At 69.5% G+C, this 54,270-nt stretch carries 56 protein-coding genes and 1 pseudogene (2 of these 57 running past the window's edge); 17 read left to right on the top strand and 40 right to left on the bottom strand.

What is annotated here, in order from left to right:
* A protein-coding gene (locus ASD69_RS19940) for a lipase secretion chaperone (RefSeq protein ID WP_056182752.1) crosses the window boundary here: on the top strand, positions 1-504 show its 3' portion. The gene continues 450 nt to the left of window position 1, outside the view; the window shows 504 of its 954 coding nt (coding positions 451-954); its start codon lies off the left edge, out of view; the stop codon is at positions 502-504.
* Between the two features lie 126 nt (positions 505-630).
* Here the strand turns inward: ASD69_RS19940 and ASD69_RS19945 are convergent, their stop codons facing one another.
* The 4 genes from ASD69_RS19945 to ASD69_RS19960 are packed head-to-tail and all read right to left on the bottom strand — an operon-like array spanning position 631 to position 3,296.
* Complete coding sequence (locus ASD69_RS19945) at positions 631-1,125, bottom strand: DUF4426 domain-containing protein (RefSeq protein WP_056182754.1); 495 nt, start codon at positions 1,123-1,125, stop codon at positions 631-633.
* A gap of 23 nt (positions 1,126-1,148) precedes the next feature.
* Positions 1,149-1,994: a pyrroline-5-carboxylate reductase gene (proC, locus tag ASD69_RS19950; RefSeq protein WP_056182757.1), complete on the bottom strand. Its 846-nt coding sequence runs from the start codon at positions 1,992-1,994 to the stop codon at positions 1,149-1,151.
* A gap of 58 nt (positions 1,995-2,052) precedes the next feature.
* Positions 2,053-2,649 carry a hypothetical protein gene (locus ASD69_RS19955; RefSeq protein ID WP_056182761.1) on the bottom strand — a complete coding sequence of 199 codons (597 nt, stop codon included), beginning with the start codon at positions 2,647-2,649 and terminating at the stop codon, positions 2,053-2,055.
* Complete coding sequence (locus ASD69_RS19960) at positions 2,646-3,296, bottom strand: YggS family pyridoxal phosphate-dependent enzyme (RefSeq protein WP_056183199.1); 651 nt, start codon at positions 3,294-3,296, stop codon at positions 2,646-2,648. Before ASD69_RS19960 ends, ASD69_RS19955 begins: the two co-directional genes overlap by 4 nt.
* Before the next feature lie 229 nt (positions 3,297-3,525).
* Here ASD69_RS19960 and ASD69_RS19965 point away from each other — a divergent pair, with 229 nt between their 5' ends.
* Together ASD69_RS19965 and ASD69_RS19970 are read left to right on the top strand one after the other, a co-directional pair.
* Complete coding sequence (locus ASD69_RS19965; protein ID WP_056182764.1) at positions 3,526-4,563, top strand: type IV pilus twitching motility protein PilT; 1,038 nt, start codon at positions 3,526-3,528, stop codon at positions 4,561-4,563.
* 133 nt (positions 4,564-4,696) lie between these two features.
* Positions 4,697-5,827 carry a PilT/PilU family type 4a pilus ATPase gene (locus ASD69_RS19970; protein ID WP_056182768.1) on the top strand — a complete coding sequence of 377 codons (1,131 nt, stop codon included), beginning with the start codon at positions 4,697-4,699 and terminating at the stop codon, positions 5,825-5,827.
* 104 nt (positions 5,828-5,931) lie between these two features.
* On the opposite strand, the gene ASD69_RS19975 is transcribed toward ASD69_RS19970, so the two are convergent.
* Complete coding sequence (locus tag ASD69_RS19975; RefSeq protein ID WP_056182771.1) at positions 5,932-6,498, bottom strand: DNA-3-methyladenine glycosylase I; 567 nt, start codon at positions 6,496-6,498, stop codon at positions 5,932-5,934.
* 161 nt (positions 6,499-6,659) lie between these two features.
* On the opposite strand from ASD69_RS19975, the gene ASD69_RS19980 reads away from it, so the two are divergent.
* The 4 genes and pseudogenes from ASD69_RS19980 to ASD69_RS19995 form a co-directional block, all read left to right on the top strand.
* Complete coding sequence (locus ASD69_RS19980) at positions 6,660-7,226, top strand: YqgE/AlgH family protein (RefSeq protein WP_056182775.1); 567 nt, start codon at positions 6,660-6,662, stop codon at positions 7,224-7,226.
* Entirely contained in the window at positions 7,223-7,717 is a 495-nt protein-coding gene (ruvX, locus tag ASD69_RS19985; RefSeq protein ID WP_056182780.1) for a Holliday junction resolvase RuvX, read from the top strand. Before ASD69_RS19980 ends, ruvX begins: the two co-directional genes overlap by 4 nt.
* Positions 7,714-8,658, top strand: a complete 945-nt coding sequence (locus tag ASD69_RS19990; protein WP_056182783.1) for an aspartate carbamoyltransferase catalytic subunit — start codon at positions 7,714-7,716, stop codon at positions 8,656-8,658. The genes ruvX and ASD69_RS19990 overlap by 4 nt, the downstream gene beginning before the upstream one ends.
* A gap of 52 nt (positions 8,659-8,710) precedes the next feature.
* Positions 8,711-8,920: pseudogene (locus ASD69_RS19995) on the top strand (alkylphosphonate utilization protein); the annotation flags it as partial.
* A 227-nt stretch (positions 8,921-9,147) separates the two neighbouring features.
* On the opposite strand, the gene ASD69_RS20000 reads toward ASD69_RS19995, so the two are convergent.
* Together ASD69_RS20000 and mgtE are read right to left on the bottom strand one after the other, a co-directional pair.
* Positions 9,148-9,954, bottom strand: a complete 807-nt coding sequence (locus ASD69_RS20000; RefSeq protein WP_056183202.1) for a prolyl oligopeptidase family serine peptidase — start codon at positions 9,952-9,954, stop codon at positions 9,148-9,150.
* A gap of 187 nt (positions 9,955-10,141) precedes the next feature.
* Complete coding sequence (mgtE, locus tag ASD69_RS20005; RefSeq protein WP_056182786.1) at positions 10,142-11,503, bottom strand: magnesium transporter; 1,362 nt, start codon at positions 11,501-11,503, stop codon at positions 10,142-10,144.
* 315 nt (positions 11,504-11,818) lie between these two features.
* Here mgtE and ASD69_RS20010 point away from each other — a divergent pair, with 315 nt between their 5' ends.
* Positions 11,819-12,376, top strand: coding sequence for a DUF4189 domain-containing protein (locus tag ASD69_RS20010; RefSeq protein ID WP_056182789.1), 558 nt, complete (start codon positions 11,819-11,821; stop codon positions 12,374-12,376).
* A 21-nt stretch (positions 12,377-12,397) separates the two neighbouring features.
* On the opposite strand, the gene ptsP is transcribed toward ASD69_RS20010, so the two are convergent.
* The 15 genes from ptsP to ASD69_RS20085 all read right to left on the bottom strand — a co-directional run bounded on the left by ptsP (position 12,398) and on the right by ASD69_RS20085 (position 24,212).
* The gene (gene ptsP / locus ASD69_RS20015; protein ID WP_056182793.1) at positions 12,398-14,110 is read right to left on the bottom strand and encodes a phosphoenolpyruvate--protein phosphotransferase; all 1,713 of its coding nucleotides are present in this window, start codon (positions 14,108-14,110) and stop codon (positions 12,398-12,400) included.
* A gap of 29 nt (positions 14,111-14,139) precedes the next feature.
* A complete protein-coding gene (locus ASD69_RS20020; protein ID WP_056182795.1) occupies positions 14,140-14,409 on the bottom strand; it encodes an HPr family phosphocarrier protein in 270 nt (89 codons plus the stop codon).
* Between the two features lie 61 nt (positions 14,410-14,470).
* Positions 14,471-14,863, bottom strand: a complete 393-nt coding sequence (locus ASD69_RS20025) for a PTS fructose IIA subunit family protein (RefSeq protein WP_056182799.1) — start codon at positions 14,861-14,863, stop codon at positions 14,471-14,473.
* Between the two features lie 136 nt (positions 14,864-14,999).
* Complete coding sequence (locus ASD69_RS20030; RefSeq protein WP_056182802.1) at positions 15,000-15,272, bottom strand: hypothetical protein; 273 nt, start codon at positions 15,270-15,272, stop codon at positions 15,000-15,002.
* 67 nt (positions 15,273-15,339) lie between these two features.
* On the bottom strand, positions 15,340-15,678 hold the full coding sequence (locus ASD69_RS20035; protein ID WP_056182806.1) for an EF-hand domain-containing protein: 339 nt from the start codon (positions 15,676-15,678) through the stop codon (positions 15,340-15,342).
* Positions 15,679-15,854: 176 nt separating this feature from the next.
* Entirely contained in the window at positions 15,855-16,736 is an 882-nt protein-coding gene (gene rapZ / locus ASD69_RS20040) for an RNase adapter RapZ (protein ID WP_056182807.1), read from the bottom strand.
* A complete protein-coding gene (gene hprK / locus ASD69_RS20045) occupies positions 16,733-17,683 on the bottom strand; it encodes an HPr(Ser) kinase/phosphatase (RefSeq protein WP_056182810.1) in 951 nt (316 codons plus the stop codon). Before hprK ends, rapZ begins: the two co-directional genes overlap by 4 nt.
* Positions 17,680-18,153: a PTS sugar transporter subunit IIA gene (locus ASD69_RS20050; protein ID WP_056182813.1), complete on the bottom strand. Its 474-nt coding sequence runs from the start codon at positions 18,151-18,153 to the stop codon at positions 17,680-17,682. Before ASD69_RS20050 ends, hprK begins: the two co-directional genes overlap by 4 nt.
* Positions 18,154-18,196: 43 nt before the next feature.
* Complete coding sequence (gene raiA, locus ASD69_RS20055) at positions 18,197-18,523, bottom strand: ribosome-associated translation inhibitor RaiA (RefSeq protein ID WP_056182815.1); 327 nt, start codon at positions 18,521-18,523, stop codon at positions 18,197-18,199.
* 687 nt (positions 18,524-19,210) lie between these two features.
* Positions 19,211-20,656: an RNA polymerase factor sigma-54 gene (locus ASD69_RS20060; protein ID WP_056182818.1), complete on the bottom strand. Its 1,446-nt coding sequence runs from the start codon at positions 20,654-20,656 to the stop codon at positions 19,211-19,213.
* Between the two features lie 98 nt (positions 20,657-20,754).
* On the bottom strand, positions 20,755-21,474 hold the full coding sequence (gene lptB / locus ASD69_RS20065) for an LPS export ABC transporter ATP-binding protein (protein WP_056182821.1): 720 nt from the start codon (positions 21,472-21,474) through the stop codon (positions 20,755-20,757).
* A complete protein-coding gene (gene lptA, locus ASD69_RS20070; RefSeq protein WP_056182824.1) occupies positions 21,474-21,998 on the bottom strand; it encodes a lipopolysaccharide transport periplasmic protein LptA in 525 nt (174 codons plus the stop codon). The genes lptB and lptA overlap by 1 nt, the downstream gene beginning before the upstream one ends.
* Positions 21,979-22,545 carry an LPS export ABC transporter periplasmic protein LptC gene (gene lptC, locus ASD69_RS20075; protein ID WP_056182827.1) on the bottom strand — a complete coding sequence of 189 codons (567 nt, stop codon included), beginning with the start codon at positions 22,543-22,545 and terminating at the stop codon, positions 21,979-21,981. The genes lptA and lptC overlap by 20 nt, the downstream gene beginning before the upstream one ends.
* Entirely contained in the window at positions 22,542-23,090 is a 549-nt protein-coding gene (locus ASD69_RS20080; RefSeq protein WP_056182830.1) for an HAD hydrolase family protein, read from the bottom strand. The genes lptC and ASD69_RS20080 overlap by 4 nt, the downstream gene beginning before the upstream one ends.
* A gap of 105 nt (positions 23,091-23,195) precedes the next feature.
* The gene (locus ASD69_RS20085; RefSeq protein ID WP_056182834.1) at positions 23,196-24,212 is read right to left on the bottom strand and encodes a KpsF/GutQ family sugar-phosphate isomerase; all 1,017 of its coding nucleotides are present in this window, start codon (positions 24,210-24,212) and stop codon (positions 23,196-23,198) included.
* 478 nt (positions 24,213-24,690) lie between these two features.
* Between ASD69_RS20085 and ASD69_RS20090 the strand changes: the two genes are divergently transcribed.
* From ASD69_RS20090 to ASD69_RS20100, 3 genes are all read left to right on the top strand, one after another.
* The gene (locus ASD69_RS20090; protein WP_056182837.1) at positions 24,691-24,930 is read left to right on the top strand and encodes a BolA/IbaG family iron-sulfur metabolism protein; all 240 of its coding nucleotides are present in this window, start codon (positions 24,691-24,693) and stop codon (positions 24,928-24,930) included.
* 113 nt (positions 24,931-25,043) lie between these two features.
* Positions 25,044-26,300, top strand: a complete 1,257-nt coding sequence (gene murA / locus ASD69_RS20095) for a UDP-N-acetylglucosamine 1-carboxyvinyltransferase (protein ID WP_056182840.1) — start codon at positions 25,044-25,046, stop codon at positions 26,298-26,300.
* A gap of 1,046 nt (positions 26,301-27,346) precedes the next feature.
* Complete coding sequence (locus tag ASD69_RS20100) at positions 27,347-28,417, top strand: hypothetical protein (RefSeq protein ID WP_056182841.1); 1,071 nt, start codon at positions 27,347-27,349, stop codon at positions 28,415-28,417.
* A gap of 119 nt (positions 28,418-28,536) precedes the next feature.
* On the opposite strand, the gene ASD69_RS20105 is transcribed toward ASD69_RS20100, so the two are convergent.
* From ASD69_RS20105 to purM, 7 genes are all read right to left on the bottom strand, one after another.
* The gene (locus tag ASD69_RS20105; RefSeq protein WP_056182844.1) at positions 28,537-29,235 is read right to left on the bottom strand and encodes a DUF3108 domain-containing protein; all 699 of its coding nucleotides are present in this window, start codon (positions 29,233-29,235) and stop codon (positions 28,537-28,539) included.
* Positions 29,235-29,948 carry a DUF3108 domain-containing protein gene (locus ASD69_RS20110; RefSeq protein ID WP_082576662.1) on the bottom strand — a complete coding sequence of 238 codons (714 nt, stop codon included), beginning with the start codon at positions 29,946-29,948 and terminating at the stop codon, positions 29,235-29,237. The genes ASD69_RS20105 and ASD69_RS20110 overlap by 1 nt, the downstream gene beginning before the upstream one ends.
* Before the next feature lie 94 nt (positions 29,949-30,042).
* Positions 30,043-30,705 carry a phosphoribosylglycinamide formyltransferase gene (purN, locus tag ASD69_RS20115; RefSeq protein ID WP_056182847.1) on the bottom strand — a complete coding sequence of 221 codons (663 nt, stop codon included), beginning with the start codon at positions 30,703-30,705 and terminating at the stop codon, positions 30,043-30,045.
* A gap of 94 nt (positions 30,706-30,799) precedes the next feature.
* On the bottom strand, positions 30,800-31,207 hold the full coding sequence (locus tag ASD69_RS20120) for a DUF4259 domain-containing protein (RefSeq protein ID WP_056182850.1): 408 nt from the start codon (positions 31,205-31,207) through the stop codon (positions 30,800-30,802).
* Positions 31,208-31,325: 118 nt separating this feature from the next.
* Positions 31,326-31,802, bottom strand: coding sequence for a hypothetical protein (locus ASD69_RS20125; protein ID WP_056182852.1), 477 nt, complete (start codon positions 31,800-31,802; stop codon positions 31,326-31,328).
* Complete coding sequence (locus ASD69_RS20130) at positions 31,799-32,407, bottom strand: DUF2238 domain-containing protein (protein ID WP_056183210.1); 609 nt, start codon at positions 32,405-32,407, stop codon at positions 31,799-31,801. Before ASD69_RS20130 ends, ASD69_RS20125 begins: the two co-directional genes overlap by 4 nt.
* A 108-nt stretch (positions 32,408-32,515) precedes the next feature.
* Positions 32,516-33,544, bottom strand: coding sequence for a phosphoribosylformylglycinamidine cyclo-ligase (gene purM, locus ASD69_RS20135; RefSeq protein WP_200944041.1), 1,029 nt, complete (start codon positions 33,542-33,544; stop codon positions 32,516-32,518).
* Positions 33,545-33,703: 159 nt separating this feature from the next.
* Between purM and ASD69_RS20140 the strand changes: the two genes are divergently transcribed.
* The 3 genes from ASD69_RS20140 (at position 33,704) to hda (ending at position 36,745) form a co-directional block, all read left to right on the top strand.
* Positions 33,704-34,777, top strand: a complete 1,074-nt coding sequence (locus tag ASD69_RS20140; RefSeq protein ID WP_056182862.1) for a DUF2066 domain-containing protein — start codon at positions 33,704-33,706, stop codon at positions 34,775-34,777.
* A 75-nt stretch (positions 34,778-34,852) separates the two neighbouring features.
* A complete protein-coding gene (locus tag ASD69_RS20145; protein WP_056182865.1) occupies positions 34,853-36,004 on the top strand; it encodes an AI-2E family transporter in 1,152 nt (383 codons plus the stop codon).
* A gap of 45 nt (positions 36,005-36,049) precedes the next feature.
* A complete protein-coding gene (gene hda / locus ASD69_RS20150) occupies positions 36,050-36,745 on the top strand; it encodes a DnaA regulatory inactivator Hda (RefSeq protein ID WP_056182868.1) in 696 nt (231 codons plus the stop codon).
* 703 nt (positions 36,746-37,448) lie between these two features.
* On the opposite strand, the gene bluB is transcribed toward hda, so the two are convergent.
* From bluB to cysG, 6 genes are all read right to left on the bottom strand, one after another.
* Positions 37,449-38,177 carry a 5,6-dimethylbenzimidazole synthase gene (bluB, locus tag ASD69_RS20155; protein WP_056182873.1) on the bottom strand — a complete coding sequence of 243 codons (729 nt, stop codon included), beginning with the start codon at positions 38,175-38,177 and terminating at the stop codon, positions 37,449-37,451.
* Positions 38,178-38,220: 43 nt separating this feature from the next.
* Entirely contained in the window at positions 38,221-38,772 is a 552-nt protein-coding gene (locus tag ASD69_RS20160; RefSeq protein WP_056183212.1) for an RNA 2'-phosphotransferase, read from the bottom strand.
* A gap of 42 nt (positions 38,773-38,814) precedes the next feature.
* Positions 38,815-39,513, bottom strand: a complete 699-nt coding sequence (gene murU, locus ASD69_RS20165) for an N-acetylmuramate alpha-1-phosphate uridylyltransferase MurU (protein ID WP_056182876.1) — start codon at positions 39,511-39,513, stop codon at positions 38,815-38,817.
* Positions 39,510-40,526 carry a phosphotransferase gene (locus ASD69_RS20170; protein WP_056182880.1) on the bottom strand — a complete coding sequence of 339 codons (1,017 nt, stop codon included), beginning with the start codon at positions 40,524-40,526 and terminating at the stop codon, positions 39,510-39,512. The genes murU and ASD69_RS20170 overlap by 4 nt, the downstream gene beginning before the upstream one ends.
* A 154-nt stretch (positions 40,527-40,680) precedes the next feature.
* Positions 40,681-41,658 (bottom strand): cysteine synthase A, encoded by a 978-nt coding sequence (gene cysK / locus ASD69_RS20175; RefSeq protein ID WP_056182883.1) that lies wholly within the window; start codon positions 41,656-41,658, stop codon positions 40,681-40,683.
* Between the two features lie 36 nt (positions 41,659-41,694).
* Positions 41,695-43,122 (bottom strand): siroheme synthase CysG, encoded by a 1,428-nt coding sequence (gene cysG, locus ASD69_RS20180; RefSeq protein WP_056182888.1) that lies wholly within the window; start codon positions 43,120-43,122, stop codon positions 41,695-41,697.
* Positions 43,123-43,408: 286 nt separating this feature from the next.
* Here cysG and ASD69_RS20185 point away from each other — a divergent pair, with 286 nt between their 5' ends.
* Positions 43,409-44,392 (top strand): LysR family transcriptional regulator, encoded by a 984-nt coding sequence (locus ASD69_RS20185; RefSeq protein ID WP_056182892.1) that lies wholly within the window; start codon positions 43,409-43,411, stop codon positions 44,390-44,392.
* Positions 44,393-44,632: 240 nt separating this feature from the next.
* Here the strand turns inward: ASD69_RS20185 and ASD69_RS20190 are convergent, their stop codons facing one another.
* Genes ASD69_RS20190 through ASD69_RS20200 form a run of 3 tightly spaced genes read right to left on the bottom strand, consistent with a single transcriptional unit; the run spans position 44,633 to position 48,932 of the window.
* Positions 44,633-45,379, bottom strand: a complete 747-nt coding sequence (locus ASD69_RS20190) for a phosphoadenylyl-sulfate reductase (protein WP_056182894.1) — start codon at positions 45,377-45,379, stop codon at positions 44,633-44,635.
* On the bottom strand, positions 45,376-47,130 hold the full coding sequence (gene cysI / locus ASD69_RS20195) for an assimilatory sulfite reductase (NADPH) hemoprotein subunit (protein WP_056182897.1): 1,755 nt from the start codon (positions 47,128-47,130) through the stop codon (positions 45,376-45,378). Before cysI ends, ASD69_RS20190 begins: the two co-directional genes overlap by 4 nt.
* The gene (locus tag ASD69_RS20200) at positions 47,130-48,932 is read right to left on the bottom strand and encodes an assimilatory sulfite reductase (NADPH) flavoprotein subunit (RefSeq protein ID WP_056182899.1); all 1,803 of its coding nucleotides are present in this window, start codon (positions 48,930-48,932) and stop codon (positions 47,130-47,132) included. Before ASD69_RS20200 ends, cysI begins: the two co-directional genes overlap by 1 nt.
* A 174-nt stretch (positions 48,933-49,106) precedes the next feature.
* Here ASD69_RS20200 and cysD point away from each other — a divergent pair, with 174 nt between their 5' ends.
* A complete protein-coding gene (cysD, locus tag ASD69_RS20205) occupies positions 49,107-50,099 on the top strand; it encodes a sulfate adenylyltransferase subunit CysD (RefSeq protein ID WP_082576663.1) in 993 nt (330 codons plus the stop codon).
* Positions 50,099-52,069: a sulfate adenylyltransferase subunit CysN gene (gene cysN / locus ASD69_RS20210; RefSeq protein ID WP_082576664.1), complete on the top strand. Its 1,971-nt coding sequence runs from the start codon at positions 50,099-50,101 to the stop codon at positions 52,067-52,069. Before cysD ends, cysN begins: the two co-directional genes overlap by 1 nt.
* Positions 52,070-52,475: 406 nt before the next feature.
* Here the strand turns inward: cysN and ASD69_RS20215 are convergent, their stop codons facing one another.
* Together ASD69_RS20215 and ASD69_RS20220 are read right to left on the bottom strand one after the other, a co-directional pair.
* Positions 52,476-52,718 (bottom strand): GlsB/YeaQ/YmgE family stress response membrane protein, encoded by a 243-nt coding sequence (locus tag ASD69_RS20215; RefSeq protein ID WP_056182905.1) that lies wholly within the window; start codon positions 52,716-52,718, stop codon positions 52,476-52,478.
* Between the two features lie 277 nt (positions 52,719-52,995).
* On the bottom strand, positions 52,996-54,270 hold the 3' portion of the coding sequence (locus ASD69_RS20220; RefSeq protein WP_056182909.1) for a M20 family metallopeptidase. The gene runs 216 nt beyond the window's last position; only the last 1,275 of its 1,491 coding nucleotides appear in the window; its start codon lies off the right edge, out of view; its stop codon occupies positions 52,996-52,998.

The raw sequence follows: 54,270 nt of genomic DNA on the forward strand, positions 1-54,270 counted from the left end.
CGCCGCGAGCTGCGCCGCCGCCGCCTCGGCGCCACGGTCGCGCAGGCCTGGTACGGCGAAGACGAGCGTCGCCTCGAGCACGCGATCGCGCGCCAGGCGCTGCAGCGCGATCGCGGTCTCGCGCCCGCGCAACGCGCCGCGCGCCTGCGCGAACTCGATGCCGCGTACGGCCTGGACCTGGACCCGACCCGCACGGAGGGCGACACGGTCGCCCTGGCGATGCGCCAGAGCGCGCGCTTCGAGGCCGAGGGCGCCGCCCCGGAACGCCGTTACGCCGAACGCGAAGCGGCGTTCGGGCGGGAAGCGGCGCAGCGATTGGGCGAGCTCGATCTACGCCGCGCGCAATGGAATCGGCGCGTGGCCGCGTATCGCGCCGCGCGCTCGCAGGTGTTGGCCGATCGCGGTTTGAGCGCGGCCCAGCGTCAAGCCCGGCTGGCGGCGCTGCTGGCGCCGTTCGATGCGCGCGAGCGTCTGCGCGTCGAGGCGCTGACCCGCAACGACTGATCGTGGCGCCGCGCTGGCGATCCGCTCATGGTCAGACGGGTTCACCGCGAACGCATCGTGGAGCGACGTGGCGCCCCATCCCGATCAACTGTCGCGGTTCGGATGGATAACGTCCGCGCGCGACCCTCAGCGCGGATAGAACTCGCGGCTGAACTGCAGCGTGGTCGGTGCGCCGCCCTCCGGCGCCACGCTCAACTCGAAGCGCAGGGTGTCGGGCAGGGCGATCTCGACGGTGCCCACGTAGTCCAGCAGTTGCGCGCTGCCCGCCTCGCCGGTACGCAGTTCGCGCAGTTCCAGCGTGCGGCGCTGGCCGCGCAGGTCGGTTGCGGTCGCGCTCACGCGCGCCGGGATCGCGTTGTCCTGGCCGTCCGGGCCGCGTCGCACCGCCACCAGCAGCAAGACCGTGGCGTCGTCGCGCGCGATGCCGTACTGCTGCGCGACCGCCGGCGACAGCGCCGAGGTCTGCAATGCGCTGGCGCGCACGGTGACGTCGCCGCTGCGCACGGTCGCCTCCTGCGGCGCGGCGCCGGCGCTGCCGGAGCCGGTGGGCGCCGCCGCCTCGCGGCCGCAGCCGCTCAGCAGCGCTAGGGTGAGCAGGCAGACGGCGAGGGCGGTGCGCATGGCGGCGGTTCCGGTGGGAAGGGTCAATCGTTGGCGGCCGAGAGCTCGCGGCCGCGTCGGGTAGCGGCCGCGATCGCGGCCTCGACCAGGGCATGGAAGCCGCCGGTTTCGAAGGTCTCGATCGCCGCCTGGGTGGTGCCGCCGGGCGAGGTCACGCGCGCGCGCAGTACCTGCGCGGACTCGTCGGATTGGCTCAGCATGGTCGCCGCGCCCAGCAGGGTCTGATTGACCAGGGCGCGCGCGGCCTCGGGCGCCAGGCCCTGGGCGACGCCCGCGGCCTGCATGGCCTCGGCGAGCAGGAACACATAGGCCGGGCCGCTGCCGGAGACCGCGGTGACCGCGTCCATCTGCGCCTCCTCGGCGATCCACACCGTCGGACCGACCGCGTCCAGCAGCGCCGCCGCGCGCGCGCGTTGCGGTTCGGCGGTGGCGGCGTTGGCGTACAGGCCGGTGATGCCGGCGCCGAGCAGGGCGGGCGTGTTCGGCATCGCCCGCACCACCGCCTGGCCGTCGCCCAGCCACAGGTCGAGCTGGCCGGCGGTGATGCCGGCCGCGATCGAGATCACCAGCGGGCGCTGCGATTGCGCCAGCGGCGCCAGCGCCGCGCATACGCTGCGCATCACCTGCGGCTTGACCGCGAGCAGCCACACGCCGGCGCCGGTCGCGGCCTCGGCCGCGTTGGCGTAGCTGGGTACGCCGAAATCGCGCTGCAGGGCCTCGCGCAGCGCATCCACCGGCTCGGCCACGCGGATCGCGTCGGCGTCGCCGCCGCGCGCGACCAGGCCGCCGATCAGGCTGCGCGCCATGTTGCCGCCGCCGATGAAGGCGACCGGACTGAGCGGGCACAGGGCGGTTTCGGATGCGGGCATGGCGTTCGCGGCGTGCGGGACTGGAGCGTCAGCATACCGAGGCGGCCGCGCTCCCGCGCTAGAACCTCGTGCGCGGGGATGCGCCGGGCAGCGGTGGACAGGGCCGATCGCGGATGCGCGCTTCGAAGCGGTAGCGCGGCACGTAGTCGCCGGCGTAGCTCAGGGCGATCCGGCCCGACCACAGCAGGTCGTAGCGGTCGCTGTCGCCGCGGCGCTGGAAGCGGATGCGGTGATCGACCGCGCTGTCGTGACCGAGCAGGTACAGCCCGAACGCCGGATCTTCGTCGGCGTCGGGCAGCTCCCCGTCGCCGTCGAACGGATCGGCCACGAATTCGGCACCGTCCAGCGCCGCCAGCGAGAACTGCGCCAGCGGCCCGATCCGGATGCCGCCGCTCTCGCCCCAATAGACCGAGGACAGGATGCAGTGGTGGTAGTTGCCCCACACGATCGGCGAGGCCCAGTCCGAAGCCGCGTCGTTCCCGTCGTCGGCGATCTCGCGTTCGGCGTAGTACTTGGCGCCGACCAGGTGCAGATCGAACCACACATCCTCGCCCTCGACCCGCGCGCTCCAGTCGAATTCGGCGATCGCGTGGCCTTCCGGCCAGGGATTGCCGGGGAACACGATGCGGTCCTGCCCGTCTGGCGCGGCGCTCATGCGGCGGCCTTGGGCGGGCGCGCACCGAACAGCGCGGTGCCGATGCGGACCATGGTCGCGCCTTCCTCGATCGCGATCGCGTAGTCGTCGCTCATGCCCATCGACAGGGTATCGAGGCCGGGGTGGTCGGCGCGCAGCGACTCGAACAAGGCGTGGGCGCGGCGGAACGCGGGACGGCGGCGCTCGGGATCCGCGTGCGGGGTCGGGATCACCATCAGGCCGCGCAGCCGCAGGCGCGGTTCGGCCGCGATCGCGGCCGCCAGCGCCGGCGCATCCTCGGGCCGGCAGCCGTGCTTGCTGGCCTCGTCGTCGATGTTGACCTGGATCAGCGCCTGCAGCGGCGCCCGCGCCGGATCGCGGTGGCGGGCCAGGGCCGCGACCAGCTTGGGCCGGTCCACGGTCTGCACCCAGTCGAACAGCCGCGCGGCCTGCTCGGCCTTGTTCGACTGCAAGTGGCCGATCAAATGCCACTCCAGTCTCAGTTCGGCCAGGGCCGCGGTTTTGGTCGCGGCTTCCTGAACATAGTTCTCGCCGAACGCGCGTTGCCCGGCCGCCGCCAGTTCCGCGACGGCGGTCGCATCCTGGGTCTTGCTGACCGCGAGCAACTGCGGTACTGGCCGTTGCGCAAGGCGCGCGGCGTTATCCAACTGGTGCAAGATGCCGAGCAGGGCGTGCGCGCGCACGTGAGGAATCCTGTGAAAGAGGGCTGGTTCGGCAATGCGGGTACGGGGCTATACTGCCTCGCAGGGGATGCTTCCCGCCACTTGCGGCTGGCCGTTATTGTCGCTCGTTTGCGTTTAGGCGTTTCGCTGTGGCGTCGCTACGTGTGGTCTGAAGTTTCCATCTGAAGTTCTGTTGCAGTGCGGGGGAGCACGCATGGATATCGCCGAACTGTTGGCGTTTTCGGTCAAGAACAAGGCATCCGACTTGCATCTGTCGGCCGGCCTGCCGCCGATGATTCGCGTCGATGGCGACGTGCGGCGCATCAATATCCCGGCCTTGGACCATAAGCAGGTCCACTCGCTGGTGTACGACATCATGTCGGACAAGCAGCGCCGCGATTACGAAGAATTCCTCGAGGTCGACTTCTCGTTCGAGATTCCCGGCCTGGCCCGCTTCCGCGTCAACGCGTTCAATCAGAACCGCGGCGCCGGCGCGGTGTTCCGTACCATTCCCTCGGAAGTGCTGTCGCTCGAAGACCTGGGCTGCCCGCGCATCTTCAAGGAACTGATCGAGCAGCCGCAGGGCCTGATCCTGGTCACCGGACCGACCGGTTCGGGCAAGTCGACCACGCTGGCGGCGATGATCGACCACATCAACAAGAACGAGTACGCGCACATCTTGTCGGTCGAAGACCCGATCGAGTTCGTGCACACCTCGCAGAAGTGCCTGATCAACCAGCGCGAAGTCCACCGCGACACCCACGGCTTCAACGAGGCCCTGCGTTCGGCGCTGCGCGAAGACCCGGACTACATCCTGGTCGGCGAGTTGCGAGATCTGGAAACCATCCGCCTGGCGCTGACCGCGGCCGAAACCGGCCACTTGGTGTTCGGCCCCCTGCACACCTCGTCCGCGGCCAAGACCGTCGACCGCATCATCGACGTGTTCCCGGCCGGCGAAAAGCCGATGGTGCGCTCGATGCTGTCCGAATCGCTGCGCGCGGTGATCTCGCAGGCGCTGCTGAAGAAGGTCGGCGGCGGTCGTACCGCGGCCTGGGAAATCATGGTCGGCATCCCGGCGGTGCGTAACCTGATCCGCGAGGACAAGGTCGCGCAGATGTACTCGGCGATCCAGACCGGCCAGAACCACGGCATGATGACCCTCGACCAGCACCTGCAGGACCTGGTGAAGCGCGGCATGATCCTGCGCCCGCAGGCCCGCGAGTACGCCAAGGACAAGCGCCTGTTCGATTGAGACCGGGGTTCGAGATTCGGGATTCGAGATTGGTTAAAAGCAGTATTCAGTTCAGGCCGGAGTTGCGGTGCAGGGTCGGGGTTTGCAAATCCCGAATCCCGAATCCCCCATCCCGGCTCAGTAGGAGCATCCCATGAGCACCATCGACTTCACCTCGTTCCTCAAGCTGATGGCGCATCAGAAGGCGTCGGACCTGTTCATCACCGCCGGCATGCCGCCGTCGATGAAGGTCCACGGCAAGATCTCGCCGATCACCCAGAACCCGCTGACCCCGCAGCAAAGCCGCGATCTCGTGCTCAACGTCATGAACCCTCAGCAGCGCGAGGAGTTCGAAAAGACCCACGAGTGCAACTTCGCCATCGGCGTGACCGGCGTCGGCCGCTTCCGCGTGAGCTGCTTCTACCAGCGCAATCAGGTCGGCATGGTCCTGCGACGCATCGAGACCAAGATCCCGACCGTCGAAGAGCTCAACCTGCCGCCGATCATCAAGACGCTGGCGATGACCAAGCGCGGCATCATCATCTTCGTCGGCGCGACCGGTACCGGTAAGTCGACCTCGCTGGCGGCGATGATCGGCTACCGCAACATGAACTCCAGCGGCCACATCATCACGATCGAGGACCCGATCGAGTTCGTGCACAAGCACGAGGGCTGCATCATCACCCAGCGCGAGGTCGGTATCGACACCGACAGCTGGGACGCCGCGCTCAAGAACACCCTGCGCCAGGCGCCGGACGTGATCATGATCGGCGAGGTGCGCACCCGCGAGGGCATGGACCACGCCATCGCCTTCGCCGAAACCGGTCACCTGGTGCTGTGCACCCTGCACGCCAACAACGCCAACCAGGCGATGGACCGCATCATCAACTTCTTCCCCGAGGATCGCCGCGGCCAGTTGCTCATGGACTTGTCGCTGAACCTCAAGGGCGTGGTCGCGCAGCAGCTGATCCCGACCCCGGACGGCAAGGCGCGCCGGGTCGCGATGGAAATCCTGCTGGGCACGCCGCTGGTCCAGGACTACATCCGCGACGGCGAGATCCACAAGCTCAAGGAAGTGATGAAGGAGTCCGTGCAGCTGGGCATGAAGACCTTCGACCAGGCCCTGTTCGAGCTCTACCAGGCCGGCGAGATCAGCTACGAGGACGCGCTGCGTTACGCCGACTCGCAGAACGAAGTGCGCCTGCGCATCAAGCTCGCCCAGGGCGGCGACGCGCGCACCCTGGCCCAGGGCATGGATGGCGTCGAGGTCGCGGAAGTGCGCTGACGCGCGCGACGCGCACCGCCACACGAAGAAGCCCGGCTGGTCCGGGCTTCTTCTTTTTTTGGCGCGCACGCCTGCCGTTTCGCGTTGCCGCGCGCGGCGCTCGCTCAGCCCTTCGCCGCCCGCATCCACGGCGGCGGCGGGCGCAGCTTGGCCAGCTTGGCGTACACCGGGCAGCTCTCGCGATGGCCGCCGGGCAGGTAGCCCAGGCTCATCAGGAATTCGTTGGTGATTTCGCCGCCGGTGAAGCGGAAGGTTTTCTTGAACAGCTTGACCCAGGCCGTCTTGTCGCGCGCGCGGCCGTCCAGCAGCAGGTTCGCGTCCAGCCATTGCGCGAATCCGCCGTGGCTGTCGCGCAGGCTTTGCACGATCCGGGCGTTGTGGATGGCGGCGTCGACCTTGAGGCGGTTGCGGATGATGCCGGCGTCGGCGAGCAGGCGCGCGCGTTCGGCATCGCCGTAGGCGGCCACGGTGTCGACGTCGAAACCGTCGTAGGCCAGGCGGAAGCCCTCGCGCTTGCGCAGGATGGTTTCCCAGCTCAGGCCGGCCTGGTTGATCTCCAGGATCAGGCGCTCGAACAGCTCGGCCTCGGCGCGTTGCGGGAACCCGTACTCGCGGTCGTGATAGGGGCCGTGCAGGGGATGGCCGGGGGCGTAGTCGCAGTAGCCGGACACGGTCAGGCGCGTCCGTGGCGCAGGCCGACGGCGGCCGTGGCGGGCGCCGGAAAACGGAGGATCGGCCGGGGCATGGCTCGGGTCCGGGGTAGGGGGCAAACCCCATGCTACGACGGATCGGTCACGACCCGCGAACGCGGCACGCACGTTAGAATGGCGCCATGTCCGTGATGCCCACACCCCTGGCCAGCCAGCTCCTGATCGCGCTGCCCGCGCTGTCGGATACCAACTTTTCGCGCAGCGTCGCCCTGATCTGCCAGCACGACGACGACGGTGCCATGGGCATCGTGGTCAACCGACCGTCCGAGTACACCCTGGGCGAGGTGTTCGGCCAGATGGGCGTGGACGGCGGCGACGACCGCCTGCGTTCGCAGATCGTGCTGGCCGGCGGCCCGGTCCATCCGGAGCGCGGCTTCGTGCTGCACGACGGCGGCATGCACTGGGACTCGACCCTGGCGATCGCCGATGCGCTGTTCCTGACCACCTCGCGCGACATCCTGGAAGCGATGGCGCGCGGCGAAGGTCCGGAGAACGCCATCGTCGCCCTGGGCTGCGCCGGTTGGGGTTCGGGCCAGCTCGAACACGAACTGACCGAGAACGACTGGCTGACCGCGCCGGCCGACGCCGAGCTGCTGTTCGACCTGCCGCTGGACGCGCGCTGGCACGCCGCGGCGGGCCGTATCGGCGTGGATTTCGCGCACTTGGCCGATTACGCCGGGCACGCATGAACGCCGACGCCGATCAGCGTACGGTCATCCGCCGCGACGGCACGGTACTGGGCTTCGATGTCGGTGCGCGCCGGATCGGCGTGGCGGTGGGCAGCGCCTTCGGCCACGGCGCGCGCGCGCTGGCGGTGGTGGACGTGCACGGCCACGGCCCCGACTGGAACGCGATCGACCGCCTGCGCAACGAATGGCGCCCCGACGGCCTGATCGTCGGCGATCCGATGACCCTGGAGGGCGGCGATCAGCCGGCCCGCCTGCGCGCGCATGCGTTCGCGCGCGAGCTGCACGCACGCTACAACCTGCCGGTGGTGCTGGTGGACGAGCGCTTGAGTTCGATCGAGGCCGCGCAGCGTTTCGCCGCCGACCGCGCCGAGGGCCGCAAGCGCCGGCGCGACGCCGAGGCGCTGGACGCGGTCGCCGCGGCGGTGATCGTCGAGCGCTACCTGGCCGCCCCCGACGACGCTCTCGACCTGAACCAACTGCCCGCCGCATGAACTCGACGTTTTCGCATACGCCGCCGGCCGCCGCGCCGCGCCATCTGTTGACCCTGGACGGAATCTCGCACGAGGCTCTGACCGCGCTGCTGATCCGCGCCCAGGCCTTCGCCGAAGGCCACTACGACCGCCGCGCGCTGGACGGGCTGGCGGTGTGCACGCTGTTCTTCGAGCCGTCCACGCGCACCCGCATGAGCTTCCAGCTCGCGGCCCAGCGCCTGGGCGCGCACACGATCAACTTCGACGCCTCGACCTCGTCCACGCGCAAGGGCGAGACCGCGCTGGACACGCTCAAGAATCTGGAAGCCATGGGCGTGCGCGGCTTCGTGATCCGCCATCACGAGGACGGCGCGGTCGCGGCGTTGGCCGAGCACGCCAACCCCGGCACCAGCCTGATCAACGCCGGCGACGGCCGCAGCGCGCACCCGACCCAGGGCCTGCTCGACATGCTGACCCTGCGCCAGGCCAAGGGCACCGATTTCTCCGGCCTGCGCGTGCTGATCGTCGGCGACCTGCGCCATTCGCGGGTCGCGCGCTCGGACCTGCACGCGCTGCGCGCGCTGGGCACCGGCGAAATCCGCGTCTGCGGCCCGGCCGCGCTGCTGCCCGACGCGGCGACCCTGCAGGGCTGCACGGTGTCGCACGATCTGGACGCCGCGCTGGAAGGCGTGGACGCGGTGATGATGCTGCGCCTGCAGCGCGAGCGCATGGAGGAGGGCCTGGTGGCGTCGCTGGAGGACTACCACCGCGATTACGGCCTCACCGCCGCGCGCCTCCAGCGCGCCGCCGCGGACGCGATCGTGATGCACCCCGGCCCGATCAATCGCGGCGTCGAAATCACCGACGAGGTCGCCGACGGCCCGCAGTCGCTGATCCTGACCCAGGTCGCCAACGGCGTCGCCGCGCGCATGGCCGTACTCGAAGCCCTGCTCAAGGGTTGAACCCATCACCAGCCGCGACGCCCTCGGCGCCGGCTAAGGACACCGACGCATGATCGTGAAAGACAGCAATGGCACCGCGCTCGCCGACGGCGACTCGGTGTTGGTGATCAAGGACCTGAAGGTCAAGGGCACCTCGGTGACGCTCAAGCGCGGCACCCTGTGCAAGAACATCCGCCTCACCGACGACGAAGAGTTGATCGAGTGCAACGTCGAGAAGGTCAAGGGACTGGTGCTGCGCACCGAGTTTCTGAAGAAGGCTTGAGCGGGTAGAGGCGAATCCCGCTTTATAGCGGGTAGAGCAAATCCCCCTCGATCCCCCTTTTTCAAAGGGGGAGGAAGCGTATGGCTGACCGGTCCCAGCGTACGCTTGTCTTCTTTTTGAATAAGGAAGCAAGCTCAACAAGGCGCATCGCGCCCCGCTTGTCTTCCCCCTTTGAAAAAGGGGGATTGAGGGGGATTTGCTGTTGCTGTTGCTCCGAGCCTTCCGCCTCAGTGCCGCCGCTGCTGCCACAGCCAAGACCACAGCGCGTCGCTCGCATACGCCGGATCCCAGGCGTTGTGCGCGACGCCGGCGAACTCGGTGTAGCGCACGTCGCCGCCGGCCTGCTTGAGCGCCTCGGCCATGCGCCGCGACTGCTGCACCGGTACCGACTCGTCGCGGTCGCCGTGGAAGATCCAGGTCGGCAGGCGGTGCAGGCGCTGGGCCGCGATCGCGAACGGGTCGTCGTCGGTGGCCACGCCGCGCACGTACAGATCGCCCAGTGCGCCGGGTGCGGTCACGCCGCCGCAGATCGGCACCAGCGCGGCGAAGCGGTCGGGCTGCAGCAGCGCCAGTTCGTAGACGCCGTAGCCGCCGCGCGACAGCCCGGTCAGCGCGACCCGGTCCGGGTCGCCGTCGAATTCGCGCATCGCCGCATCCAGCGCCGCCAGCGCCATGCGCGCGGTGCCGTCGGTCCAGGATTCGTCGGCGGGCGACTGCGGGAACACCGCGATCGCGGGGAACTCGTCCTGGACGCGGCGGATGTGCGGCGCCAGGCCCACCGCGAGCTGGCGCTGATTGTCGTCGCCGCGCTCGCCCGAGCCGTGCAGGAACAGCAGCACCGGCGGATGCCGGCCGCCGGCCGCGCGCGCGGGCACGAACACTTGATAGCGATAGGTCTTGCCGTCCAGGTCCAGGCTGCGTTCGACGAAAGCCCCGTGTTCGCGGGCCGCGGGCGTGTGCGTGCAGGAGGCCGCGATCATCACGGCCAACGGCAGCAGGATCGCCCACAGGCGAACGGTAACGGGTCGCAGCATCGTGCTGTCCACGGCATCCTTGTTGATCGCATCATTCCGTGCGATTTCCGCGCTGTCCATGCGCGATCCTGCGATTTGCCGCGACCGCCACATTGGGAAAAGTCGTCGTTCACGTTCGTGGATCCCGTTCAGCGAGCGCGGTGATGCGCAGCACGATCCACGTGTGCGCCGCTGCGTCCGAGCGCGTTCAGCGCAGCAGGATCAGCGTCGCCAGGCCGAGGAAGCTCAGGAAGCCCATCACGTCGGTCAGCGTGGTCAGCACCACGCCGCCGGCCAGGGCCGGGTCGAAGCCCAGGCGCTTGAGCGTGACCGGCACCAGCACGCCGCCGGCCGCGGCGGTGAGCAGGTTGATCGTGAGCGCGGCGCCGATCACCAGCGACAGACCGGGCTGACGGAACCACAGCAGCACGATCAGGCCCAGGCCGATGCCCAGCACCACGCCGTTGATCAGCGCGACCGACAGCTCCTTGCGCAGCAGCACGCCGACGTTGGACGCGCCGATCTGGCCCAGGGCCAGGCCGCGGATCATCAGCGCCAGTACCTGGGTACCGGCGTTGCCGCCCATGCCGGCGACGATCGGCATCAGCGCCGCCAACGCGACCAGCTTGGCGATGGAATCCTCGAACTGGCCGACCACGCTGGCGGCCAGGAAGGCGGTGCACAGGTTCACGCTGAGCCAGATCAGGCGGCGCCGGAACGCGCGCCGGACCGGGCTGAACAAGTCCTCGTCCTCGTCCAGGCCGGCCGCGCTCAAGGCCTGGTGCTCGGCCTGGTCGCGGATGATGTCGACCACGTCGTCGATGGTGATGCGGCCGAGCAGGATGTTGTTGTCGTCGACGACCGGGGCGCTGATCCAGTCGTGGTCGGAGAACTGGCGCGCGACTTCGCTGTCGGTCTCGGTCACGTCGATCGCCGGCTGCTCGTCGTCGATCAGCTCGTTGATCGGCGTGCCGGGCTCGTGGGTGAGCAGGGCGGCCAGGGCGATCCGGCCCAGATACTGGTGGCGGCGGCTGACCACGTACAGGTGGTCGGTGTGTTCGGGCAGCTCGCCGCGCAGGCGCAGGTAGCGCAGCACCACGTCGATGGTGGTGTCGGCGCGCACCGTCACCACGTCCGGATTCATCAGGCGGCCGGCGGTGTCCTCCGCGTACGACAGCACCTGCTCCAGGCGCTCGCGGTTCTCGCGATCCATCGACTTGAGGACTTCGTCGATGACCGTGTCGGGCAGATCCTCGACCAGATCGGCGAGGTCGTCGATGTCGAGGTCCTCGACCGCGGCCACGATCTCGTCGGTGTCCATGTCCGCCAGCAGGCTTTCGCGCACTTCGTCGCCGACGTGGACCAGCACCTCGCCGTCGTCCTCGGGATCGACCAGGCCCCAGACCACGACGCGCTTGCCGGGCGGCAGCGATTCGAGCAGGTTGCCGATCTCGGCGGGCGAAAGGGTGTTGACCAGGCGCCGGACCGGCCCCAGACGACCGCTGTCGAGCGCGTCGGAAAGCAGTCGCAGCTGACGTGCGGTCTTGTCGTGGCGGACGGCTTCGGCCATGCGGTACTTCCGTTGGCGCGTCGCGGCCACGAGGGCGGCGACTGGGTTAAGCGTTCATGCGGTCATTATCGCCCGCGGCGGCGGCAAAGCCCAGAGAAATCGGCTTGCCGACGCGACAGCGTGGCCTACGCCGTATCGCCGGACGCATCCAGGCACGCGCATGCCTGCGCGTGCGCGACCGGCCCGCCGCAAATTCGGCGGACAGTCCGGTGGCGCATTCGAACGGCGCGCGCGTGCCGGCGACAATGGCGGGGCGCGCACTCGCGTATTCGACGCGAGTGCGGACCGCTGCGGGCCAGCCCGGGGGAAACGAAGATGAACATCAGAACGTGGGCCCTGATCGGCCTGCTGCTGGCCGCCGGCGGCGCGCGCGCCGAGCAGGGCTGCCCGGACGGACTCTATCCCGGCGGCAGTTCGGCCGGACAGTTGTGCATCCCGCTGCCGGGCTACGGCATCAACGGCGGCAACAAACCCGCGCAGTCGGCCCCCGACGGCGATCCGCAGGCGATCAAACACGAGTACAAGGCCTGGGCCGCGATCGCCCACGATCCGGTCAAGCGCAGCCTGGGCATGGCCGGACAGGACAACGGCATCAGCGAACGCAAGGAAGCCGAGCGGGGCGCGATCGAAGCTTGCCGCGCCAACGGCGGCGGCGCCGACTGCAAGGTCCTGCTCGCCTATCGCGCCGAGTGCGCGGCGATCGCGGTGGGCATGGGGCCGGACGGCAACGCCAGCCTGTTCGCCGACAAGGGCCGCAGCGAGGAGCAGGCGCTGGCGACGGCGCTGGCGCGCTGCGGCAAGGGCGCGCAGATGTGCCAGAAGATCAGCAGCAACTGCGTGACCGGCAGCTTCTACTTCGACGGCTGGAAGTAGACCGGCCGTCGCCGCCGCGCTTCAGTTCGCGCGCAGCCAGGCCTCGATCGCCTTGCGGTCGCGCGCGCGCAGCAACGCCGGCGCACGCGCGCGCAGCGCGCCCAGGTCCATGCCGCGGATCGCGCGCCGCAGCTCCAGCAGGGTCGCCGGATGCAGGCTGAATTCCTCCAGCCCCAGGGCCAGCAGCAGCGGCGCGAAGGCCGGGTCGCCGGCCATCTCGCCGCACACCGCCACCGATTTTCCGCGCGCGCGCGCCAGCCGGATCACGTCGCGGATCAGGCGTAGCACGGCCGGGTGCAGCGGCGTATAGAGCTCGCCCAGGGCCTCGTTGTTGCGATCGGCGGCGAGCAGGTACTGGATCAGGTCGTTGGTGCCGATCGACAGGAAGTCGATCGCGCCGATGAAGCTGGGCAGGGCGATCGCGGCCGCGGGCACTTCGATCATCGCGCCCAGGGGCACGTGTTCGGCGATCTCATGGCCCTCGTGGCGCAGATCGGCGGCGACCTGGTCGAGCATGCGCTTGACCCGCCGGATCTCCTCGCGCGAGCTCACCATCGGCACCAGCACGCGCAGCGGACCGTAGCCGGAGGCGCGCAGCAGCGCGCGCAACTGGGTTTCGAGCAGGCCGTCGCGCGCCAGCGACAGGCGCACGCCGCGCAGGCCCAGGGCCGGATTGGGTTCGTCGCGCAAGGCCAGGCCGGTGCGATCGGCCTTGTCCGCGCCCAGGTCCAGGGTGCGGATGGTGACCGAACGGCCGGTCATGCCCAGCACCACGTCGCGGTAAGCGCGGAATTGTTCTTCCTCGGTCGGCAGTTCGTTGCGCTGCAGGAACAGGAATTCGGTGCGGTACAGGCCGACGCCGGCCGCGCCCAGGGCATGCGCCTCGGCCACGTCCTCGCGCGATTCGGCGTTGGCGTAGAGCTTGATGTCGACGCCGTCGGTGGTGCGTGTGGGCTCGCGGCGCAGGCGGTGCAGTTGCTTGCGCTCGCGCGCGTGCTCGCGCACCCGGCTGCGGTGCGCGCGCAGGTCGTCGGCGTTGGGTTCCAGGATCACCGTGCCGCTGCTGCCGTCCACGGTCAGCGCGTCGCCGTCGTTGATCTTGAGCAGGGCCTGCGCGGCGCCGACCACCAGCGGCAGGTGCAGACTGCGCGCCAGGATGGCGCTGTGCGAGAGCGCGCTGCCGGCGGAGGTCACGATCGCCAGCACGCCCTGGGTCTGCAGCTGCGCCAGTTCGGCCGGGGCGACGTTGTCGGTGATCAGGATCTCGCCGGCCACGCCCTGCATCTCGCCGGCGCGGCGATGCAGGGCGGCGTGGATGCGGCCGATGACCTGGTCGATGTCGTCGACGCGGCTGCGGAAGTAGGCGTCGTCCATGGCCTCGAACACCGAGGCGATGCGGTCGCGCTGCAGGCGCAGGGCGTAGTCGGCGGCGTAGCGGCCGGTGCGGATCAGCTCGTCCAGGCCGTGCAGCAGTTCGGGGTCGTCCAGCAGCAGGGTGTGCAGGTCGAGGAACTCGCCGACCTCGTGCGCGAGCGCGCCGTGCAGGCGTTCGCGCAGGGCATGCATTTCCCCACGCACGGTCTCGATGGCGGCGTGCAGGCGCGCCAGTTCGGCCTCGACCTGTGCCGGCGAGATCCGTTCCTCGGCGACTTCCAGCGCGTGCGGCAGGCGGACCCGGGCACGGCCCAGCGCGCTGCCCCGCGATGCGCCATGTCCGAAGAACGCTTGCCTCATCGAGTCTCTCTCATGGACGCGCCCTCAACTCAGCTGTCTTCGTCGAAGCGGCGATCGAACAAGGCGATCACGGCATCGACCGCGGAGGTTTCGTCCTCGCCGTCCACGCGCAGCTTGACCGATGTGCCTTGGCCGGCGGCGAGCAGCATCACGCCCATGATGCTCTTGGCGTTGACCTCGCGGCCCTTGGCGGTGAGGGTGGCGCTGCTGCGGAAGCCGGACAGCACCTGCACCAGCTTGGCGGTGGCGCGGGCGTGCAGGCCCAGTCGGTTGGAGACGGTCAGTTCGCGTTCGATCATTGCGGGTTCCTCAAAATCCGTCTCGGTGTTGCGGTGTCGCGTTGCGGTCTGGGGTCGGACATCAGGCCTCGTCGATGATCACGCCGTTGCGCGCTCCGGCCGCGGCGACCGCGGGGAGTTCGTCCAGGTCGAGGTCGGAATAGTTCAACACCCGCAGCAGCATCGGCAGGCTCAGCGCCGACACGCGGCGCACCGGCGTGCCCAGACGGGCGACGCGGGCGGCGAGGTTGCTGGGCGAGGCGCCGTACAGATCGGTCAGCACCAGCACGCCCTGGCCGCCGTCAACGCGGCGCAGCGCGGCGCTGGCCATCGGCAGCAGCAGCTCGTGGTCGGCGTCGAACGGCACTTCCAGCGCTTCCAGTTTCAGCGGCAACGGCCGCATCAACCGGCTCGCGACCGCGACCAGCGCGTTGCCGATGCCTTCGTGGGTGATGAGGAGGATGCCGACGCTCATGCGGCAAACTTAACAGACCGCGGTGACAGCCCGGAAGCGCCGGAAGCGCCGCGTTTGCGATTTTGCGAGGGCGGTCGGCGACGCTCGCGGCAAGGGCGACCCGGAGGCCGCCCTTGCGGGATCTAGGGGCGGGCCCTCAGTGCGCCGGTGGCTGCTTGGCGTCGGTCTTGCCCTGGTCCGGCGGGGTCTGGTTGGAGCTGCCTTCGACCGGCGGCGGCACGCCGGTGTCGGTCGCCGGCGGCGCGGTATCGGCCGGCGGCGGTGCCATGTCCGCGGGCGCTGCCGGCTCGGTGGTCGGCGGCGGCATTTCCCCGGCCGGCGGCTCGGGTTTGCTGCAGGCGGTCAACGCGGCGCCGGCCAGCAGGGCGCTCAAGGCCAGGGTCAGCGGGCGGTGGGCATGGGTGTTCATGACGGTCTCCTAATGTCTGGGCCGGTTCGCGATCGCGCCGCGCGGCGCCGCGGTCGCGGCGTCCGGCTTACTTGCGCTTGTCGGTCTCGCGCTCGGCGGCGCCGGCTTGGTATTCGACCTCGCTCAGCGCGCCGTCGCGGTTTTCATCGCGCGTGGCGAAGTGGCGGCTGAGTGGGCTGTCGATCGCGGCTTCGGCCTGGCGGATCTGGCCGTCGCCGTCGACATCGAATTCGGCGAAGGCGGGCGTCGCGCGGGTGGCGGCCGGGCTCGTCGGCTCAGCATCGCCGCCGGTCGTCGGCGACGGATCCTGCGGCATGGACGGGGATTGCGCGAACGCCAGCGGTACCGCCAGCGCGGCGGTCAGTGCGAGCAGGACGGGCAGCGGATTGCGTATGCGATGGGTCATCGTCGGTGCTCCGGAGGGTGCGGAGTGCGCCGGAGAGCGCGTATCCACCGTAGCGGCGCCGACGTAGAGCAGCGGTACGAATGCGCAAAAGTTTCGTAAGACGCGCGCGAAGTCGGCGGCGATTCGCCGCCACGACGCGGCGATGGATGCGACAGGCGGAAGTCGCGACCGCGCGCTCAGTCCAGCTCGCGATGGTGCACGGCGACTTCGTTCCAGCCGCGTTCGCGCGCGTGCTCGGCCAGACGCTCGGCCAGATAGACCGAGCGATGGCGGCCGCCGGTGCAGCCGAAGGCGATGGTCGCGTAACTGCGCGTGCTGTCGGCCTGCAGGCGCGGCAGCCAGGTGTCCAGGAATTCGCCGACCTGGCCTACGAACTGCTGCACATAGGGCTGCGCCTGCAGGTAGTCGCGCACGCCCGCGTCGCGGCCCGACAGCGGGCGCAGCGAGGGGTCCCAATGCGGGTTGGGCAGCGCGCGCGCATCGAACACGAAGTCGGCGTCGGCGGGCACGCCGCGGCGGTAGGCGAAGGACTCGAACAGCAACGACATCCCGGTCTCGCCGCCCATGCCGAACTCGGTGATCACGTAGCGGCGCAGCTGATGCACGTTGAGGTCGCTGGTGTCGACCACTGCGTCGGCGATCTGACGCAGCGGGCGCAGCACCTGGTGTTCCAGCGCGATCGCGTCGGCCAGGGCCAGGCCGAGCTGGCTGAGCGGATGGCGGCGGCGGGTGTCGGCGTAGCGCTTGAGCAGGACCTCGTCGCGCGCGTCGAAGAACACCAGCTTGGGGTCCACGCCCAGTGCGCCCACGGTCGATAGCCAACCCGGGATATTGGCCAGGTCGCTATGGCGGTTGCGCACGTCGATGCTGACCGCGAGCTTGGCCGGCGCGCCGTCGTCGGCCTGGACCACGCTGCGCACGAACTCGGGCAGCAGCTCGGCCGGCAGGTTGTCGACGCAGTAGTAGCCCAGGTCCTCGAAGGTGTGCAGGGCCACCGACTTGCCCGATCCGGACAGGCCGCTGACGATGATCAGGACCGGTTCCACGCTCTGATTCATGATTCGCCGCGCTCGAGGAAATTGCTGTGGCGCGCGATGAAGGCCGCGGCCGGATCCAGCCCCTTCATGCGCAGGCTGTGCAGACGCGTCGCGGCCTCGGTGAGCACCGCCAGGTTGCGGCCGGGCATCACCGGCAGGGTGATCATGGGCACGTCCAGATCCAGCACCCGGCGCAGGCCGGTGTCGCCGGTGAGGCGCTCGATGCCCGAAGGCAGCGGCTCGGTCATGGGCTTGGTCAGGTGCACGATCAGGCGCAGGTACTTGTTGTTCTTGACCGCGGTGTCGCCGAACATCTGACGGATGTTGAGCACGCCCAGGCCGCGCACTTCCAGCAGGTCCTGCAGCATCTCCGGGCAGGTGCCGTCGAGCACGTCGGGCGCGATCTGGGTGAACTCGGGCGCGTCGTCGGCGACCAAGCGGTGGCCGCGGGTGACCAGCTCCAGCGCTAGCTCGCTCTTGCCCGAGCCGGATTCGCCGGTGATCAGCACGCCGATCGAATAGATCTCCATGAACACGCCGTGCATGGTGATGCGCGGCGCGAGCGTGCGCGCGAGGTGGTACTGCAGGTGGTTGAGCAGTTCGTGGCCGCGACGCGGCGAGACCCACAGCGCGGTGCCGCTTTCCTCGGCGGCCTGGCGCAGGTCCTCGGGGCAGGCCTGGTTCTTGCTGATCACCAGCGCCAACGGGCGGAACTGGATGATCTTCTCGATGGTTTCCCAACGCAGGCGCGAGTCCAGCCCGTCCAGCCAGGACAGTTCCTCGCTGCCCAGGATCTGCACCTTGTTGGGATAGATCGCGTTGAGGTAGCCGGCCAGGGACGGGCGCCGGGCGACCGTTTCCACCGCCGCGACCACGCGGTCGTCGCCGCGCTGGCCGGCCAGCCAGCGCAGGTCCAGGCGTTCGCGCTGCTGCTCGAACAGCTCGCCGGCGCTGATGCTGGTGGTCATGCGCGCGCTCCGCTGCGCAGGGCGGTGCCGCCGAGCAGGCGCCAGCCGAGTTCGTCGACGTCGGCCGCGCCGCGCAGGGCGGCGCGGAAATCGGCGTCGCCGAAGCGTTCGGCCAGTTCGGCCAGCAGCTGCAGATGCTGTTGCACGTAATGTTCGGGCACGGTCATGGCGAGCACCAGATCGACTTTTTCACCGTCGGCGGCGCCGAAGTCTACTGGTTGTTCGAGGCGCAGGAAGGCGCCGCGGCTGTCGTCGAACAGGGCGCTGCGCCCGTGCGGAATGGCCACGCCGTGGCCGATGGCGGTGCTGGCCAGGCGTTCGCGTTCGCGCAGGCTGTCGCCGATGGCGCGGATCGCCGTCGGCGTGCCGTCGCCCAGCAGGCGCGCGGCGGCGTCCAAAACGGCGTCGCGATCGCCGGATTCCTCCAGGATCGCGACCCGTTGCGCGCTCAGCAGTTCATGAAGCGGCATCGTTCAACACAGCGTCGGGAGGCGCCGCATTATCCCCGAACGATCAGCCGAATTCGCCGTTCCGGGCGAGACTTTCTCCGCGGTGATGGTCGACGAGCTTGCTCTTGTGCTTCATCAGCAGGCGGTCCAGCTTGTCGGCCAGCAGGTCGATGGCTGCGTACATGTCGACGGCGGCGGCGTCGCAGTGGAGGGTGCGGCCGGCGAGGTTCACGGTCGCTTCGGCGCGATGGTCGGGCTTGTCGAGGCTGAGTTGGGTGCGGATGTCGAAAGGCTGTTCGTAATGACGTTGCAGCCGCGCCAGCTTGGTTTCGACGTAGTCACGCAGGGCGGTGGTGACTTCGATCTGCTGGCTGTGGGTTTCGATACGCATCGGAGGCCTCCTTACACGTTGCAGGGAATGCGGCTCCGTAGCCGGAGCCACGAACCCAGCATCGCACGCTGAGGCGTGGGCGCAAGGGGTGGACGACACTAAATCTGGCGGCTGGGGTGAAAAGCGTTGATCCGATGGGGGTTTCGCGTGGACTGCGACCAAAGTCGGGTGGGCGGGTGAAAACGAAGTTAATAAATCGCTGCGAAAATGTTCCACGCGCGGCGGCGATGCTCCACGCGCGAGGATCCGTCTTGGGGCTGAGCCCTTCTCCCGCCTGCGAGAGAGGAGGTGAGGTGAGGCGCACTTGATCTTCCTTSTCCCGCCTGCGGGAGAAGGTGCCCGAAGGGCGGATGAGGGCGACGAGTGAGGTGGGAGCTTGCGGCCTGCGGCGCGCCCTCACCCCAACCCCTCTCCCGCGAGCGGGAGAGGGGCTAAAGCGAGGTGCACTTGATCTTCCTTCTCCCGCCTGCGGGAGAAGGTGCCCGAAGGGCGGATGAGGGCGWCGRGTGAGGTGGGAGCTTGCGGCCTGCGGCGCGCCCTCACCCCAACCCCTCTCCCGCGAGCGGGAGAGGGGTTGGGGTGAGGCGCACTTGATCTCCCTTCTCCCGCCTACGGGAGAAGGTACCCGAAGGGCGGATGAGGGCGGCCTGAGGGGCTTCGGGCTAGGCCCAAGCCACAACCTGGCCCTCAGGCCATCCGCACCCGATCCTGCGACGACGGAATGCTCATCGCCTCGCGGTACTTGGCTACCGTACGGCGCGCCACCGGCACGCCAGTGGCCTTGAGGGTTTCGGCCAGGCGCGCGTCGGACAGCGGCTTGCGCGGGTTCTCGGCCTCGATCAGGCGCCGGATCATGGCCTGGATCGCGGTGCTGGAGGCCTCGCCGCCGGAACCGGTGTCGATGCCGGAGGCGAAGAAGGCGCGCAGCGGCACGGTGCCGCGCGGGGTGCGCGCGTACTTGCGCGAGATCGCGCGCGAGACCGTGGATTCGTGCAGGCCGATCTCGTTGGCGACCTCGCGCAGGGTCAGCGGGCGCAGGGCGCTGTCGCCGAATTCCAGGAACGCGGCCTGCTGCTTGAGCAGGCAGCGGGTGACCTTGAGCAGGGTGTCGCCGCGCGCTTCCAGGCTCTTGAGCAGCCAGCGCGCCTCCTGCAGGTGGCCGCGCAGATAACTGGCGTCGGCCGCGCTGGCGTGGCGGATCATGCCCTCGTAGCCGCGGTGGATCGAAACCCGCGGGCGCATGCCGTCGGCCAGGGCGACCCGCCACAGCCCGTGCTGGCGCCAGATCACCACGTCGGGAGCGACATAGGTGTCGGCTGCGATCGCGCCGATCTGGGCGCCCGGGCGCGGGTCCAGCGAGCGCAGCAGTTGCACTGCGGTCTCGACCTCGGCGACCTCGAGCTTGAGCTCGGCCGCCAGCCCGGCCACGCCGACCTTGGGCAGGCGCTCCAGCGGCCCGTTGGCCAGGCTGTTGGCGAGTTCGCGTCCGGGCGTCTCGGCGGGCAACTGGCTCAGCTGCAGGCGCAGGCACTCGCCCAGCGAGCGCGCGCCGACCCCGACCGGGTCGTAGCGCTGGATCTGGTGCAGCACCGTGGTCAGCTCGTCCACGCCGGCGTCGATCGCCGGGCCCAGCGAGGCGGCGATCGCGTCCAGCGGCTCGCGCAGGTAGCCGTCGTCGTCGATGGCCTCGATCAGGGACACCCCGATCAGGCGGTCGCGCGCGGTCAGCGGGCTCAGGTGCAGCTGCCACAGCAGGTGGTCGTGCAGGGTGTCGGCGTCGGCGACCTGTTCGGCGACCGGGCCGTCGTCGTCCTGATCGGAGGGGCCGATGCGCTGGTACCAGGGCTCGCCGTCGCTGGTGCCCCAATCGGCCTCCGGCGGCAGGGCGTCGCGGTGGTCCTCGCCGGAGGACTCCGGCGCGCTCTCGCGCTCGTCGCCGACGCTGCCGCCGTCGGCGCCGTTGCTGACGCTGATCGCAGTCTCGGTCCAGTCCAGCAGCGGATTGCTCTCCACCGCGGTGACCAGTTCGGCTTCCAGTTCCACCGCCGATAGCTGCAACAGACGGATGGCCTGACGCAATTGCGGCGTCATCACCAGCTGTTGACCTAGCGAGGCTTGGAGGCGGGGCTTCATGCTCGGTGTCTAACGCGACCTGATAGGGCGGACGGCCGCACGCGTGTTCCAGAATGTGGCGGAAACGCCGACTGGAACCCTGCGCAATCGAGCTAAGGTTACAGGCGGAAGGTTTCGCCCAGGTATACGCGACGGACGTCGGGATTGGCCAGCAGCGCGTCCGGAGCCCCCTGCGCGAGCACGCCGCCTTCGTTGAGGATATACGCCCGGTCGCAAATGCCCAAGGTCTCGCGCACGTTATGGTCGGTGATCAGCACGCCGATGCCGCGATTCTTGAGGTGGCGCACGATTCGCTGGATCTCGCCGACCGAAATCGGGTCGACGCCGGCGAAGGGCTCGTCCAGTAGCATCAGCCGCGGCTTGGCGGCCAGCGCGCGCGCGATTTCGACGCGGCGGCGTTCGCCGCCGGACAGGCTGGCGCCGATCTGCTCGGCGACGTGGCTCACCTGCAGCTCGTCCATCAGGTTGGCCAGCTCGCGCTCGCGGCCGTTGCGGTCCAGGTCCTCGCGCAGTTCCAGCACCAGGCGCAGGTTGTCGGCCACGCTGAGCTTGCGGAACACCGAGGGTTCCTGCGGCAGATAGCCCACGCCGTACTTGGCGCGCGCGTACATCGGCTCGCTGGTGATGTCCTTGCCGTCCAGCACGATCTGGCCGGCATCGGCCGGGACCAGGCCGACGATCATGTAGAAGCAGGTGGTCTTGCCGGCGCCGTTGGGGCCGAGCAGGCCGACCACTTCGCCGGCGTCCAGCGTCAGGCCGAAATCGCGCACCACTTCGCGCGAACGGTAGGCCTTGCGCAGGCCGCGGGCGACCAGCATCAGCGGCCTCCCTTGGCCGGCGCGGCGGGCTTGCCCTTGGGCTGCAGGCGCAGGTTCACGCGGCCGCCGGTGCCGCCGCTCTCGATCTGGCCGGTCTTCATGTTGTAGACGATGCGCTCGCTCTTGATCGTGTCGCCGGCCTTGTCGACATAGGCGTTGCCGGTGAGGATCACGGTGTCCTTGGGCATGTCGTAGTCGACCTTGTTGGCGCGGCCGTTGAACGGCGAGCCGTCGTCGAGCTGCTGCTTCAAGGTCACCTGCGAGCCGGTCAGGGCGACGTAGCTGATATCGCCGTCGGCGCGCTTGATGTCGGCCTTGGCGGCGTTGATGACCAGGGTGCCCTGGACGATCTTGACGTTGCCGGTGAGTACGCAGGGGCCGGTGTCGCTGGCGACCGAGCAGTTGCTGTGGTCGGCGCCGACGTCCATGGGCTGGTTGCGGTCCGAAGAACGCGCATGCGCCGCGGCGGCCGCCAGCAGGGCGACGATCAGGCACAGCACCTGCTTAGCGGGCTTTCGCTTCATAGCGGACCTTGACGTTGGGGATGTTGACGTTCTTGGTATCGAGATCGGCCTGCAATCCCGAGCCGGTCATTATAGTGCCCGGCTGAACCACCTTAACCGGAACCGCCGAAGTCGCCTTGTTCGTGTCGGGGAACACGTTCAGTTCTTCGGAGGTGATGCTGATCGGCTTGCCGCCGGCGTTGGTGCTGTCGGCCTTGACCGCCCCGCGCAGGCGCACCTCGTCGGCCTTGGCGCTGACCCAGGCGGCCTTGGAGCGTACTTCCCAGGCGCCGCCGCCGGCTTCGCCGGTGGGCGGGATCAGGAAGGTCGGGGTGGCGATGTCCATGGTCTTGACGTTGGGATCGCGCGTCAGCTTGGGCGCGCGCAGGGTGAAGGATTCCTTGCCCTGTTTGTCCAGCACCACCACTTCGAAATCGTTGAGCACGTAGTCCGAGCGCCCGCCGGCGGCCGGACCGCCGTGGTCCTTGCTGCGTTGCGACCACAGCGCCCAGCCGCTGGCGAGCGCGCCCAGCACCAGGAAGGCGGTGATCAGGCCGCGCCAGCTCATTCCAGCACCTGCGCCAGCAGGCGCTCGGCGTGGCCCTGCGCGGCCAGCAGCAGGTCGCACAGCTCGCGGCCGGCGCCGCAGCCGCCCTGGGCGCCGGTGCGCCAGTGCACGCGCTCGCGTACCCAGGGGTGGGCGTTGGCGGGCGCGACCGCGAGGCCGACGTGGGCCATCGCGCGCAGATCGGGCAGGTCGTCGCCCATGAAGCTGACCTCGTCCAGGCCCAGGCCCAGGCGCTGCGCGATCTCGCGCACGCAGGCCAGCTTGTCGGCGACGCGCGTATGCGCCTCCAGGCCGAGTTCGGCCGCGCGCTGCTCGGCGATGGTGCTGGCGCGCGCGGTCACGAAGGCCACCGCGATGCCCGCTTTGCGCAGCAGCACCAGGCCCTGGCCGTCGTGGACATGGAAGGCTTTGAGTTCGCGGCCCTCGCTGTCGAAGATCAGGCGGCCGTCGGTCAGGGTGCCGTCGACGTCGAAGCAGGCCAGCCGGATCCGGGCGGCGCGTTCGCGGATTTCGGCGGGGTAGTCGTTGAGGTGGCTATAGGGCACGGGAATGGGGAATCGGGAATAGGGAATTGTTATACGCGGCGAACAGGTGGGAATCGGAGGAAGCCCAAAGGCGATTCCCAACTCCCTATTCCCCATTCCCGGCCTTTAAACCACTCTAGCGCGCAACAAGTCATGAATATTGAGGGCGCCGACCACGCGTTGTTCAGCGTCCACCACCAGCAGGCCACTGATCTTGTGGGTTTCCATGAGCTGCGCGGCTTCCACCGCCAGGGCCTCGGGGCCGATGGTCTTGGGCGCGCGGGTCATGACTTCGACGATCCGGGTCGAACGCAGGTCCACGCCCGGGTCGTCGAGGGTGCGGCGCAGGTCGCCGTCGGTATACAGACCGAGCAGGCGTCCGCCGTCGTCGACCACCGCGGTCATGCCCAGGCGCTTGTGGCTCATTTCCACCAGCGCCTCGCTCACGCTGGCGTCGGCTTTGATGCGCGGCACGTCGTCGCCGGCGTGCATGATGTCGGTGATGTGCAGCAGCAGGCGCCGGCCGAGCGCGCCGGCCGGATGCGAGCGGGCGAAATCGTCGGCGGTGAAGCCGCGCGCTTCCAGCAGCGCCACCGCGAGCGCGTCGCCCATCGCCAGCGAGGCGGTGGTGCTGGAGGTCGGCGCCAGCGCCAGCGGGCAGGCCTCGGCCGGCACGCTGACGTCCAGGTGCACATCGGACTCGCGCGCCATGGTCGACTGGGCGCGGCCGGTCATCGAGATCAGCTTGTTGCCCTGGCGCTTGAGCACCGGCAGCAGCATCAGCACTTCGTCGCTCTCGCCCGAGTAGGACAGGGCCAGCACGATATCGGCGTCGGTGATCATGCCCAGGTCGCCGTGGCCGGCTTCGCCCGGGTGCACATAGAAGGCGGGGGTGCCGGTGGAGGCCAGGGTGGCGGCGATCTTGCGCGCGACGTGACCGGACTTGCCCATGCCGGTGCAGACCACCCGCCCGCGCGCTTCCAGCATCAAGCGGCAGGCCGCGGTGAAGGCGCCGTCGATGCGCGCGGCGACCGCGGCCAGGGCCTGCCCCTCGATCTCGAACACGCGCCGGCCGCTGGCGGCCAGGCCGGCGTCGGAGACCGGGTGCGGGGCGGGCGCCGCGCTGAGGGGGGAGATCGTCATCGGGACATTCGCTCTGGGGCGGGGCGGCGGGGGCGCTCCGGGTCGGAAAGGGGCCGGCGGGTCGCGGCGCGCAGGCGGGCCTGGCTCGCCGGGGCGCGTGGCCGACAGGTCGGTGGGACGGGCCGTTCCCTTGCCGCCATTCCGGACCGCGGGGCTTTCCGCTAGGCTAATCCGTGAATTCTATGCGGTTCGTCCGCTGAATGCCCGTCTAGCCGGGCGTCGCAAACGCCCAGCTAGCGCGGCCAGGGACTGGCCGCGTCGGCGAAACCCGCGCGCAAGCGCAGGAATCGCCGCGAGCGCGTCCGGGCTGGTCCCGGGCTGGCGACGCGAGGGGCGCCCCGGACGGGCGCGCTTCGACCTCCGACAGGCGGGCCGCCAGCGGCACCCTCACCCCTCCACGGCTCGCCGGGCCGCGCGCAGCATCGCGCCGACCGTCGTGCCGTCGTCCTCCGACCGACCCCAAGGCTGTGCCCCAGACGTGAACGCCGAAACCATCCAATCCTTGATCGAACAGGGCCTGCCCGGCGCCCGCGCCGACGTGCGCGGCGACGACGGCGTGCATTTCGAAGCCACCGTCGTGGCCGAAGCCTTCCGCGGCAAGCTGCCGCTGGCCCGCCACCGTCTGGTCTACGCCACCCTGGGCGAGCGCATGGGCGGAGAAATCCACGCCCTCGCGCTCAAGACCCTGACCCCCGAAGAGGCCGGGAATCGGGAATAGGGAGTCGGGAATCGGGCCGCGCCTGTCGCGCTCCGATTTCGCCGCGACCTTCAATCCTATCGCCCGCTCTTAACCATTCCCGATTCCCCATTCCCGATTCCCGGCGGAAAAACATGCAGAAGATCGTGGTCGAAGGCGGACAGCCGCTGAACGGCGAAGTCCAGATTTCCGGCGCCAAGAACGCCGTGCTCCCCATTCTGTGCGCGACCTTGCTGGCCGACGCGCCGGTGACCATCCGCAACGTGCCGCACCTGCACGACGTGGTCACCACCGCCAAGCTGCTGGGCGAGCTCGGCGCCGGCGTGGTCACCGACGGCGCCACCATCACCGTCGATCCGACCACGGTCAACAGCCACGTCGCGCCCTACGAGCTGGTCAAGACCATGCGCGCCTCGGTGCTGGTGCTGGGCCCGTTGCTGGCCAAGTACGGCGAGGCCGAAGTCTCGCTGCCGGGCGGCTGCGCGATCGGTTCGCGTCCGGTCGACCAGCACATCAAGGGTCTGCAGGCCCTGGGCGCGCAGATCTCGGTCGAGAACGGCTACATCAAGGCCCATCGCAACGGCCGCCTCAAGGGCGCGCGCTTCGTCTTCGACGTGGTCAGCGTGACCGGCACCGAGAACGTGCTCATGGCCGCGGTCCTGGCCGAGGGCACCAGCGTGCTCGAGAACGCCGCGATGGAACCGGAAGTGGTCGACCTGGCCGACTGCCTTAATGCGCTGGGCGCGAACATCGAACACGCCGGCAGCGGCCGCATCGTCGTGCACGGCGTCGAACGCCTGCACGGCGGCAGCCACGACGTGCTGCCCGACCGCATCGAGACCGGCACCTTCCTGGTCGCCGCCGCGATGACCGGCGGCCGCGTCACCACCACCCGCAGCCGCGCCGACACTCTGGATGCGGTGCTCGACAAGCTGCGCGACGCCGGCGCCGTCATCGAAGTCGACGGCGACCGCATCACCCTGGACATGCAGGGCCGCCGCCCGCGTTCGGTCGACCTGACCACCGCCCCGTACCCGGCGTTCCCGACCGACATGCAGGCGCAGTTCATGGCGCTCAACTGCATCGCCGAAGGCGCGGGCGTGATCAACGAAACCATCTTCGAAAACCGCTTCATGCACGTCAACGAACTGCTGCGCCTGGGCGCCGACATTCGCGTCGATGGCCACACGTCCGTGGTGCGCGGCGTGGCCAAGCTCAGCGGCGCTCCGGTCATGGCCACCGACTTGCGCGCCTCGGCTTCGCTGATCCTGGCCGGGTTGGTTGCCGATGGCGAGACTACGATCGATCGCATCTACCACCTGGATCGTGGGTACGAGAACATTGAGGCGAAATTGTCGCAGTTGGGGGCGAAGATTCGTCGGATTGGTTAAGCGCTCCGCGCTTGAACATGAGAGGCCCGCTCGATGCGGGCCTTTTCTTTGGCCGCCCTGCGAAAAGCGCCGCGCGCACAAAGAGTCCGCGTGCGCGGAGCCTTTACGATGAGGCACTGGCTAAACTTGAAGCTGCCGATGGTGGTGCTTACGGTGCATTCTGTCCGATATGAACGCTAGAGACGCACTAGATCTGGAACGAGGAGTTGCCAGGCTCGACGGGTTTCTCGCGGGATTGGCCGCCATGAATGGAGGGCTGCGCGACTATTCGTCATTCTGCTACATCGTTCGGATCGATGATGGGCAGTCCATAGATAGGGCTATCAAGGACTATTGCCACTGGTTTCCTCAGCTGCGATTTTCCTCGGTGATACGGTTGGAAAGAGGGACGCGGGATCTGGAACATTCACTCCGCCCGTATCTGGTCAGGGATGCTCCGAAGACAAGTCAGGGTGACCTGCTCAATCTGCGGCATCACTTGTCGTTCAAGGTCATGGACATGATATCGGCTGTCTTCGAGGGGCCCTGCCAGCTCGAAGTTTTTGAGCTGCATTCGGAGTCAAGGCCTCGTAGTTCGAAATGCGTCTACTACGGCGTTTGCGCGCGAGGCGTAGCGGTTGTTCTGCAGTTCAATGACGATCGCAACTTCGAGAGTGTTACAGGAGACTAGAGAGGCCGAAAACAGGCTGCAGAGTGGGCTTTCTCAGTGGCGGGCGACAACGGCTGCCTACTCCTTCTTTTCGCCCTTGAGCGACGGCGTTGCGGCTCCCGTCCGCTTCCCTCCGCCGTTACTTGCACGCTCACCAACACCACATCGTCAATGCCCTCCAAAATTGGCGGTGGCGATGCCGGTTGCGCGTCGCCTGCCGGCTGATGTGCGGCGGGGTTCGCGCGCTAGGTACACTCCCTGGGCCGATGCCGACGAAGGCTCGCACTTTCAGGTGAGCGGTGCGGCGTTTACGGTAGGGGAACGATCACGGAACGCCATCGCCTGGCCTCGATGCGGCCGGCGCGGCGTATGACGCACGCCTTTTGACGGAGACGATATGGACCTCGATACGCTCGTACGCGGCGGTGCCGGCCGTGGCGATTACAGCCATCTGCTGCCGTTCGCCTGGATGCTGCCCACCTATTACGCGGCGCCGGCGGGCAAGGTGATTCCCTCCAGCGGCGCACCGCTGCTGCAATTGCCCGATCCGGATCTGCAGGCCCGCGCCCAGCGTCTGCTCAACGTGCTGTATTGGACGGCGCAGCGCCATGCCAATCTCGACGGCATGGTCGACGAGCAGACTTTAAAAGTCTTCCTGGCGCCAGAGTTCCTGTTCCGGAAAGGAGCGCAAGCCGCCACCGCAGCCACCGATGCCGGTTTCGGCGCCTATCCGGAATCCCTGCGCCACGAGTTGGCCGGAGCCCTGTATAGCGCGATTAATGGGACGCCGTTGTTCAAGAACTGGCTGCTGGTAGCCGGCAGCCTGTGCGCGTCGCTAACGCAGCGAAGGGGCTTGCTCAACACCACCTTTGTGCTGCGCGGCCAGCGCGCGCAGATGGATGCATCGCCGCCGTACGTGCTGCTGGAAAAGCTGTACCGTCCGCGCCTGGACGACGCCGCTGCAGCGCACCTGGCCGACGCCGACCAGAGCCTGGCCAGCCGCTACGCCTTGGACCCGGAGCAAAGCCTGGACAACCTGATTCGCTGGGACGGAATGATGCTGGGCGTGGAGTTGGGCCTGGACCACGGCCAGCAGACCCTGCGCAACGATATGAACTACTTGGGCCGCGTGCTCGGGCCGGAGGTGCCGGGCCTGGACCTGCAGCTGATCGCATCCTGCGGCACGTCCATCATCGATCCCTCCTGCGCGGTCAAGGACGGCGGGCTGGTCGTTCTGGCCGACGGCCACCACACCGCCAGCCAGGCTTCGATCGAGCCGCGCTTCCAGATCGGCCGCTACGACGCGCAACGCGGCGTGTTGGTTCCCTTGCTGTCCAGCGATATCGTGTTCAGCGAGCTGCCGCGCGGCGACGATTACCAGATCGATTACATGCGAGGACGCTATGCCCAGCTCGGGCGGCGGCAAGGGGTGTGGTCCTGCAAGGCGAAAATCCCGCTGCAGGGGTGAGGATATTCGCGCCGGCCGCGGAGGACGGCATCGACAGGCCGGTCGAACCTCGTGCGCCCTAAAACGAAGAGCCCCGCGATCGCGGGGCTCTCGTTGTCGCTCACGGGCGAGAACGGACGTCAGCGCACGCCGCGCACGCGCAGGTCGATCGCGTCCTGGCCCTTGTCGCGTTGCAGGATGCGCGCGGGCACCGGCATGCCGTCGACGACCCAGGCGATGGTCTGTTTGTCGCCGTTGCTGCTGATCAGCTTGGTCGCGGTCTGGCTCTTGCCGCCGATGTCGATGCTTTCCTTGCCGGCCACGGTGTAGGTCAGTTGCTTGACGCGGCCGTCCTCGACCATGCGGTAGCTGATGGGCTTGCCGGCGCCGGCGTCGCGCACCAGGGCCAGGTTGATCAGCAGCGCGTCCATGTCGCCGGCGAGCAGCGGGATCGGGCCGGCGCGGTTTTCCTTGACGTCGCCGGTCCAGGTGGCCACGCCGCGGTTCCAGTCGTAGTTCGCGTTCTTGACCTGCTTGCGGGTCAGCACCTTGCTCGAGTCGCTGCCCGAGATCGGGCGCCACTGGCCGCCCTTTTCCTCGAACACGGTCGACTGGCTGAGGTTGGCCAGCGGGCTGCTGACTTCCAGGCTGTACTTCCAGCGGCCGGGGCCGGCCGCGGCCAGGGTCATGCGGCCGTTGCCCTGCATGCCCATGTAGCTGGCCGTGTAGTCGGCGCTGAAGGGCTTGATCGCGAGCGCGGGCAGGCTGGTCAGCGCCAGCGCGCCGGCCAGCAGCCAGGGCGACGGACGCAGCGACGGAACCTTGGGGGTAAGGGCCATCAGTTCACTCCTCGGTATTCGACCAGACGCAGGTCGTAGGTATCTTGACCGTTTTCGCGTTGAAGAATGCGAACGGGGGTCGGAACGCCTTCCACGACCCAGATCACGGTCTCTTCGTTGCCGCTTTGGACCCGGTTCACGCGCATGGCGTTGTAGCCCATGTCGGCGACCGACACGCTTTCCAGTTCCTGCGCGACCACGTACTGATGCGGGCGCACGCGGCCGCCGTCGACGAAGCGGTAGGCCAGGGTCTTGCCGGGCTGGGCGTCGCGGATCACGGCCAGATTGATCAGCAGGCCGCTCATGTCGCCGTCCTGCAGCGCGATGGGCTTTTGCCGGCTTTCCTTGACGTCGCCGGTCCAGCGCGCGCTGCGCTTGTTCCAGTCGTAGATGCCGATCACCTGGCGCTTGGAGAACACCACCTTGCGCACCAGCGCCTGGCTGAGCGGGCGGTAGGTGTCGCCGACCAGGTCGAACACCGTGCTCTGCTGCGCGGCCGCGCCGGCCAGGCCCATCATGCCGTGCTCGGCGCGGATATCCAGGTCGATGCGCCAATGGCTGCCGGAGGGCACCACCTGCATGGTCGCGTCGCCCAGCACCTTGCCGCTGTTGTAGACCTGGTAATCGGCCACGAACGGCTCCAGCGCGCAGGCGCGTCCGGGGAGCAGCGCGCCGAGCAGGACGGCGGCGAGCAGGGGCAGCGATGACTTCATGGCGGGAGCGGGGTCCTTGGGGCGCGAGGGCGTCGACGGACGAGTAGGGCGGAAGGGCGCGTATGCGTATTGGACCGGGCGTACGCGCTCGGGTTCAGGGCTGCAGCGTGTGTCCGGCGGAATCTAAACGCAGGGGGGTAAATAGCGGATGACCATCCAGGGTCACGGTTGCGCCCTGTTCAGCAATCCGGCCCGCGACCGCCAGCTGCAGCGTGGCCAGCAGCAGCGGGTGTTCCACCGAAAGTACGCGCGCGGCCAGGACCTCGGGGTCGTCGCCGTCGGCGATCGGCACCACCGCCTGCGCGATTACCGCGCCGGCATCTAGCTCGGGGATCACGAAGTGCACGCTGGCGCCGTGTTCGCGGTCGCCGGCCTCGATCGCGCGCGCATGCGTGCGCAGGCCGCGATGAAGCGGCAGCAGCGAGGGGTGGATGTTGAGCAGGCGGCCGCGGAAGCGTTCGACGAAGTCGGCGCCGAGGATGCGCAGGTAGCCCGCGCACAGCACCCAGTCCGGCGCGCAGGCCGCGACCGCGTCGCCTAGCGCGGCGTCGAAGGCCTCGCGCGAGGCATAGCCGCGCGGGTCGTCGCTCCAGCGCAGCGCGGCCGGCACCCGTTGCAGTGCCGCCGCCCCAGGCTTGTCGGAACACACCCCAACCACCTCGGCGGCGAGCCGGCCGTCGGCGATCGCGTCCAGCACCGCCTGCAGGTTGCTGCCGCGTCCCGAGGCGAGGACGGCGATGCGGGGAAGCTGGGGCATGCGGGCGGGATTCGGGAGCGGGCCCGCATTTTAGGCGATCCGCTGCGCTGGGCGCGGTTCGGGCCGCGATTGCGCTGCCTTGCGACGGTCGCGCTCAGGCGCCCACGTGCGAGCGCAGGCGCGCGACGTCCGCGCACCAGTCCTCGTAGTCCTCGGTCTCTTCCCAAAGCTCGCGCAGTTCCGATTCCGGGGCCAGGATGCGCTCGAGCGCGCGCAGCGCCTCCGGCACCAGGCTGGGGTCGCCCTGCAACTGCAGCCGCGCCAGCCAGGCCTGGAATTCGGCCTCGTCCTGGATCGCGGCGGTGGGCCGGCCCAGGGTCGCGGCCAGCACTTCGATCGCGGCCAGCGCTTCCACGGCCAGGTCCGAATCCAGGTAGTCGTCCTCCGCCAGCACCTGCGCGATCGCCGCGCGCATCGGCGCGAGATCCTCGCCTTCGATCAGGTCCAGCAGCCAATCGCTGGCGTGGTCGTTGTCGAACGAACCGATGCCCCAAGCGCCCATGCGTCCTCCGTGACGGCGGGCCGAACGCCGTGTGGGTGAGTCGGCGCGGGCGCGGCCAAGCCGCCTGCGAGCGCGCAGTGTCGCAAGAAACCTGAGGTGGCGCGCGTTCGCGGCGCTTTCAGTCCGCGCCGGGCTCCAGCGCCAGCAGGGCTTCGTGGGCGGTGACGGCGTCGGCGCCGCCTTGCGCGGCGATGGCTTCCAGCACCGGGCGCAGGGCGCGCGCCTGGCGCGCCAGTTCCGGCGCCAGCGCCTGCTGGTCGCGGTCGGGCTCGAACGACAGCGCCAGGTCGAAGAAGGCCTCCAGCGCCGTGCTGCGCGCCCAGCCCTGGCCGTGGCGCATCAGTTCGCCCAGAAACGGCAGCACCGCCAGCGCGATCGCGTGGTAGGTGCCGGCGTGGTTGTTGCCCACCGCGTACAGCACGGCGTGATAGGCGCGCTCGCTGCTGGTGCGGTCGTGCGCGTGCAGGGCGTCGGCCAGCGCCGCGCGTACCTGCGCGGCGTCGCTCCATTGCGGGCGCTCGTAGGCGTCCCAATCGACCGCGGCGACGCGGCGCTCGAAGTCCTGCAGGGCCGGCGGCAGCGCGACGGCGTTCATGCGCGGGCGCGGCGGCGCGGCCAGGCCGCGAGCGAACCGAGGGTGGCCAGGAACATGTCGGTGTGCGCGTCCCAGACGTCGCCCTGCTGGCCGTTGTAGGACTCGGCCGCTTCCGGCGACATGCCCAGCGCGATCGCCCATTCGATCCATTCGTAGATCAGGCTGGTGCACATGATCGCGGCGACTGCGAGCACGAAGGCCTGGCGCGCGCTCAGCGCCGGCCAGCGCTGGCGGAAGTACTCGCGCACCGCTGGCGCGAAGCACACGCCGTAGAGGAAATGGATCAAGCGGTCGAAGTGATTGCGTTCGAAGCCCAGCGCGCGATCCAGCGACCAACCGCCGGTCAACCACTGGATCCAGCGGTCGTAGGGCACGTAGGAGTACAGCCAGCGCGCGGCCACGCAGTGGGCCATCATGAACACGCAGATCGCGATGAAGTGGCTATCGCGCATCGGCCAACGCCGGTTGTGCAGCCACAGCCAGACCAGGCCGACCACGGTCAGCACACTGTGCATGCCCTGCTCGAAAGGGCTGGTCGGCGCGATCCAGCTGATCGCGAACACGGCCAGGACCACGGCCAGCGCCGCCTTCTTGATGGCGTTCATGGCTTGGAGCAAGAAGTGAGCGTGGAGTAGTGAGCAGCGAGCGAAAGCGCCCGCGTCGCAGGGGTATTGCTCCTACTCACTTCTCTCTCCTCTAAGCTCACTCCTGCTTCAACCGATATGCACGCGTTCGCCGTCGGCGTGCGCGACCACCCGGCCGATGCGCCAGTTCGCCAGCGCCATGCGCTCCAGCTCGGCTTCGATCTCGGCGGCGTCTTCCGGCGCCACGATCAGCACGAAGCCGATGCCGCAGTTGAAGGTGCGCCACATTTCTTCCTGGGTCACCGCGCCTTCGCGCTGCAGCCACTGGAACACCGGCGGCAGTTCCCAGGACGCGGCGTCGATGTCCAGGCCCAGGCCGTCGGGCACCACCCGAATGATGTTCTCGGTCAGGCCGCCGCCGGTGACGTGGGCCATGGCGTGGATCTTGTGGGCGCCGCCGTTGGCGCGCAGCAGTTCCAGCACCGGCTTCACGTACAGGCGGGTCGGCGCCATCAGCGCGTCGATCAGCTTGACCCCGCCCAGGTCGGTGTCGGCCGGGCGGCCGGCGCGGTCGTAGATGCGGCGGATCAGCGAATAGCCGTTTGAATGCGGGCCGCTGGAGGCCAGGCCGATCAGCAGATCGCCCTCGCGCACGCGGCTGCCGTCGAGCAACTGCGACTTCTCGACCGCGCCGACGGTGAAGCCGGCTAGGTCGTATTCGCCCGGCGGGTACATGTCGGGCATCTCGGCGGTCTCGCCGCCGATCAGGGCGCAGCCGGACTGCTCGCAGCCGGTGGCGATGCCGCTGACCACGGCCGCGGCGGTGTCCACGTCGAGCTTGCCGGTGGCGAAGTAGTCGAGGAAGAACAACGGCTCGGCGCCCTGCACCAGCACGTCGTTCACGCACATGCCGACCAGATCGATGCCGATGCTGTCGTGGCGGCCGAGCTGCTGGGCCAGCTTCAGCTTGGTGCCCACGCCGTCGGTGCCCGAGACCAGTACCGGCTCGCGGTACTTGCCCGACAGGTCGAACAGCGCGCCGAAACCGCCCAGCCCGCCCATGACTTCGGGACGGAAGCTGCGCTTGACCATCGGCTTGATGCGTTCGACCAGGGCGTTGCCCGCGTCGATATCGACGCCGGCATCGCGGTAGGTCAGGGGAGTGGGAGCGTCGGGGATGGAAGCGGTCACGGCGGCTCCGGCGGGCGCGAGTAAGAGGACAAGCCCGACATTTTACCAGTCGCGGAGCGCGCGAATGGACGTTCCGGCCCCACTACGGCACCATTTCATCCATTACGCACCTATCTAGGGACAGCGATGGTTCGGGCAATCCGCGTTTTACTGGTCGCGACCCTGCTGCTGGCGAGCTCTGCCGCCTGGGCGCAGCGTGTCGAAGGCGATCGTGCCAAGGCCGAGGGCGTTTACGCGGCCGAAGTGCCGGTCAACGGCCAGGGCGAGGCTGAGCGCAACGCGGGCTTCGCGCGCGCGCTGGCGCAGGTGCTGGGCAAGCTGTCCGGCGACCGCGGCGCGGCCGCGCGCCCGGGCGTGGGCCAGGAATTGCGCCGCGCCAAGGACTACGTGGCCGGCTACGACTACCGCCAGGACGAGGGCGTGGGCCCGACCGGGGCGCCCAGCTACCGCACCACCCTGGTGGTCAATTTCGACCAATCCCAGGTCGACAGCCTGGCCTCGGTGCTGGGTTTGCCGGTCTGGCCGACCCCGCGCCCCAAGCCGGTGCTGTGGCTGGCCATCGACGACGGCAGCGGCCCGCGCCTGGTCGGCCTGGCCCAGGCCAACGCCGCTCGCTCGACCCTGAACCGCGCGATCGAGCGCGGCTACCGCCTCGGCCTGCCCACCGGCAACGCGGCTGAACAGGCCGCGGTCGGCGCGATCTGGCGCGGCGACAGCGCCGCGGTCGCGCGCGCCTCGGCCCGCTACAGCCCGCCGATGCAGCTGATCGGCAAGCTCTACCGCTCCAAGGCCGGCTGGAAGGCCGACTGGATCTTCGTCGACAGCGGCAAGGTGCTGTCGACCTGGACCAGCGAAGAGGCCGACGCCCGCCGCGCCTTGTCCGGCGGTGCGGACGGCGCCGCCGACGCCCTGATGCGCCGCTACGCCAAGCGCGGCACCGCCGCCGGCCCGCCGGGCAACTACCGCGTGACCTTCACCGGCATCACCAGCAGCGACGATTTCATCCGCCTGTCCGGCTACCTGCAGCGGCTGGCCGTGGTGCGCCGGATCACCCCGGTACGCGCCAGCCCCAGCGGGGTCGAGTTCGAGCTGGAGCTGATCTCCGGCCTGCAGGGCTTCAAGCGCATGACCGAGGGCGACGACGTGCTCGAGGCGCAGGAAGGCCTGGAAGGCCAGCCGCCGGTCTACCGCCTGCGCTGACCGGCTAGGCTGGGCCCTCATGGCGACGCGCCGTTCACCGGCGCGCCGCCCGCTCGCAACCCATAGGATCCGCGGATGGAAACCACCCCCCTGCACGACATCGCCCAATTCCTGCGCCGCCTGCAATGGGCCGCGCTCGGCCTGGGCGCGTGCTGGCTGCTGTGGCTGCTGGCGCCGATCCTGACCCCGTTCGTGGTCGCCGCCCTGCTGGGCTGGCTGGGCGACCCGCTGGTCGACCGCCTGGAACGCGCCGGGCGCTCGCGCAACGTCGCCGTGACCCTGGTGTTCACCGCCATGGCCTTGCTGGTGCTGCTGGTGCTGGTGATCCTGGTGCCGCTGATCGAGCGCCAGATCTCCACCCTGATCGCCTCGCTGCCCAGCTACCGCGACTGGTTCATGAACACCGCGCTGCCGTGGGTGGAAATGCGTACCGGATTCGAGATCACCACCTGGCTGGATCTGGAGCACATCAGTCAGCTGGTGCGTAGCAACTGGGAGCGCGCCGGCGGCGTCGCCAGCACCCTGCTGGGCTATCTGTCGCGCTCGGGCTTCGCCCTGGTCGGCATGGCCGCCAATATCGCGCTGCTGCCGGTCATCACCTTCTTCTTCCTGCGCGATTGGGACCTGATGGTCGCGCGTGTGGCCTCGCTGGTGCCGCGCAACCACCTGAGCACCGTCGGCCGCCTCGCGCGCGAGTCCAGCGACGTGCTCGGCGCCTTCCTGCGCGGCCAGTTCCTGGTGATGCTGATCCTGGGCGTGATGTACGGCCTGGGCCTGTGGGCGGTGGGCCTGGACCTGGGCATCCTGATCGGCCTGATCGCCGGCCTGCTGACCTTCGTGCCCTACCTGGGCCCGGCCAGCGGCATCGTCCTGGGCACCATCGCCGCGCTGGTGCAGTACGGCGACTGGAAGTACGTCGCCGGCGTACTCACCGTGTTCGGCATCGGCCAACTGATCGAAGGCTATTGGCTCACGCCCAAGCTGGTCGGCGACCGCATCGGGCTGCATCCGGTCGCGGTGATCTTCGCCGTGCTCGCCGGCGGCCAGTTGTTCGGCTTCCTGGGCATGTTGCTGGCGCTGCCGGTGGCGGCGGTGGCCAACGTGCTGCTGCGTTACGCGCAGGAGCGCTACACCCGCAGCCGTTTGTACGCGGGCACGCCGTCGTCGATCCTGCTGGAGCCGGGCCCGCTCGTCGTGCCGACGTCGGCCGAACGCGAACCCGAGTGAGCCGGCTGCGATCCGCGATGAGTCTGCCGCGATGAACCTGCAGCGATGAGCGTGCCGCAGCTGCCCTTGGCGCTGCGCTACCCGCCGGACCAGCGACTCGACACCTTCGTCGCCGCGCCGGCAGGAGCGATCGCGCAACTGCGCGCCTTGGCCGAGCAGGCCGGCGGCGATTGGCTGTACCTGGCCGGCCCCGCGGGCGTCGGCAAGACCCACCTGCTGCTGGCCGCCTGCGCCGCCGCCGAAGCCGCCGGACGCCGCGCCGCCTACCTGCCGCTGGTCGCGGCCGCCGGGCGCCTGCGCGACGCGCTAGAAGCGCTGGAAGGCAACGACCTGCTGGCACTGGACGGCCTGGAGGTCATCGCCGGCACGCGCGAGGACGAGATCGCCCTGTTCGACGCCCACAACCGCGCGCGCGCCGCCGGCGCGGCGGTGATCTACGCCGCGCGCGAAGCCCCCGACGGCCTCGCCCTGAGCCTGCCCGACCTGCGCTCGCGCCTGTCGCAATGCGCGCGCATCGCGCTGTCGCCGCTGGACGACGACGGCCGCGCCGAAGTGCTGCGCCAGCGCGCGCAACGCCGAGGTCTGGTCCTGGAAGAGGCTGCGCTGGATTGGATGCTCAAGCGCGTCGACCGCGAGCTGGCCGGCCTGACCGCGCTGCTTGACCGCCTCGACCGCGCCTCCCTGGCCGCGCAGCGCCGCATCACGGTGCCGTTTCTGAAGCAGACGCTGGAGCAGCGTTGAGGCGTTAACGATACCGGCCCGCTACGAGGCCGGCGCTAGCCCCTGTAGGAGCGGCGCAAGCCGCGACCGCGACATCGGCTTGCGTCGAATGTGTGTGTCGCCGCGCTAACGCAATCGCGGCTCACGCCGCTCCCACAGGAAGCAGGGCTGCACGCGCCTGTGTGCACGATTGTGGTTGTGGTCATCGCAAGCCTCGCCGTAGCGACGCACCCACCACTGTGGGAGCGGCGTAAGCCGCGATCGCGGGACTCGCTTGCGTCGTGAGTGGGGTGCCAAGTGGTGGTCGCGGCCTGCGTCGTTGTCGCAGTGGCGCGGTCGCGGCTTACGCCGCTCCTACTCCAAAGCCCCAAGACGGGACGTCGAGCGAATGGCTCAACGCCCGCAGCGCGTGTAACCCGGCACGTTCAAACCCAGCACGATGTCGCGCTGCACGCGCCAGCCCGTGCGCGCGTCGCCTTACGGATGGGCGATGCCGTTGCCGCCGTAAGCCAGTTGCTGGCGCGCGCGGCGGTCAGGCGCGGGTCGTCGTCGAACAGCACGTCGCCCAGGTAGTACGTACAGCGCCCCGGCTCGGGCTTCGGCCGCTCGAGCGCTTGCGAGGGCGCCGCATAGCAGCAAGACATGCAGGCAGGCGGTGGCGACTCCACGCATGATCCGCTCCCAATGAACGATGCCCGCGGACGCAGGGGCGGGCGGACTCCTCCTAACCGCCGCGAGCCGGGTCCCGATCGGGCTCGCCGGCCAGCAGCGCGCTGCGCAGCGCGGGGTCCTGCACCTCACCGCCCCAGGCATTGGCATGCACCAGATCCTGCAGCGGCAGGCGCGAGCGCCAACCGCGCGTTTCCAGCTCCGGTCGCTCCAGGAACTGGCTGACATAGCCCAGACACAGGTAAGCGAGCGGTTCGACGCCCTCGGGCAGACCGAGCACGCGCGCCAGTTCGCGGGGTTCCAGGATGCTGACCCAGCCCACGCCGATGCCCTCCGCGCGCGCGGCCAGCCACAAGTTCTGCACCGCCAGGCAGGCGCTGAACAGGTCCGCGTCCAGCATGGTGTTGCGACCCAACACATGTTCGCCGCCGCGGCCGCGGTCGCAGGTGATGCACAGATTGATCGGGCTTTCGACGATCCCTTCCAGCTTGAGCTGCCGATAAAGTTCGGCGCGTTCGTCGCGGTAGTTGTGCGCGGCCTGCGCATTGGCTTGCGCGTGCAGAGCCTTCACTTCGTGCTTGACCGCCGGATCCTCGACGACGATGAAGTCCCAGGGCTGCATGAATCCCACCGACGGCGCATGGTGCGCGGCGCGTAGCAGGCGCTCAAGCACGTCCGCGGGAATCGGGTCGGGCAAGAACTGCGAACGCACGTCGCGGCGCTCGAAGATGGCGCGGTAGACGCCGCCGCGTTCAGCGTCGGAGAAACGGTGCCCGGCGCTCATGCGCCCATGCTCCTGTGGTGGCGTCGCGTTGCGGGCGTCGGCCTCATGTCTGCGCCGGCCATTCGATGAATTCCGCCGGGACCGCGTCGGTCAGCCACACGCCGTTGTCGGCGCGGAAGAAAGCGGCGCCTTGTGCGTGCATCTCGCCGGCGCGCACCTGCAGCACTACCGGCCGTCCGTGGCGACTGCCGACCTTGAGTGCGGTATCGCGGTCGGCGGACAGGTGCACGTGCTGGCGGCTCTGCTTGCGCAGGCCTTCGGCGCGGATCGCCTCAGCGTGGCGAGTGGCGGTGCCGTGGAACAGCCGGGCCGGCGGCTCAATCGGCGCCAGGGCCAGGTCGATGTCGATCGAATGGCCCTGATTGGCGCGTATGCGATCGCCGTCGTCGCTGAGCTTGAAACGCTGCTTGTCGTTGTCGCGCACCAACTCGCGCAGCAGCTCGCGGTCGTAGCGTTTGCCGTGCGCGGCGGCCTTGGCGATGAGTTCGTCCACGTCGGCCCAGCCTTCCGCGTCCAGTTGCAGGCCGATGGCCTCGGGTTCATGGCGCAGGATCAGGCTGAGGAATTTGCTGAGCGGCTTGTGTCGGTCGGTCATATCGCCGCGCATGCTAGCAGTTCGTCGGACGATGCCTGGCGCTCAGCCCGGCAGGGCCGCGTCCAGTTCGGCCAGCCGCTGCGGCGTGCCCACGTCGGTCCAGCGGCCGCGGTGGTGTTCGCCATGGATGCGGCCCTCGGCCATGTGCGCGCGCAGGATCGGCGCCAGACGGAAGCGCGGCGGAGTGTCGTCGGCGCCGGCATCGCGGCTGTGCGCACGCCACCCGTCCAGCAATTGCGGGCGATACACGCCGAGGCCGGCGTAAGTGAGGCGGTGCGCGCCGTCGCTGCGCACCAGTCCGTCCTCGTCCAGCGCGAAATCGCCCTGGGTGGCCTGCGGCGGCCGATCGACCATCACCAGATGCGCCAGTCCCTCGGGCTCGCGCGGCAGGCGCGCGAAGTCGAAGTCGGTCCAGACGTCGCCGTTGACCAGCAGGAAGGGCGCGTCGCCGAGCAGGGGCAGGGCATGCAGCATGCCGCCACCGGTTTCCAGCGGCGTGGTGCCTTCGTAGGAATAGACGATGCGCAGGCCCCAGCGTGCGCCGTCGCCGAGTGTGCGCGGGAACTGCTCGGCCAGCCAGGAGGTATTCACCACCACCTCGCACACCCCGCACGCCGCCAGCTTTTCCAGATGCCATTCGATCAGCGGCTTGCCGGCGACGGCGAGCAAGGGTTTGGGCGTGGTGTCGGTGAGCGGGCGCATGCGCTCGCCCAGTCCCGCCGCGAAGATCAGCGCCTTCATGCCGCGAGCCTCGCCAGCGCCGGACGGATGCGCGTGTCCAGCAGCTCCGTCAGCGCCTGCAATTCGGGATAGCGCGGCAGTACTTCATCCAGATAGGCGATGAAGCGCGGCGCATCGGGCAGGTACTTGGTCTTGCCGTCGCGGTAATGCAGGCGCGCGAAGATGCCCAGGATCTTGAGGTGGCGCTGCACGCCCAGCCAGTCGGCGTCGCGACGGAAGCGCGCCAGCGTCGGCACCGGCACGCCCGCGGCGACGGCGCGCTCGTGGTAACGCGCCAGCCAGGCGTCGACGCGGTCCAGCGGCCAGCTCAGAAACGCGTCCTTGAACAGACTGATCGCGTCGTAGGCGACTGGGCCGCGCACGCAGTCCTGGAAGTCCAGCACCGCCGGGCCCGGCTGCACCGGCATCAGATTGCGCGGCATGAAATCGCGATGGGTGAGCACCTGCCGCTGCGCGAGCGCGTTGTCCATCAGGCGACGCTGCACCAGCTCCAGGCGGTCGCTATCGTCGCAGTCGAGTTCCAGGCCCAGATGACGGCGCAGGAACCACTCCTCGAACAGGCCGGCGTCGCGCTGCAGCAGGGCCTCGCCGAACTCGCCCATGCCCTCGGGCGGCGCGATCGCCTGCAGCTTCAACAATTGTTCGATCGCGGCTTCGAAATACGCGTCGGCGCTGTCGGCGTCGATGATCTGGGCCAGGGTCGGGCCGCCCAGGTCTTCCAGCAGCAGGAAGCCGTGTTCGGTGTCCTCGACCAGCACGCGCGGCACGCGTACGCCGCCGTCTTCGAGCAACGCGCGCATGCGCAGCCAGGGACGTACGTCCTCCAGCGTCGGCGGCGAGTCCATGACGATGGCGCTGGCGGGCATGCCGGCCGCGTCGGGCGCGGCGCGCCAATAGCTGCGGAAGCCGGCGTCGACCGAGGCGCGCTGCAGTTGCAGGCGGCTGTCGCCGGTGGCGCGGCGGGCCCAGGCGAGGCGCTGGTCGGCGCGCTCGTCGGCGTGAAGCTGGGTCATGCGATCTCCGCGCGGCCAAGGGGGCCGCGAGCGCACAGGGTAAACGCCCCGGTGCGCGCGGTGAATGGCGGGTCGCGGATTGGGCGCGGGGAGCGCTGTGGGAAGGCGCGAGTAAGGCGATCGCGGCTCACGCCGCTCCCACAGGCAGCGGGGCTCAGGCCGCCACGTCTTCCTGCGCCAGCGCGGCCAGCCATTCGTCGTCGGAGCCTTCGGCCACGCCTTCGAACAGGAAGGTGGAGAGGTAGCGCTCGCCGGTGTCGGGCAGCATCGCCAGCAGCACGCTGCCGGCCGGCGCCTGCTCGGCGACCTGGAGCGCGGCGGCGACGGTGGCGCCGGCGGAGATGCCGACGAACACGCCCTCCTCGGCGGCCAGGCGGCGCGCGGTGTCGCGCGCGAGCACGTCGTCGACCGGACGGATCTCGTCGGCCACGCCGCGGTCCAGCACCGCCGGCACGAAGTCCGGGGTCCAGCCCTGGATCTTGTGCGGCTGCCAGTCCTTGCCGCTCAGCAGCGAAGCGCCGGCGGGTTCGGAGGCGATGATCCTCAGATCCGGACGCGCGAGCTTGAGCACCTGGCCGGCGCCGCTGAGGGTGCCGCCGGTGCCCCAGCCGGTCACGAAATAGTCCAGGCGCTTGCCGGCGAAATCGCGCAGGATTTCCGGGCCGGTGGTGCTGCGGTGGTAGGCCGGGTTGGCCGGGTTCTCGAACTGACGGGCCAGGAACCAGCCGTGCTGCGCGGCGAGTTCGGCGGCCTTGCGCACCATGCCGCTGCCGCGCTCGGCGGCCGGGGTCAGGATCACCTTGGCGCCGTAGGCGCGCATCAGCTTGCGGCGCTCGACCGAGAAGGTTTCGGTCATCACCGCCACGAACGGATAGCCGCGCGCGGCCGCGACCATGGCCAGGGCGATGCCGGTGTTGCCGGAGGTCGCCTCGACGATGGTCTGGCCGGGCTGGAGCGCGCCGCTGCGTTCGGCGTCCAGCACGATCGCCAGCGCTAGGCGATCCTTGACCGAGCCGCCCGGGTTGAAGGATTCGACCTTGGCGTACAGCGAGACATGCGCCGGCGCGATCCGCTGCAGTTTGACGATGGGCGTGTTGCCGATGGTGTCGAGGATGCTGTCGTAGAGGGCCATGGCGGGTCCTGATTCGGAAAAGAGGGAGGGGCGGATTCAGGCCGCGGCTGCCAGCGCCGGCGCGTGGCGCAGCGGCGCCGCGCCGTACCAGTGCAGGCGTTCGGCCAGGCCCGCGACTTCGCCCAGGATCAGCAACGCCGGCGAGCGCACGTCGTGCGCGAGCGCGGCGTCGGGCAGTTCGGCCAGGGTGCCGACCACGGTGCGCTGGTTCGCGCGCGAGCCGTTCTCGATCAGCGCGAACGGCGTGCCCGGGGCGCGGCCGTGGGCGATCAGACGATCGCGCAGGCGCTCCAACCCGGCCACGCCCATGTACACCGCCAAAGTCTGGCGTTCCTGCGCCAACGCGGCCCAGTCCAGTTCGTCCTCGGAGTCCTTGCAGTGCGCGGTCACCAGGCGCACCGACTGGGCGTGCTCGCGATGGGTGAGCGGCACGCCGGCGTAGGCCGCGCAGGCCAGGGCGGCGGTAATGCCGGGCACCACTTCAAAGGCGATGCCGTGCGCGCGCAGCACTTCGATTTCCTCGCCGCCACGCCCGAACACGAACGGGTCGCCGCCCTTGAGCCGGACCACGCGCTTGCCGGCGCGCGCATGTTCCAGCATCAACTCGTGGATGCGGTCCTGGGTGGTGTGATGGTCGCCGGCCTGCTTGCCGACTTCGATGCGTTCGGCGTCGCGCCGCGCCAGTCGCAGCACCTCGGCGCTGACCAGGCGGTCGTGCAGGATCACGTCGGCTTCGTTGAGCGCGCGCAGGCCGCGCAGGGTCAGCAGGCCCGGATCGCCGGGGCCCGCGCCGACCAGCACCACCGAGCCGCGCGGGGTGCGCGGTTCACGCGTTTCCAGGGCCTGCGCGAACGCGCGTTCGGCGGCGCGATGGCGGCGTTGGCGCAGCAGCGCCGGCAGTGGGCCGTCGAGCAGACGGTCGAAGAAGCGCCGCCGCGCGCCCAGGTCGGGGTAATGCGCGCGGATGCGCAGGCGTTCGCGCCCCAATAATTCGGCCAGTTCGCCCAGCGAGGGATCGAGCTGGGTTTCCAGGCGTTCGCGCAGATGGCGCGCCAGCATCGGCGCGCCGCCGCCGCTGGAGATCGCGATCTGCAACGGGCCGCGCTCGATGCGCGCGGGCACGTGGAAGCTGGACGCCTCGGCATCGTCGACGACGTTGACCCAGACCCGCCGCGCTTCGCCGGCGGCGGCGACGGCGCGGTTGACCTGCGCATCGTCGGTGGCCGCGATCGCCAGCCAGACCTCGTCCAGCCAGCGGTCGGCGAACTCGCCGCGCAGATGCCGGATGCGGCCCTGTTCGGCCAACTGGACCAGCGAAGGCTGCAACGCGGGCGCGCCGACCCGGACCTGCGCCCCGGCCTCCAGCAAGGCCTCGACCTTGCGCTGCGCGACCGCGCCGCCGCCCACCACGAGAACGGCGCGGCCGCGCAGGGCGGCGAACAGGGGGAAAAGACCGGTACTCATGTTCAGTGGCGGGGCGCGCAGGGCCGAAGACGTTGAGGCGAACCTACAAACCCCGGCCCGGCGGGGGAAATGACGCCCCCGCCTGTGCCCATGCCCTAACGGCATGAGCGCGGGGCCGCCACCGGGCCGACACTACTGGACAGCGGCCGCGGGCCGGCTTAGGCTATAAATCCTTCTATCCGTATAGAGAGATAAACGTGGACACGATGTCGTGCCGGATGCCCGGGTGTTGCCGCGCCGTCGCCTGCCGCCGTCCTCTCGTCTCCCTGTTCCGGATTCCGCCGTTATGACTCTCACCCAGTTGCGCTACCTCGTCGCGATCGCCGACTCCGGCCTCAACATCACCCTGGCCGCCGAGCGCGTGCACGCCACTCAGCCCGGTTTGTCCAAGCAGCTCAAACAGCTGGAGGACGAACTGGGCTTCCAGTTGTTCGTGCGCAAGGGCCGCAGCCTGGAAGCGATCGCGCCGGCCGGCGAGCGTGTGCTCGCGCATGCGCGTCGCATCCTCGACGAGGCCGGCAACATCCGCGCCTACGCCGCCAACGAGCGCGGCCAGCACGCCGGCCGCCTGGTCCTGGCCACCACCCACACCCAGGCGCGCTACGTGCTGCCGCCGGTGATCGCCAACGTGAAGCGCGGTTTCCCGCAGGTCAGCGTGCATCTGCAGGCGACCGCCGACGGCGAGGTGCTGGAGCACCTGTCGCACGGCAACGCCGACCTGGCGGTGATCAGCACCGCCGGCGCCGCGCCCGAAGGCGGCTTGGCGGTGCCGCTGTTCCGCTGGCGCCGGGTGGTGCTGGTGCCGCGCACGCATGCGCTGGCCTCGCTCAAGCGCGCGCCCACGCTGGCCGAACTGGCCGCGCATCCGCTGATCAGCTACGAGTCCTCGACGCGTCCGGAATCCTCGCTGCGCCGCGCCTTCGCCGCCGGCGGGGTCGAGCCGCAGCTGGCGATGACCGCGCGCGACGCCGACCTGATCAAGACCTATGTCCGCGCCGGCCTCGGCGTGGGCGTGCTCGCCGAAATGGCGGTGACCGGCCGCGACGAAGACCTCAAGGCGCTGACCGCGCCCGATGCGCTGCCCGAATGCGTGACCTGGGCGGTGATCCCGCGCGCGCGCGTGCTGCGCGACTACGCGCTGGAACTGCTGCACGGCCTGGCCCCGCAGATCGACCGCCGCGATCTGCGGCGCGTGCTGGAGGGCAACCTCGAGGCGCAATGGCCGCGCGCGCCCAGTTGGGAAGAGTTGATGCGTACGGCTGCGGTCTGAGCGCAGCGTTCGGGCTGGCTCGCGACACCGTCGCAGGCGCTGTGCATCGGCTTCGTTCGTCGGTTTGACGAAGGGAGCGAAAGCAAATCCCCCTCAATCCCCCTTTTCCAAAGGGGGAGGCAGCGCGCATGCAAGCGCGGAATTGCGGTGTCCTTCCATCGAAGTTCCTCCCTTCCTTCCGTCGGAGTTCCCCCCTTTGAAAAAGGGGGCAGGGGGGATTTGCTTCTGCGCAAGCGCGCCTCAAGCCGCCTGCTCGGCCGCGCCTTCATCGTCGAAGTGCAGCCCGCACTCGCGCTTGAGCCCGAAGAAGCGCGTGTCTTCCTCGCGCATGCCGTCCTCGAGTTTGCTGGTGGTGTGGACGTCGCCGATCGACACATAGCCGTCGTGCCACAGCGGGTGATAGGGCAGGTCGTGCGCCTGCAGGTACTGCCAGACGTCGCGGTCGTTCCAATCGGCCAGCGGATGCAGTTTCCAGCGGCCGTCGCGCAGGCTCAGGAAGTCGAGATTGGCGCGGGTACTGGACTGGCTGCGGCGCAGGCCGGCGATCCAGGTGCGCACGCCGAGTTCGTTCAAGGCGCGCTGCATCGGCTCGACCTTGCGCAGGCGGTTGTAACGCTCGATCCCGTCCACGCCCTGTTCCCAGATCTTGCCCATGCGCGCTTCCATCCAGGCGATGCCGATCTGTGGCCGATAGACCTTGAGGTTCAGATCCAGGCGCGTGCTCATCTCGTCGATGAAGCGGTAGGTCTCCGGGAACAGATAGCCGGTGTCGATCAGGACCACCGGAATTTTCGGCGCCTGGCGCGTGACCATGTGCAGCGAGACCGCGGCCTGCGCGCCGAAGCTGGACGACAGCGCGTGTTCGCCGGCGGTGTTCTCCAAGGCCCAGGCCACACGATCCTGTGCGCTCAGACCTTCCAGCCAGCGGTTGAGATCGGCCAGCGCGCGCGGCGATTCGGCGGCGGTGATGGGATCGGGCGGGCTCATGCGCGGACCTCGGTGGCGACGACGGCGATCGGAATGCTGGGACGGATGGCGTGGGGCGGAATGGCGACGGTTTCGCTGCGCAGCAGGTAGTCGCCGAAGCCTTCCTCGGCCTGGCGCTGCGCGGCGTAGTCGGCGAACAACGGATCCAGCGCAGCCAGGATCTCGGGTTCGGCGATGTTTTCGCGGTACAAGGTGTTGAGGCGCTGGCCGCGGTGATCGGCGCCCAGCATCAGGTTGTAGCGGCCGGGCGCCTTGCCGACCAAGGCGATCTCGCCCAGGTAGGGGCGCGAGCAGCCGTTCGGGCAGCCGCTGATACGCAGGTGGATCGGGGCATCGCCGATGCCGTGGTTCTGAAGCAGGCCTTCGACCTTGCCGATCAGTTCCGGCAGATAGCGTTCGGCCTCGGCCATGGCCAGGCCGCAGGTCGGCAGGGCCACGCAGGCCAGGGCGTTGCGGCGCAGCGGGCTGGCGTCGCGGTAGCCGTCCAGGCCGTATTGCGCGATCAGCGCATCGACGCGCGCGCGCAGCGCCGGCGCGATGCCGGCCACGGTCAGGTTCTGGTTCGGGGTCATGCGGAATTCCGCGCCCGCGCCGTCTTGCTGCGCGCTCAGCAGCTGCGCGAGCTCCCGCAGCCCGCTGAGGTGGCGCACCTGCGAACCGTCGGCGGACTCGCCATCGACGATGCGGCCGGCCGGAATGCGCAGGGTCAGATGCGCGCGCCCGTCCTCGCCCTCGACCCAGCCGAAGCGGTCGCCGTTGTGGGCGAAGGCGAACGGCCGCGCCGGGGGGAGAGGGAACCCGGCGCGGCGTTCGACTTCGGCCTGGAACCAGTCCAGCCCATGGTCGTCGATGGTGTACTTCAGGCGCGCGCGCTTGCGCACGGCGCGGTTGCCGTGGTCGCGCTGGGCGGTGACCACCGCCTCGCCGACCGCGATCACCTGCTCGGGCGTGACGAAACCGATCACGTTGCCCAGGCGCGGATAGGTCTCGGGGTCGCCGTGGGTCGCGCCCATGCCGCCGCCGACGCTGACGTTGTAGCCCAGCAGTTCGCCGGCCTCGTCGAGCACGGCGATGTAGCCCAGGTCCTGGGCGAACACGTCGACGTCGTTGTAGGGCGGCACCGCGAAGCCGATCTTGAACTTGCGCGGCAGGTAGACGTTGCCGTAGATCGGCTCTTCTTCGCCGCCGCTGCCGGCCACGCGTTCTTCGTCCAGCCAGATCTCGTAGTAGGCGCGGGTGTTGGGCAGCAGGTGTTCGGACAGCGCCGCGGCCTGGGCGTACACGGCCGCGTGCGTGTGCGAGCGCAGCGGGTTGGCGGCCACCGCGACGTTGCGGTTGACGTCGCCACAGGCGGCCAGGGTGTCGATCAGCGTGGCGTTGATCGCCTGCATGGTCGGCTTGAGTTCGGTCTTGATCACGCCGTGGAACTGGAACGCCTGGCGGGTGGTGATGCGCAGGCCGCGCTCGGCGTAGGTGGTCGCGATCGCGTCCAGCTTCAGCCACTGCGCCGGTGTGACCACGCCGCCCGGGGTGCGGGTGCGGATCATGAAGCTGTAGGCCGGTTCCAGCTTGGCCAGGCGGCGCTCGTCGCGGATGTCGCGATCGTCCTGCTGGTAGCTGCCGTGGTACTTGATCAGGGTCTGATCGTCCTCGCGCAGGCTGCCGGTGACCGGGTCGGCCAGGCTCTCCAGCAGGCTGCCGCGCAGGCGTGCGCTGGAGCGCTTGATGTCTTCGACGGAATGCGCGCTCATCAGTACACGTCCCGCGCGTAGCGGCCCTGCTGCTGCAGGCCGTTGAGGTAATCCTCGGCGTCCTCGGCGCTCTTGCCGCCGTGCTCGGCGATCGCCGCCAGCAGCGCGGCGTGCACGTCGCGCGCCATCCGGGTGGCGTCGCCGCAGACGTACAGATGGGCGCCGCCTTCCAGCCAGTCGTAGAGATCGCGACCGGCCTGGCGCAGGCGGTCCTGCACATAGACCTTGTGGGCCTGGTCGCGCGAGAACGCCAGGTCCAGGCGCTGCAGCTGGCCCGCCTTCAGCGCCGCCTGCCATTCGGTCTGGTAGAGGAAGTCGCTGCGGAAATGCGGATTGCCGAACAGCAGCCAGTTGCGGCCGCTGGCGCCGTCGGCGGCGCGCTCCTGGACGAAGCCGCGGAACGGCGCGACGCCGGTGCCGGGGCCGATCATGATCACGTCGCGGGCGCCGTCGCGCGGCAGGCGGAAGCGCTCGTTGTGTTCGACGAACACCGGCAGGCGCGCGCCTTCCTCGCTGCGCGCCAGCAGGTGCGAGGCCGCGCCCCAGCGCGTGCCGCCGGCGCTGGCGTATTCGACGTGGGCCACGGTCAGGTGGACCTCGTCGCCGACCAGCTTCTGGCTGGAGGCGATCGAGTACAGGCGCGGCGTGAGCGGGCGTAGCGCCGCCACCAGTTCCTCGCCCGACCAGGCGCCGTCGTAGCGCTGCAGCAGGTCGATCACCTGGGTGTCGGCGAGCAGGCGGGTGAACGCGGCCGCGTTGTCCGGCGCGAGCAGGCGGTTGAGTTCGTCGCTGCGCGCATGCGCGGCGTGGCTGGCCACGAACGGGCGCGCCAACTTGGTCAGCTCGCGCTTCTCGCCCAGCCACTGGCGCAGCGGCAGGCGCTGGCCGCCGTGCTCGACTTCGCTGTCGCCGTCCAGTTCCAGGGTCTGCAGCACCGCCTCGACCAGGGCCGGCGGGTTGCGCGGCCACAGGCCGAGCGCATCGCCGGGCGCGTAGCTCAGGCCCGAGCCTTCCAGCGACAGTTCGATATGGCGCACATCCTTGTCGCTGCCGCCCACGGTCAGGCGCTGGTTGACCAGCAGCTCGGCCGCGAACGGGGATTCGCGGGTGTAGGCCGGCGCGGCCGGCAGCGGACGCAGCGGGGTGACGGTGGCCAGCGGCGCGCTCGGCTTGAGCGCGTCCTTGGCCGCGCTCAGGGCCTGCTGCAGCCAGGGCGTGGATACCGTTTCGAAGTCCAGATCGGCGTCGCCGCGCGCCAGCAGGCGGGTCGCGCCGAGTTCGGCCAGGCGCTCGTCGAGCTTGGCTCCGATCGCGCAGAACTGCGGATAGCTGGAGTCGCCCAGGCCGAGCACGGCGTAGTGCAGCTGCTTGAGCTCGGGCGCGCGCTTGCCGGCGATGAACTCGACCAGGCCGCGGGCGTCGTCGGGCGGGTCGCCGTCGCCCTGGGTGCTCACCACCAGGTAGAGGTGGCGTTCGTTCTTGAGCTCACGGGTCGGGTAGGCGTCGGCGCGCAGCAGGCGCACCGCCAGGCCGGCCTGCTCGGCCTGGGCCGCGAGCTGCTCGGCCAGGCGCTTGGCGTTGCCGGTCTGGCTGCCGTAGACCACGGTCAGGCGTTCGCCGCTGCGCGCCTCGGGCGCCAGTGGGACCGGCGCCAGGGCGCCGCCGGCGGTGCGTGCGGCCAGTCCGGCGGCGTAGCCGGACAGCCACCACAGGCCGTCGCGGTCGAGGTCGTCGGTCAGACGCAGCAGCGCGGACAGCCGGTCCTCGGTCAGCGGAGTGGCAAGTAGCGCGGGCGCGGGCATGGCGGAGGGCGGGCTCGGGGCAGGGAACGGCGAGGTTCGGAGCCTGCAGGCTAGGCCCCGCGCGAGACGCGCGGAAAGGATGCTGCGTTATGCGTTCATGCCCTGCGCTCATTTCCGGGCACGCCGGCCGGGGCGGCTTAATGGCGGCCCGTTCGCAGGTGCGTCGCCGCTGGCATGTCTCCCGATTCCCTTCTGTGGTCAGATAGTCCCGGTCGCGCCGGGCCCCGGCGCGGCGCCTACGCACGCCCCGCAGCCACGAGCCCGACCTTGGACCTGAGCCACCTAGACCGCCTCGAAGCCGAAAGCATTCATATCCTTCGGGAAGTAGCGGCCGAATTCCGTAACCCGGTGATGCTGTACTCGGTGGGCAAGGACAGCTCGGTGCTGCTGCACCTGCTGCTCAAGGCCTTCCATCCGGCGCGCCCGCCGATCCCGCTGCTGCACGTGGACACCGGCTGGAAGTTCCGCGAAATGATCGCCTTCCGCGACCGCCGCGCCGCCGAGACCGGCGTCGACCTGCGCGTGCACACCAACCGCGACGGCCTGGCGCGTGGGATCGGTCCGATCAGCCACGGCGCCAGCGTGCACACCGACGTGATGAAGACCCAGGGCCTGAAGCAGGCGCTGGATGCGGCGCGCCACGACGCCGCGATCGGCGGCGCGCGCCGCGACGAGGAGAAGTCGCGCGCCAAGGAGCGCATCTTCTCGTTCCGCAACGAACAGCACCGCTGGGACCCCAAGAACCAGCGTCCCGAGCTGTGGAATCTCTACAACACCCGCATCCGCAGCGGCGAGAGCGTGCGCGTGTTTCCGATCTCGAACTGGACCGAGCTCGACGTGTGGCTCTACATCTACCGCGAGAAGATCCCGGTGCCGTCGCTGTACTTCGCCGCCGAACGTCCGGTGGTGGAGCGCGACGGCGCCCTGATCCTGGTCGACGACGAGCGCCTGCCGCTGCGGCCGGGCGAAACCCCGCAGCTGCGCAAGGTGCGCTTCCGCACCCTGGGCTGCTATCCGCTGACCGGCGCGATCGAATCCGAGGCCGAGACCCTGGAGCAGATCATCGCCGAGATGCTGGTGGCGACCACCTCCGAGCGTCAGGGCCGGGTGATCGACCACGACCCCTCCGCCTCGATGGAGAAGAAGAAGCAGGAGGGCTATTTCTGATGAAGCCGGGATTCGAGATTCGGGATTCTGGATTCGGGAAGGCTGGAACAGGTTCGGATACGGGGGCCGCTGTTGCGAATCCCCAATCCCGAATCCCCAACCCCGTCGGCGACAAAGTCGTCGAGTACCTGCGCCTGCACGAATCCAAGGGCCTGCTGCGCTTCATCACCTGCGGCAGCGTCGACGACGGCAAGAGCACCTTGATCGGGCGCCTGCTGCACGACACCCGCCTGCTGTTCGACGACCAGCTCGCCGCGCTCAGCGCCGACAGCCGCCGCCACGGCACCCAGAACGGCGAGATCGATTACGCCCTGCTGGTCGACGGCCTGGCCGCCGAGCGCGAGCAGGGCATCACCATCGATGTCGCCTACCGCTATTTCGGCACCGAGCGGCGCAAGTTCATCGTCGCCGACTGCCCGGGCCACGAGCAGTACACCCGCAACATGGCCACCGGCGCGTCCACCGCCGACCTGGCCGTGGTGCTGGTGGACGCGCGCAAGGGCCTGCTGACCCAGACCCGTCGCCACACCTACATCGCCGCGCTGCTCGGCATCCGTCACGTGCTGCTGGCGGTCAACAAAATGGACCTGGTCGGCTACGACCAGGCGGTGTTCGAGGCCATCGTCGCCGAGTACCGCGAACTCGCGGCGCAACGCGGCATCGCCCAGGTCACGGCGATTCCGCTGTCGGCGCTGCGTGGCGACAACCTGCTGCAGCGCTCGCAGGCCATGCCCTGGTACGACGGCGTCAGCGTGCTCGAGCATCTGGAAACCGTGGATGTCGCGCGCGACGAGGTCGAGGTCGGCTTCCGTCTGCCGGTGCAATGGGTGAATCGCCCGAATCAGAACTTCCGCGGTTTCGCCGGCACCGTGGCCGCGGGCGTAGTGCGGCCCGGCGACGAGATTGCGGCGCTGCCCTCGGGCCGGCGCTCCAAGATCGCGCGCATCGTCACCGCCGAGGGCGATCTCGACATCGCGGGCGTCGGCCAGGCGGTCACGCTGACCTTGGACGACGAGCTCGACATCAGTCGCGGCGACGTGATCGCCTCCGCGGACGCGCCGGCCCAGGTCGCCGACCAGTTCGCCGCCCACCTGCTGTGGATGGGCGAGAACCCGCTGCTGCCGGGCCGTCCGTACTGGCTCAAGATCGGCACGCGCACGGTCAGCGCCACCGTCACCGAGATCAAACACAAGATCGACGTGAACACCCAGGCCCAGCTCGCCGCCAAGCACCTGGAACTCAACGAGGTCGCCTACTGCAACCTCAACCTCGATCAGCCGGTCGCGTTCGAGGCCTACCGCGACAATCGCGCGCTCGGCGGTTTCATCCTGATCGACCGCGAGGACAACGCCACCGTCGCCGCCGGCACCCTCGATTTCGCCCTGCGCCGCGCCGGCAACATCCATTGGCAGCACGTCGATGTCGACAAGGCCGCGCGCGCGCGCAGCAAGGCGCAGACGCCGCGCTGCGTGTGGTTCACCGGCTTGTCGGGCTCGGGCAAATCGACCATCGCCAATCTGGTCGAGAAGCGCCTGCACGCGCTCGGCCATCACACCTACATCCTCGACGGCGACAACGTGCGCCACGGCCTCAACAAGGACCTGGGCTTCACCGACGAGGACCGCGTCGAGAACATCCGCCGCGTCGCCGAAGTCGCGCGCCTGATGACCGACGCCGGCCTGATCGTGCTGGTCAGCTTCATCTCGCCGTTCCGCGCCGAACGCCGCATGGCGCGCGAATTGTTCGGGCCGGACGAGTTCGTCGAGGTCTACGTCGACACGCCGCTGGCGGTGGCCGAGGGGCGCGACGTGAAGGGGCTGTACGCCAAGGCCCGCGCGGGCAAGATCCCCAACTTCACCGGCATCGATTCGCCCTACGAGGCGCCAGAAGCGCCGGAGCTGGTGCTGAACACGGTGGAGCAGGACGCCGAGGACCTGGCGCAGCGGGTGATCGATCGCTTGTTGGGCTGACGCGCAGCGTTTGCCGGCTATCGGCCTTTCCCGCTTAAGCCCCTCTCCCGCCTGCGGGAGAGGGGTTGGGGTGAGGGCCGCGCCACTCCCACTTGATCCYGYTGCCCTCATCCGCGCTGCGGGCACCTACTCGGCGTTGCACTTTGGGCTGACGCGCAGCGCTTCCCGGCCATCGGCCTTCCACGCTTAAGCCCCTCTCCCGCCTGCGGGAGAGGGGTTGGGGTGAGGGCCGCGCSACTCCCACTTGATCCCGCTGCCCTCATCCGCGCTGCGGGCACCTACTCGGCGTTGCACTTCCTGCAGTCGCCGCAAGCGGGAGCAGGGGCATCGAGGATCGGGGCACTCACCCCCAAACGCAAACGCCCCAGCCGAAGCCGGGGCGTCCTCTCGCACGACCGACGCCGGATCAGCGTTTCGCCGTCTTGCTGCGGATGATCTCGTAGAGGAACAACAGCACGATGGCGCAGATGATCGAGACGATGAAGCCGATCATGCCGCCGCCTACGTACAGCAGGCTGCCGACGTAGGCGCCGGCGATGCCCAGCAGGATGGTCAGGATCCACCCCATCGGATCGGCGCCCGGTTTGAAGAAACGAGCCAGCACACCGATGACCGCACCGATGATGATCGTATAAACGATACCGCCCATAGCGTTCCCCTCCTCAGGGTCGTGGTGACGCCCGGGAATCCTAGCAGTCGTGGCGGTGAGCGCCGTGTCGCGGCGCAGCAGGGGCGCTGCTCAGGGGCCGGACGATATTGCCTTGGGCCGGGAGCGGCGGCGGCTACGCGGCCAGGCACGCAAGACGCTGTCGGAATTCGGCCGGTCGCAGCGCGCGGCGCCAAGCATGACGATGGCGTCGTGCGCCGCGTCCGTGGTCCGTGTACGACGGGCCGGATCGTCGAGATCCGGCCCGTGACCTGCGCGATCAGCAGCAGCCGTGATCGCCGTGCTGCTCGCCGCCGGCGACCGCGGCCACGCCGCTGGTTTCGCCGCGCTGACTGGCGGCGTGATGTTCGGCCACCACGCGCGCGACACAGGCGGTCACGCGCTTGCCCATCGGGATGTGCAGAAACTCGTTCGGACCGTGCGCATTGGAATGCGGGCCGAGCACGCCGGTGATCATGAACTGCGCGCCGGGGAACTTCTCGCCGAGCATGCCCATGAACGGAATCGTGCCGCCTTCGCCCATGTACATCGCCGGCTGGCCAAAGAAATCGCGGCTGGAGGCGTCGATCGCGCGGGTCAGCCAGGGCGACTGCGCCGGCGCGTTCCAACCGGTCGAAGCCTTCTCCAGTTCCATCGTCACCTGCGCGCCGTTGGGCGGGTCGCGTTCCAGCACTTCCTTCAGCAGCTCGCCCGCGCGCTTGCCGTCCAGGGTCGGCGGCAGGCGCAGGCTGAGCTTGACCGAGGTGTGCGGGCGCAGCACGTTGCCGGCCGACGACAGCGGCGGCATGCCGTCCACGCCGGTCACCGACAGCGCCGGGCGCCAGGTGCGGTTGAGCACCAGCTCCGACAGTTCGCTGGCCATCGGCTGCATGCCGGGCAGGAACGGGAACTTGTCGTAGACCGCGTTGCCCAGCACCTTGGCGGCTTGGCGCGCCTGCTCCAGGCGCTCCTCGGGTACGTCCACGTACAGGCCTTCGACCAGGATCTTGCCGCTGGTTTCGTCTTCCAGGCGCGACAGCAGTTGACGCAGCAGGCGGAAGCTCGAGGGCACGATGCCGGAGGCGTCGCCGGAGTGCACGCCTTCGCTGAGCACCTTGACCGTGAAGTTGCCGCCGGCCAGGCCGCGCAGCGAGGTCGTGCACCACAGCTGCTCGTAGTTGCCGCAGCCCGAATCCAGACACACCACCAGCGACGGCTTGCCGATGCGCTCGGCGAGGTGATCGACGTAGGCCGGCAGGTCGTAGCTGCCGGATTCCTCGCAGGCCTCGATCAGGATCACGCAGCGCGCGTGCGGCAGCTGCTGCTCCTGCAGGGCCATGATCGCGGCCAACGAGCCGAAGATCGCGTAGCCGTCGTCGGCGCCGCCGCGGCCGTACAGGCGGTCGCCCTTGATGACCGGGGTCCAGGGGCCGAGGTCGGCGTCCCAGCCCGTCATCTCCGGCTGCTTGTCGAGGTGGCCGTACAGCAGCACGCAATCCTCGTCGCTGCCGCCGTGCGCGGCAGGGATGTCGATGAAGATCAGCGGGGTGCGGCC

The organism is Lysobacter sp. Root604 (assembly GCF_001427505.1).
Classification (GTDB): domain Bacteria; phylum Pseudomonadota; class Gammaproteobacteria; order Xanthomonadales; family Xanthomonadaceae; genus Lysobacter.

Excerpts from the sequence above, each read along its gene's own strand:
- ASD69_RS19945 (WP_056182754.1), bottom strand. The coding sequence starts at position 1,125 with ATGCGCACCGCCCTCGCCGTCTGCCTGCTCACCCTAGCGCTGCTGAGC.
- proC (WP_056182757.1), bottom strand. The coding sequence starts at position 1,994 with ATGCCCGCATCCGAAACCGCCCTGTGCCCGCTCAGTCCGGTCGCCTTC.
- ASD69_RS19955 (WP_056182761.1), bottom strand. The coding sequence starts at position 2,649 with ATGAGCGCCGCGCCAGACGGGCAGGACCGCATCGTGTTCCCCGGCAAT.
- ASD69_RS19965 (WP_056182764.1), top strand. The coding sequence starts at position 3,526 with ATGGATATCGCCGAACTGTTGGCGTTTTCGGTCAAGAACAAGGCATCC.
- ASD69_RS19970 (WP_056182768.1), top strand. The coding sequence starts at position 4,697 with ATGAGCACCATCGACTTCACCTCGTTCCTCAAGCTGATGGCGCATCAG.
- ASD69_RS19980 (WP_056182775.1), top strand. The coding sequence starts at position 6,660 with ATGTCCGTGATGCCCACACCCCTGGCCAGCCAGCTCCTGATCGCGCTG.
- ruvX (WP_056182780.1), top strand. The coding sequence starts at position 7,223 with ATGAACGCCGACGCCGATCAGCGTACGGTCATCCGCCGCGACGGCACG.
- ASD69_RS19990 (WP_056182783.1), top strand. The coding sequence starts at position 7,714 with ATGAACTCGACGTTTTCGCATACGCCGCCGGCCGCCGCGCCGCGCCAT.
- ASD69_RS20000 (WP_056183202.1), bottom strand. The coding sequence starts at position 9,954 with ATGCTGCGACCCGTTACCGTTCGCCTGTGGGCGATCCTGCTGCCGTTG.
- mgtE (WP_056182786.1), bottom strand. The coding sequence starts at position 11,503 with ATGGCCGAAGCCGTCCGCCACGACAAGACCGCACGTCAGCTGCGACTG.
- ASD69_RS20010 (WP_056182789.1), top strand. The coding sequence starts at position 11,819 with ATGAACATCAGAACGTGGGCCCTGATCGGCCTGCTGCTGGCCGCCGGC.
- ptsP (WP_056182793.1), bottom strand. The coding sequence starts at position 14,110 with ATGAGGCAAGCGTTCTTCGGACATGGCGCATCGCGGGGCAGCGCGCTG.
- ASD69_RS20020 (WP_056182795.1), bottom strand. The coding sequence starts at position 14,409 with ATGATCGAACGCGAACTGACCGTCTCCAACCGACTGGGCCTGCACGCC.
- ASD69_RS20025 (WP_056182799.1), bottom strand. The coding sequence starts at position 14,863 with ATGAGCGTCGGCATCCTCCTCATCACCCACGAAGGCATCGGCAACGCG.
- ASD69_RS20030 (WP_056182802.1), bottom strand. The coding sequence starts at position 15,272 with ATGAACACCCATGCCCACCGCCCGCTGACCCTGGCCTTGAGCGCCCTG.
- ASD69_RS20035 (WP_056182806.1), bottom strand. The coding sequence starts at position 15,678 with ATGACCCATCGCATACGCAATCCGCTGCCCGTCCTGCTCGCACTGACC.
- rapZ (WP_056182807.1), bottom strand. The coding sequence starts at position 16,736 with ATGAATCAGAGCGTGGAACCGGTCCTGATCATCGTCAGCGGCCTGTCC.
- hprK (WP_056182810.1), bottom strand. The coding sequence starts at position 17,683 with ATGACCACCAGCATCAGCGCCGGCGAGCTGTTCGAGCAGCAGCGCGAA.
- ASD69_RS20050 (WP_056182813.1), bottom strand. The coding sequence starts at position 18,153 with ATGCCGCTTCATGAACTGCTGAGCGCGCAACGGGTCGCGATCCTGGAG.
- raiA (WP_056182815.1), bottom strand. The coding sequence starts at position 18,523 with ATGCGTATCGAAACCCACAGCCAGCAGATCGAAGTCACCACCGCCCTG.
- ASD69_RS20060 (WP_056182818.1), bottom strand. The coding sequence starts at position 20,656 with ATGAAGCCCCGCCTCCAAGCCTCGCTAGGTCAACAGCTGGTGATGACG.
- lptB (WP_056182821.1), bottom strand. The coding sequence starts at position 21,474 with ATGCTGGTCGCCCGCGGCCTGCGCAAGGCCTACCGTTCGCGCGAAGTG.
- lptA (WP_056182824.1), bottom strand. The coding sequence starts at position 21,998 with ATGAAGCGAAAGCCCGCTAAGCAGGTGCTGTGCCTGATCGTCGCCCTG.
- lptC (WP_056182827.1), bottom strand. The coding sequence starts at position 22,545 with ATGAGCTGGCGCGGCCTGATCACCGCCTTCCTGGTGCTGGGCGCGCTC.
- ASD69_RS20085 (WP_056182834.1), bottom strand. The coding sequence starts at position 24,212 with ATGACGATCTCCCCCCTCAGCGCGGCGCCCGCCCCGCACCCGGTCTCC.
- murA (WP_056182840.1), top strand. The coding sequence starts at position 25,044 with ATGCAGAAGATCGTGGTCGAAGGCGGACAGCCGCTGAACGGCGAAGTC.
- ASD69_RS20100 (WP_056182841.1), top strand. The coding sequence starts at position 27,347 with ATGGACCTCGATACGCTCGTACGCGGCGGTGCCGGCCGTGGCGATTAC.
- ASD69_RS20105 (WP_056182844.1), bottom strand. The coding sequence starts at position 29,235 with ATGGCCCTTACCCCCAAGGTTCCGTCGCTGCGTCCGTCGCCCTGGCTG.
- ASD69_RS20110 (WP_082576662.1), bottom strand. The coding sequence starts at position 29,948 with ATGAAGTCATCGCTGCCCCTGCTCGCCGCCGTCCTGCTCGGCGCGCTG.
- purN (WP_056182847.1), bottom strand. The coding sequence starts at position 30,705 with ATGCCCCAGCTTCCCCGCATCGCCGTCCTCGCCTCGGGACGCGGCAGC.
- ASD69_RS20120 (WP_056182850.1), bottom strand. The coding sequence starts at position 31,207 with ATGGGCGCTTGGGGCATCGGTTCGTTCGACAACGACCACGCCAGCGAT.
- ASD69_RS20125 (WP_056182852.1), bottom strand. The coding sequence starts at position 31,802 with ATGAACGCCGTCGCGCTGCCGCCGGCCCTGCAGGACTTCGAGCGCCGC.
- ASD69_RS20130 (WP_056183210.1), bottom strand. The coding sequence starts at position 32,407 with ATGAACGCCATCAAGAAGGCGGCGCTGGCCGTGGTCCTGGCCGTGTTC.
- ASD69_RS20140 (WP_056182862.1), top strand. The coding sequence starts at position 33,704 with ATGGTTCGGGCAATCCGCGTTTTACTGGTCGCGACCCTGCTGCTGGCG.
- ASD69_RS20145 (WP_056182865.1), top strand. The coding sequence starts at position 34,853 with ATGGAAACCACCCCCCTGCACGACATCGCCCAATTCCTGCGCCGCCTG.
- hda (WP_056182868.1), top strand. The coding sequence starts at position 36,050 with ATGAGCGTGCCGCAGCTGCCCTTGGCGCTGCGCTACCCGCCGGACCAG.
- bluB (WP_056182873.1), bottom strand. The coding sequence starts at position 38,177 with ATGAGCGCCGGGCACCGTTTCTCCGACGCTGAACGCGGCGGCGTCTAC.
- ASD69_RS20160 (WP_056183212.1), bottom strand. The coding sequence starts at position 38,772 with ATGACCGACCGACACAAGCCGCTCAGCAAATTCCTCAGCCTGATCCTG.
- murU (WP_056182876.1), bottom strand. The coding sequence starts at position 39,513 with ATGAAGGCGCTGATCTTCGCGGCGGGACTGGGCGAGCGCATGCGCCCG.
- ASD69_RS20170 (WP_056182880.1), bottom strand. The coding sequence starts at position 40,526 with ATGACCCAGCTTCACGCCGACGAGCGCGCCGACCAGCGCCTCGCCTGG.
- cysK (WP_056182883.1), bottom strand. The coding sequence starts at position 41,658 with ATGGCCCTCTACGACAGCATCCTCGACACCATCGGCAACACGCCCATC.
- cysG (WP_056182888.1), bottom strand. The coding sequence starts at position 43,122 with ATGAGTACCGGTCTTTTCCCCCTGTTCGCCGCCCTGCGCGGCCGCGCC.
- ASD69_RS20185 (WP_056182892.1), top strand. The coding sequence starts at position 43,409 with ATGACTCTCACCCAGTTGCGCTACCTCGTCGCGATCGCCGACTCCGGC.
- ASD69_RS20190 (WP_056182894.1), bottom strand. The coding sequence starts at position 45,379 with ATGAGCCCGCCCGATCCCATCACCGCCGCCGAATCGCCGCGCGCGCTG.
- cysI (WP_056182897.1), bottom strand. The coding sequence starts at position 47,130 with ATGAGCGCGCATTCCGTCGAAGACATCAAGCGCTCCAGCGCACGCCTG.
- ASD69_RS20200 (WP_056182899.1), bottom strand. The coding sequence starts at position 48,932 with ATGCCCGCGCCCGCGCTACTTGCCACTCCGCTGACCGAGGACCGGCTG.
- cysD (WP_082576663.1), top strand. The coding sequence starts at position 49,107 with ATGTCTCCCGATTCCCTTCTGTGGTCAGATAGTCCCGGTCGCGCCGGG.
- cysN (WP_082576664.1), top strand. The coding sequence starts at position 50,099 with ATGAAGCCGGGATTCGAGATTCGGGATTCTGGATTCGGGAAGGCTGGA.
- ASD69_RS20215 (WP_056182905.1), bottom strand. The coding sequence starts at position 52,718 with ATGGGCGGTATCGTTTATACGATCATCATCGGTGCGGTCATCGGTGTG.